Origin of the sequence: Aporhodopirellula rubra (genome assembly GCF_014192335.1) — a bacterium.
Classification (GTDB): Bacteria; Planctomycetota; Planctomycetia; order Pirellulales; family Pirellulaceae; genus Rhodopirellula; species Rhodopirellula rubra.
Genome location: NZ_JACHXU010000020.1, coordinates 1 through 57671, shown reverse-complemented (window position 1 = coordinate 57671; position 57671 = coordinate 1). Strand labels below are relative to the sequence as shown.

Annotated in this window: 27 protein-coding genes (1 of these 27 running past the window's edge); 11 read left to right on the top strand and 16 right to left on the bottom strand. The window is 57.1% G+C overall.

Annotated features, from left to right (window positions below):
• On the top strand, nt 1-534 hold the 3' portion of the coding sequence (locus FHS27_RS22800) for an AAA family ATPase (RefSeq protein WP_009102177.1). The gene continues 456 nt to the left of window position 1, outside the view; only the last 534 of its 990 coding nucleotides appear in the window; its start codon lies beyond the left edge, outside the window; the stop codon is at nt 532-534.
• A 51-nt stretch (nt 535-585) separates the two neighbouring features.
• On the opposite strand, the gene FHS27_RS22795 is transcribed toward FHS27_RS22800, so the two are convergent.
• The 4 genes from FHS27_RS22795 to FHS27_RS22780 form a co-directional block, all read right to left on the bottom strand.
• Nucleotides 586-1827, bottom strand: coding sequence for a Glu/Leu/Phe/Val family dehydrogenase (locus FHS27_RS22795; RefSeq protein WP_184307356.1), 1242 nt, complete (start codon nt 1825-1827; stop codon nt 586-588).
• Between the two features lie 217 nt (nt 1828-2044).
• Entirely contained in the window at nt 2045-2734 is a 690-nt protein-coding gene (locus tag FHS27_RS22790; protein WP_184307354.1) for an aquaporin, read from the bottom strand.
• Complete coding sequence (locus FHS27_RS22785) at nt 2734-3249, bottom strand: NUDIX hydrolase (RefSeq protein ID WP_009102180.1); 516 nt, start codon at nt 3247-3249, stop codon at nt 2734-2736. Before FHS27_RS22785 ends, FHS27_RS22790 begins: the two co-directional genes overlap by 1 nt.
• A gap of 336 nt (nt 3250-3585) precedes the next feature.
• Complete coding sequence (locus FHS27_RS22780; RefSeq protein WP_246420632.1) at nt 3586-9765, bottom strand: alpha-2-macroglobulin family protein; 6180 nt, start codon at nt 9763-9765, stop codon at nt 3586-3588.
• A gap of 208 nt (nt 9766-9973) precedes the next feature.
• Here FHS27_RS22780 and FHS27_RS22775 point away from each other — a divergent pair, with 208 nt between their 5' ends.
• The gene (locus FHS27_RS22775; RefSeq protein ID WP_184307352.1) at nt 9974-12709 is read left to right on the top strand and encodes an MGH1-like glycoside hydrolase domain-containing protein; all 2736 of its coding nucleotides are present in this window, start codon (nt 9974-9976) and stop codon (nt 12707-12709) included.
• A 76-nt stretch (nt 12710-12785) separates the two neighbouring features.
• Here FHS27_RS22775 and FHS27_RS22770 read toward each other — a convergent pair whose 3' ends face one another.
• On the bottom strand, nt 12786-14603 hold the full coding sequence (locus tag FHS27_RS22770) for an SLC13 family permease (protein WP_184307350.1): 1818 nt from the start codon (nt 14601-14603) through the stop codon (nt 12786-12788).
• Nucleotides 14604-15105: 502 nt separating this feature from the next.
• Here FHS27_RS22770 and FHS27_RS22765 point away from each other — a divergent pair.
• The 3 genes from FHS27_RS22765 to FHS27_RS22755 all read left to right on the top strand — a co-directional run bounded on the left by FHS27_RS22765 (nt 15106) and on the right by FHS27_RS22755 (nt 18459).
• Nucleotides 15106-15450: a DUF3311 domain-containing protein gene (locus FHS27_RS22765; protein ID WP_184307348.1), complete on the top strand. Its 345-nt coding sequence runs from the start codon at nt 15106-15108 to the stop codon at nt 15448-15450.
• Complete coding sequence (locus FHS27_RS22760; protein WP_246420630.1) at nt 15447-17105, top strand: sodium:solute symporter family protein; 1659 nt, start codon at nt 15447-15449, stop codon at nt 17103-17105. The genes FHS27_RS22765 and FHS27_RS22760 overlap by 4 nt, the downstream gene beginning before the upstream one ends.
• Before the next feature lie 166 nt (nt 17106-17271).
• Nucleotides 17272-18459, top strand: coding sequence for a ribonuclease D (locus tag FHS27_RS22755; protein WP_184307346.1), 1188 nt, complete (start codon nt 17272-17274; stop codon nt 18457-18459).
• Here the strand turns inward: FHS27_RS22755 and FHS27_RS22750 are convergent.
• Nucleotides 18420-19832 (bottom strand): lipopolysaccharide biosynthesis protein, encoded by a 1413-nt coding sequence (locus FHS27_RS22750; protein ID WP_246420628.1) that lies wholly within the window; start codon nt 19830-19832, stop codon nt 18420-18422. The genes FHS27_RS22755 and FHS27_RS22750 overlap by 40 nt on opposite strands.
• An 82-nt stretch (nt 19833-19914) precedes the next feature.
• On the bottom strand, nt 19915-21051 hold the full coding sequence (locus tag FHS27_RS22745) for an FHA domain-containing protein (RefSeq protein ID WP_184307344.1): 1137 nt from the start codon (nt 21049-21051) through the stop codon (nt 19915-19917).
• A gap of 830 nt (nt 21052-21881) precedes the next feature.
• On the opposite strand from FHS27_RS22745, the gene FHS27_RS22740 reads away from it, so the two are divergent.
• The gene (locus FHS27_RS22740; protein ID WP_184307342.1) at nt 21882-38774 is read left to right on the top strand and encodes a GEVED domain-containing protein; all 16893 of its coding nucleotides are present in this window, start codon (nt 21882-21884) and stop codon (nt 38772-38774) included.
• Between the two features lie 368 nt (nt 38775-39142).
• Nucleotides 39143-41557, top strand: a complete 2415-nt coding sequence (locus FHS27_RS31560) for a dockerin type I domain-containing protein (protein WP_184307340.1) — start codon at nt 39143-39145, stop codon at nt 41555-41557.
• Nucleotides 41558-41747: 190 nt separating this feature from the next.
• Here FHS27_RS31560 and argF read toward each other — a convergent pair whose 3' ends face one another.
• The 3 genes from argF to argB are packed head-to-tail and all read right to left on the bottom strand — an operon-like array spanning nt 41748 to nt 45273.
• A complete protein-coding gene (gene argF / locus FHS27_RS22730) occupies nt 41748-42689 on the bottom strand; it encodes an ornithine carbamoyltransferase (RefSeq protein WP_184307338.1) in 942 nt (313 codons plus the stop codon).
• Nucleotides 42686-44413, bottom strand: a complete 1728-nt coding sequence (locus FHS27_RS22725) for an aminotransferase class III-fold pyridoxal phosphate-dependent enzyme (RefSeq protein WP_184307336.1) — start codon at nt 44411-44413, stop codon at nt 42686-42688. The genes argF and FHS27_RS22725 overlap by 4 nt, the downstream gene beginning before the upstream one ends.
• Nucleotides 44410-45273 carry an acetylglutamate kinase gene (gene argB / locus FHS27_RS22720; RefSeq protein WP_009102199.1) on the bottom strand — a complete coding sequence of 288 codons (864 nt, stop codon included), beginning with the start codon at nt 45271-45273 and terminating at the stop codon, nt 44410-44412. The genes FHS27_RS22725 and argB overlap by 4 nt, the downstream gene beginning before the upstream one ends.
• Nucleotides 45274-45716: 443 nt before the next feature.
• Here argB and FHS27_RS22715 point away from each other — a divergent pair, with 443 nt between their 5' ends.
• Together FHS27_RS22715 and FHS27_RS22710 are read left to right on the top strand one after the other, a co-directional pair.
• Nucleotides 45717-47321: a 2-isopropylmalate synthase gene (locus tag FHS27_RS22715; RefSeq protein WP_184307334.1), complete on the top strand. Its 1605-nt coding sequence runs from the start codon at nt 45717-45719 to the stop codon at nt 47319-47321.
• A gap of 383 nt (nt 47322-47704) precedes the next feature.
• On the top strand, nt 47705-48235 hold the full coding sequence (locus FHS27_RS22710) for a cell division protein FtsH (RefSeq protein WP_184307332.1): 531 nt from the start codon (nt 47705-47707) through the stop codon (nt 48233-48235).
• Between the two features lie 18 nt (nt 48236-48253).
• Here FHS27_RS22710 and FHS27_RS22705 read toward each other — a convergent pair whose 3' ends face one another.
• From FHS27_RS22705 to ilvN, 6 genes are all read right to left on the bottom strand, one after another.
• Complete coding sequence (locus FHS27_RS22705) at nt 48254-48628, bottom strand: DUF2237 family protein (protein ID WP_009102204.1); 375 nt, start codon at nt 48626-48628, stop codon at nt 48254-48256.
• 91 nt (nt 48629-48719) lie between these two features.
• Nucleotides 48720-49856, bottom strand: coding sequence for a Gfo/Idh/MocA family protein (locus FHS27_RS22700; RefSeq protein WP_184307330.1), 1137 nt, complete (start codon nt 49854-49856; stop codon nt 48720-48722).
• The gene (locus FHS27_RS22695) at nt 49837-51678 is read right to left on the bottom strand and encodes a SpoIIE family protein phosphatase (RefSeq protein WP_009102206.1); all 1842 of its coding nucleotides are present in this window, start codon (nt 51676-51678) and stop codon (nt 49837-49839) included. Before FHS27_RS22695 ends, FHS27_RS22700 begins: the two co-directional genes overlap by 20 nt.
• 71 nt (nt 51679-51749) lie before the next feature.
• Nucleotides 51750-52352 (bottom strand): DUF4254 domain-containing protein, encoded by a 603-nt coding sequence (locus tag FHS27_RS22690; RefSeq protein WP_044256238.1) that lies wholly within the window; start codon nt 52350-52352, stop codon nt 51750-51752.
• Between the two features lie 4 nt (nt 52353-52356).
• A complete protein-coding gene (ilvC, locus tag FHS27_RS22685) occupies nt 52357-53361 on the bottom strand; it encodes a ketol-acid reductoisomerase (protein WP_184307328.1) in 1005 nt (334 codons plus the stop codon).
• A 143-nt stretch (nt 53362-53504) separates the two neighbouring features.
• Nucleotides 53505-54047, bottom strand: a complete 543-nt coding sequence (gene ilvN / locus FHS27_RS22680) for an acetolactate synthase small subunit (protein WP_184307325.1) — start codon at nt 54045-54047, stop codon at nt 53505-53507.
• Between the two features lie 625 nt (nt 54048-54672).
• Here ilvN and cysS point away from each other — a divergent pair.
• Both cysS and ruvC read left to right on the top strand, forming a co-directional pair.
• Nucleotides 54673-56292, top strand: a complete 1620-nt coding sequence (gene cysS / locus FHS27_RS22675) for a cysteine--tRNA ligase (protein ID WP_184307324.1) — start codon at nt 54673-54675, stop codon at nt 56290-56292.
• Complete coding sequence (ruvC, locus tag FHS27_RS22670; RefSeq protein ID WP_246420626.1) at nt 56274-56801, top strand: crossover junction endodeoxyribonuclease RuvC; 528 nt, start codon at nt 56274-56276, stop codon at nt 56799-56801. The genes cysS and ruvC overlap by 19 nt, the downstream gene beginning before the upstream one ends.
• The last annotated feature ends 870 nt before the right edge of the window (nt 56802-57671 follow it).

Here is a 57671-nt window from a genome sequence, read left to right as displayed (position 1 = left end):
CCCGTCGAGCAAGAAGGCACCTACCCGTTGCCGGAGGCTCAGCTCGACCGGTTCATGTTCAACATCAAAATTGACTACCCGACTGCGGAAGAAGAGGAACGGATTCTTACCGCGACAACTCGTGGTGAAACTCAAACGGTCAACAAAGTGCTGTCGGCGCGAGCGATTTTGACATGCCAAAAACTCGTGGCCAGTATCGCGGCCGGTCCGCTCGTGATCCGATATGCCTCCCGTTTAGTTCGGGCAACGCGTCCCAGCGATGACTCGGCGCCGGATTACGTCCGCGAACTCGTCGATTGGGGGGCCGGTCCTCGTGCGGGGCAAAACTTGATTGCCGGCGCGAAAGCGATCGCTGCGATGAACGGCCGGTTTAACGTCGAACCGGGCGACATCCATCGCATCGCGTTACCTGTGCTGCGTCACCGGATTGCGACGAATTTCCAAGCCCAGGCCGAAGGGATGAACACGGACGCAATCATCACCCGACTACTGCAAGACATCGAGATTCCCGAACCGCCGAAGATGGCGAAGTAAAGGCACGGGCGAATCGCCATTGGAAATCTCGCTCTCAGTTCGCGCGGACCTTTAAGCGAGTCCGGCAAGTTCGGTGGCACGTTTGACGCGTGAGATCCCGATCATGTATGCCGCCGTTCGTAGAGACACCTCGTGTTGAGCGGCCATCTGCCAGACGTCTTCGAACGCTTCGTTCATCGTATGGTCCAACTCTTGTCGCACGCGATCGAGTGACCAGCGATAGTGTTGTCGGTTCTGTACCCACTCGAAATAGCTGACCGTCACACCGCCTGCGTTGGCGAGAATATCCGGAAGGACGGTAACGCCTCGCTCGTTCAGAATTTCGTCCGCGCCAGGATGTACCGGCCCGTTCGCGGCTTCCACAATCACCTTGGCTTTGATAGTGTCCACGTTATCGTCGGTGATCACGCCACCTAACGCCGCAGGAATGAGCACATCGACGGGATCGAGTTTCATTAACGCGTCGAGTGGTAGATGTTCGGCACCGTCAAAGCCTTCGAGCAGTCCCTTTGGATGTGCGAGTTTGTGTCGCAGCAGCTTTTGAATGTTCAGGCCGTCTTCGTTGTAGTACGTGCCGGTGATGTCCGAAACGGCAACGATCGGGAACTGGCCTTCGTGCAAGAACTTCGCCGCGTGCGATCCCACGTTGCCGAAACCTTGGATTGCGATGCGAGTTTTTTCAGGAGTCATCCCGAGGCGTTTGATCAGTTTTTGTGTTAACGTTCCGACACCACGGCCGGTGGCTTCTTCACGACCTTTGGCACCGTATTCTTCAACCGGTTTGCCAGTAATCACGGCAGGGTTGAAGCCGTGATATTTTTCCCATTGGTTGCGAAACCAACTCATGACTTGATGGTCGGTCCCCATGTCCGGCGCGGGAATATCGGTGTCGGGGCCGACGATGTCGTGGATCTGGTCAACGAAAGCGCGGGTCATCCTTTCGATTTCCGTTTTAGAAAACTGACTCGGATCGACACCGATTCCGCCTTTCGCTCCGCCGTATGGCAAGTTGACGACAGCCGTTTTCCACGTCATCAAACTGGCCAACGCTCGGGATTCGTCCAGGTCGACTTCTTGGTGATAACGCAGACCACCTTTCATCGGGCCTCGGGCGTGATCGTGTTGGACGCGAAAGCCGACGAAGTTTGCGAGCCGGCCGTCGTCACGTCGGATCGTGACCTGCACCTGGATCTCGCGATCAGGCATTAACAACGCTTCACGCAATTCCTCACTGATATCGAGCTGGTCGGCGGCTTTGCAGAAAAAGTACCGAGTGGCTTCGAAGGCTTTCATGATGAACTTTCATGCGATAAGAGTGAAGAAGTGGCCGATCATTCCGTGAACATGGTAGCGATAACGGGCGCCGCAGTGCTATGTGTCGCAAGAGGGCTCAAAATGACACCCTGGCAACGAAGCAGCTCGTCCGCTCCGACGTGTACGTTGTAACATCTGAAAGAGGTCGGGGTGTCATTCGACATTTCGATCTGACCGCACCGCGTGATGGCGCTAATTACGACGCGTCAATCGCGGCGTCGGTGTTTTCGTCGACGCTGCGCACCCAACAGTATGTAAACCCGCCAACCAAGGCCCCGACAATCGGCGCTGAAAGGTACACCCATAGGTTTGTGAAGTATCCGGAGGCGATTGCGGGGCCGAGGCTACGAGCCGGATTCATGGACGCCTTGGTCAGTGGGCCTGCGACGAAAGCTTCCATCGCGATGACGGCACCGACAGCGAGTCCCGCCGTAATGGATTTTTCCTTCGCACCGGTCGATACGCCCATGACGACCCACATCAAAATGGCCGTCATCATCGCTTCGACGAACCAAGCCGACGTCGCCGGCAGGATTGTCATCGTTGTCCCGAGATAAGCTTCGTCGACACCGAGCACTGCTCGGATGCTGATCGCTCCCGCCAACGCGCCCGCACACTGCGCGATTGTGTACGCCGCTGCGTCTTTGAATGGAAAACGACCGACGGCGGCGAAGGCGAACGAAACCGCGGGATTCATGTGCGCGCCACTGAGGTCGCCGATCGAATAAATCATCGTCATCACGACCAACCCCCAAACCGTCGCCACACCGACATGGGTTAATGCGGCCGTTTGGGCGTCGACGGCCATCGCACCGCAGCCGATCACAATCAGAAAATACGTTCCGATGAATTCGCAAACGCAGCGACGGGGAAGAGCGAGCAGCATTACAGGTGTCCGAGGAGAAAACTTTGCAACCCGACCAGTGTTTTTGAATCGCGAATTTGACGACCACGAACGAGTTTCTCGACTTCTTCACGAGACACAATTCGCGTTGAAATGCGTTCGGTCGGTTCAAGCCGTTGTTCACCCTCAGTTAAATCGCGAGCGACGATCATGTGCATCATTTCATTGCCGAGACCCGGGGCGGAGTAGAATTCGCAAATGATATCAAATTGAGTCGCGCTATAACCGGTCTCTTCAGTCAGTTCCCTAGCCGCGGTTTCCAGCGGCGGTTCACCCGGATCGCGGGTCCCAGCGGGAAGTTCCAACAACGTTTCGCCAACCCCGGTGCGTTCGTTCTCGATCATCACGATCGTGTTTTCATCCAGCAACGGCACGAGCACGACCGCGCCGGGATGTCGGACATAGGCTCGGCGATGGACTTGTCCGTCACGCGATGGCAATTCCATTTCGACGACATCAAAACGGCTCGTCTGCAACAGCAGATTAAACTCTGACACGATTGATCATTCCCTCTTTGCGGCGAGCCCCTTTTGTCGATTTTTCCGGTCGTTGAGTTCACTCATCATCCAAACGAGACAGCGACGCGGAGTTTGCGGTCGTCCAAAGCCTAGAAAAAACAATCGTCAACGGACACTCCCCTTGGTGGAGGTTCTCGCTGCACGGCCGCGTCTTGGTCACTGAAGCGGGATTACCGATGGATGTCCGCGCATGGAAAACCCTCCCGCGATTGGTAAATCGGGGAGGGTGAGAAAAGGCTCGTGCGAGTTCGATGGACATGAATTTCATCCATGTCGAACGATTCTCATTTCGTCACGCGATTGCAGTGAGGTCGATCACTCGCCGACTTTCATCTCGTGACTCTCGCTGTGGCTGTTGTACTGCGGTGCATACATCGACTCGATTGTCGCGAGCCCCGACTGATAGCGTCCGCGAAGTTGCACTCGACTGCGGGACTCGAGCACGTAAGTTCCCTTCGGTAAATAATCGATAAAGAAATGCTCGGCCGCATCACGCGTACTTTGGTAGTAGCCGAGTCCATCTTGCCATCGATAACCGGATAACACATTGCTCGGTTCGGTGCCGCTGCCTCGGGAATCCTTCAGGTGGATGAATTCCATTGCACGTGAACTGCGAACGATCAATCGCGACACCAGTTCATCACCGACTTTGATTGGCGCTCCGTCGACGTCTACTTTGTCGGTTGCTTCGTCACCGGCAACCAATCCTCCGACTACCGGTCGTAGGACTTCACCCGAAGGCGTGCTGCGAACCACGAAGAGCTGTTTCTGGATTTCGAGAGGCGTGCCCTCGTGCGGTGTGACTTCGTCGACGTTTTGGAAGAACTTCCAGTGGACGCCGCCCCAGGCGATTCCGGGTGTCGTTTTAGTGACTTTGATCGATGCCATTTCGGGCGTGATCTCGGACGCTTCGAACCGTTGTTGGAAGAAGCCCGTTCCGGCCTCAACGTTCTCCTGCTCGACGTCGCGTTCTCCCACTTTGACATCAACGAGCGTCTGGTCGGCGAGCAGGTCAACGCCTCGCAGCAACAACGCGTAGACGGCATCTGCGGTCGCTTTCGTTGTTTCCCAAGAGCGAGTCTCTTTTTGCCGTAGCAACCATCCTTTGCACGACTCGACCGACGGTTGGTCGGATGCAACCTCGTCGAACATCTCGATCATCATCGCTTGGGTTTCGATATCGGCTTGATACCAGAACCAACCGCGGACTTCGTCGTTCCAGTGCATGCCCGATTCATCCGTGACGCTGCGTTCTTTCAGCGATGCGACGATTGCCATTGCGTCGTCGGTTCGGCCGAAGCGTTTCAGCGCGACCGCGAGGTGAGCTTGGCTCATCCGTGGCTGTTTCAGCCAATGCGTCGCCGCTTGGTCGAGCCAATACTCGAGTGCCGGACGAGACGCTGCATCAATATCGGCGTCTCGCAGGAAGAAACTGCGGCCGTAAAGATACATGGCGATCGTCGTCGAGAGATGATTGGCATCGCGATCTTTGTTCTTGATTTCGGTGTAGACCTTTCTCGAGTATGCATCCAAATGCGAGAGCGATTCGATCGCGGAAGAAACGTCCACGTCCACTCCGAGGTGCCGCAATCTTCCGTAACCGGTTGCGAGGTACAGCGTGATGAACGAATTGGATCGTCCACCAGGGAACCACGGCCAGCTGCCGTCGTCGAGTTGCAAGTCCTGGAGTCGCCGAGTCAAACGAGCGACTTGATCATTGACGCGATTCTGGTCGAAAAGGATCCCGACGTTGCGTCGTGCTTCGGTCTCAGATTCAGCTTCGATTACCCAGGGCGTTTCGGTTAATGCGATCGACGCGAGGTCTTCGTTTTGTTGCAGCGGTGACTCGAGTGCGTCACGCCCACCCGGTTGACCTTTCGTCGCGCGAGGTTGGTTTCGCCAGACGTCAAAGACGCGTTCGATTTTTGGGTCAGACGTCGCGATATGGCGTGCCAACAAGTTCGCGTACAAACGGTTGAACGTCTGCTCGCTGCATTCGTGTGGATAATCCATCAGGTAAGGCAACGCCATCACCGCGTACCATGCGGGATTGGATGTCATCTGAACCGTCAATGATTCATTGCGAATCGAATTCGGATCGAGCGACGCGAGTTTGTCTAGCGTGAAGGTTTTGGTTTCGGCGCCATCGATCGGCAATGCGATCGATTCATGAACCAGGATTTTGCGAGACAAGACGGGCAGATATCCCTGCTCGCCGTCGGACAAACGTCCCGTCGAGGCAACGGCTTTGTAGACCAGGAATCCGAGTCCATCGGGAATTCGAATCGGCCACGAGAAAGTCTGCGAGCGACCTGCCGGGATTTCAAACGATTGACGAACGTTCGTGTTGTCGATCGTTGCGTCAACGCTGTCTCCCGTACGTGCGTCGGTGAACTCCAACGCGACGGTTCCTTTTTGAATCGTTGCCGATTGGTTGGTGACCTTCACGGTGAGTTCGATCTGGTCGCCTTCCCGTAGAACGCGTGGCGGGTTGGGTTGGACCATCAGGTCTTTGCTGGTCACGGCGGTATCACGGATGACGCCGCCTGCGAGATCTGCAGTATGAGCGAATCCGAGCAATTGCCAACGCGTCAACGCCTCCGGCATTGTGAAGCTCATCGTGACTCGGCCGTTTTCGTCCGCGGTTAAGTCGGGAAAGAAGAAGGCCGTCTCGTTGAGGTTTTTCCGTGGCGAGACGTCCGAAAGATCAACGTCTTTCCCCGAGTCATCACTCGGCGGTTGGCCCGCATCGGCCATTTCGTTGTTGGCCATCATGTCCATCTCCATCGCACCGTCGGCCATCATCATTGGTGCGGCCGCAGGCATCGGCATTCCCTCGGCCGCTATGCCTTTTTGCATCATTCTGCCGCCAAAGGCGCCGCGAGAACGCATCCTGGCGTAGAGCATTACCGCGGCGCCTTGCAGTTCCGGCGGGTATTGACGATAGGTCGGTGTCGCCGACGGGATGCCGATTGATCGATAGACCGAGATGCGTTGCAAACCTTCCCATCGGTTCTGATCGTTTACCGAGACGTTGGAATAGTCGGTGTAGAACAAACCGAACTCGGACGGGAAATCGTGTGCCGTGAATGTGTCGAGAGACGCGTCATACAGCGTCGCGACCATTTCAGCGGCACGCTTCATTGCGGCGTCGGAGTCACCGGACTTGTCTTCGATAATCGCTGTCCATGTTTCCTTCTGTCCCGGTTTGAGTTTCGACAGGAATCGTTCCCAACGCACCGTCAATTGCTTGTTCGTCCACGGCACGTCAATGCGTTGTTCGTTCACGTAGAAGCGATTCTCGCGAACCATCCAAACTCGAACGGTGAAACCACCGCGTAAAGACTCGTCAACATCCAGCGTGACTTGTGCTTGGGTGCGATTTTCCGGTGTCCAGAATTGTTGCAGCGTTTTACCGCGATGCATGATTTCAACGAGCGCCCGCGCCGATTCGTATCCGCTGCCCCACACGGCGCGAAACGTTTCGCCCGGTTCGACACTGTTGCTCTGCACAGCGAACAGGTCGGCGATTTTTAGTTCGCATTGCTCAGCATCGGGATCAATCACCCGCAGTGGCAGGAAAGCGGAAACGTCTTGACCTGCCGCATCGACGGCGGACAGGACGACGCGGAAGTGACCGGCGTCGAGTTCAATTTCAGTACTCGCGTTACCCGATTCGTCCGTCGTTAATTCGACAGTTTTGATTGTTGAATCGATGGGCCAGGAATTCGGTTCTTCGGGGCGAACGATGTCTTTCGCGTCCGCGTTGTTGCCCGCGGGCCCGTAGGGGATCGGATTGCCGATTCGTCGACGACCGATTGTGTCGGGTGATTTGAGCGAATGGATTTTGAGCTTCACTTTGCTCGAGACCGGGCCACCTTGCAGCGTTCGTGTGGCGACGTTGATTTTGATCGGCGCATCGTCGGTCAACCACTGCGGCGAGTCGGTGCTCAACGACGCTTCCATCGTTGTGTATCCGACCAACACCGACGTCGTTCCTTCTCGAGTTTCGCCCGTCATGTCGATGACGTCCGCTTCGATCTTGTAGCGAAACTTCGGTTCGCTTTCGCGGTCAACCGAGGTGTCCGGGATCGCGTCGAAGGATACCGAGAATTTGCCGAGTTCGTCGGTTTCGGTTTCACCTTCGGCGATCGTTTGCGGAGGCATCGGCGATGGTGGCATCCACCAACATCGATACCACCACCACGGTGGCAGTTGAGTTTCTCGAACGACACGGTACTTCACCGTCGCGCCATCAATGGGGGCTCCTGTGTACGCGGTGGCGTTTCCGTTAACGGTGACGGATTCACCCAGTCGCACAGGATTTTCGGGGGCGTCGATTTCGACTTCGAATTTCGGTCGTTTGTATTCCTCCACTCGAATTGACTGAGCCCCTTGAAACGGCCCCGTCGTTCGCAGCGTCATGACACCGGTCAGGCCACCGGAGGGCAGATTGAAGCTGCCGTGGCAACTGCCCAAATCGTTGCATCGCAAAGCTGCTCGTTCGACGACCTTGCCATTGGCGTCCAACAACTCGACGTCGATGTTCTGATCGGGTGATACGGCATATTCGTTGTCGCTTTGGTTCGATCGTGTGCAGATGATCTTGTAACGAACGACTTGTCCGGGACGATAAATGGCACGATCGGTAAAGAAGTGGCTCCGCGTTACATCGTTCTGCGAGCGGTTTCCACGGCGATAGAGGTGATACTCTTGCGACCACAAGCGATCCTCGCCGCTTGTTGCGAGGAACGTGATATTGTGGAACGAGTCGCCGGAGAATTCAAAACGGCCTTTGTCATCCGTGGTGAGCACTGCCTGAGAGGCAGGTTTTTCGATGCCACGCCGCTGTTGATTCTTTCGCGCCCAAACGTCGACCTTCACGCCACTGAGTGGTTTCCCCGTCAGTGATTCGAGCACGTATCCGGTTAGATTTTCTTCTTCGTGACGCGACTCCACCACGATCGACAACCCGCTCAACCACACGTCCGTGATTGCGGTGAAGGCGTCTTCCATGGGGAATTCATCTGATGTGCTGGCGATCAGATAGTAGGCTCCCAGTGGAACGTCCAGGCGTGCGGGCAAGTCGACGGAGCGGTCGCGGAAGTCGTCGGTCGCGGCGAGCGTTTCGGTCCACTGGGCGACTGGGGTGCGTTTGGTCAACATTTGCCGCCCGACCTGGGTCAGGTTTTCGGCGCGTCGGCCTGAACTGCGGAGCGATTGGTAATCGAGAGCGACGAGTCGGAAGTGAACCTGCGTGACGTTGCGATACTGCAAATGGATAGTCGGACGGGCGTGATCGTGCAGTTCCGGATTCCATACTTGCTCGGTCGCGACTTCGATCGATGGAGCTTCGATTTGTTCGATCAACGCGGCACACGCTTTGGCGCCCATGCTGTTGGGATGCGCCGCGACGGCGGATTGGGCGATTTCGCGAGCACGGGCAGGGTTGTCATTTTCGCGAGCGAGTTGGGCGAGTTTGAACTGAGCGCGGGTTGAGATCTCATGGTCGGCGTGACGAATCGCGAACGACTTCAATGCCTCTTCCATCGCGTCCTTTGCCGCATCGCCGTTCGTGTTTTGATTGGCAAATTCGAGTCGATGCAGGTCTGTGTCGATCAATGCGGTCGAATCCGCATCGTCACGATGAAACGCGAGCCACTCCTGAAACAACGTCGTTGCGCGACGAAGTGGCGATTTCAGGTCTGTCTCGGGAACGTTCCACTTGATGAATGCGTTGACGTCGCCGAAGACCGGTGAATCGGCATTCAATTCAAAACGCTCAGCCGGCCCGGCATAGGTTTCCGCTGCGTCGACGAAGAACTCAATCGCGTCGGCCACAACGAAGTCGTACAACGTCGGGCGATAGCTGTCCGGTGCGTTACCGCGAACGAACAGGTCCGCGTAGTCGCCGATCGCGGTTTCTCGCAAAACCTTTTCACTGCCGTCGGTCGACTGAAGTGCGGCTTCGAAAAGTGCTGCCGACTGAGTGACGATCCGTTGACGTGTCCACGTCGAAATATCGTCGACGGATTTGATGATGACGGGTTCGTCCGCGTTGATCACATCCGGATCGACTTCCGTTCGATCGCGAAACCGCCACTGGTTTTGCGAGTAGTAGCTCCAAAACCAATTTGCCAACAACGCACGGATGACCGGGCGGGTAGCTTCCGGGGCGGTTTGCATATCCGCTTGCAATCGCACGATCCGGTGGACTTCGTCTCGCCCCTCGAGTTGTCCGTCGAGCGTGGCTCGCGTGGCCAGCAAACGAATCGCGAGATCTTGATCACCGCTGCTGATCGCGGTGGGTAAGAGTTTTTCGATCTCGGTGATTGCGGTTTTCGGCAATCCTTGGTCGATGGCGTCTTGAATCGGTTTCCACGCTCGAGGTTGCGGGCTTTCGGGAGCCGCGGCGGGCATAATGGGCATTGTTTGGCCGGCAAGCAGAAGGACTAGGAAGGCGAGGACGCCGATTAGACCATAGCGAGATTTCATAGCAGATTCGTGGGGGAGATAAGTAGTTGGACGCGTGATTCAGACCGAACGTGCACACGTTCAATCAAGATAACGAAGGAACAGAAACTTCATTAGGCGGATTTCAATAAGAAATTTTGTGGACCGAACGTGGGGCATCCATCGGGCGTCGATCGCGGTAGGATTGACGTCTCGTAAATGGTTCCACCACTTGTGATTGCGCCGACATATGCCGACACCTGAACACCAACGATTGCAACAGGACGCCGCGAGGGAAAAGAACTGGAAACGGTGGGGCCCCTATCTGTCCGAACGGCAATGGGGAACGGTCCGCGAAGACTATTCCCCCGGGGGGCAATCGTGGAGCGATTTTCCGCACGATCACGCGAGGTCGCGCGCCTATCGATGGGGCGAAGACGGCTTGCTGGGGGTCACCGATCGACAATGTCGATTGTGTTTTTCGATCGCGTTGTGGAACGGCAACGACACGATTCTCAAAGAACGTTTGTTCGGATTGACAGGGCCGGAGGGAAACCACGGCGAGGACGTCAAGGAGATTTATTACTACCTCGATTCCACGCCCACCCATTCGTACGCCAAGGCGATGTATCGGTATCCTCACGCCCGGTACCCGTATCAGGAACTCGTCAAAACCAACGCGCAGCGTGGCTATCTCGATCCCGAATATGAGATCGTTGACACGGGGTTATTTCACGAGAATCGGTTCTTCGATGTCACGGCGACGTACGCGAAAGCGGACGCCAATGATCTGTTGATTGAAATCGAGGTCACCAATCATGGTCCCGACGCGGCTGAAATCACGATGTTGCCGACGCTCTGGTTTCGCAACACGTGGGTATGGGGATGTCGCCACGAAGGATGCACGGCGAAACCGCGAATTCAAATAGACGCCGATGCGCAAGGCCACGCAGTCAAAACGACTCACGACACGCTGGAGCCGTTTACGTGTGTTTTCGAACAGCAAGATAATTCCGAATTGCTGTTCACCGAAAACGAAACCAATACCGAGAAGCTGTTTGGAGGTGAAAACTTCTCCGCCTACACGAAGGACGCGTTTCATCGTTACGTGGTCGACGGCGAAACGGCGGCGGTTAATCCAAAGCACTACGGAACGAAAGTCGCCGCGAAATATCACTGGAAGCTAGCACCTGGTGAGACACGCCGGGCACGCGTGCGTTTGACCGAGATTCCGGAATCGCCTGCGGCTTCCGCGAAGCCAACAAAAGCGAAGGCGAAGAAAGCTGCGATCTCGCGTCCTGATCTCACCAGCGATTTCACGCGTGTCCTCGAGTTGCGACGTGACGAAGCGAATCAGTTTTATGATCACGTCATTCCTCAAAACGAAACCGACGCGCAGAGGCACGTGTCGCGTTCAGCGTACGCGGGGTTGATGTGGACGAAGCAGTTCTATCACTACATCGTCGCGGATTGGCTCGATGGTGATGCGGACGTGATGACACCGCCTGAATCACGCAAGAGCGGACGCAATTGCGATTGGCGTCATCTCTACGCTCGCGACATTTTGTCGATGCCCGACAAATGGGAGTACCCGTGGTTCGCCGCATGGGATTTGGCGTTTCACATGATTCCCGCCGCACGGATCGATCCCGAATTTGCCAAACGGCAACTGATGGTGCTGTTGCGGGAATGGTACATGCACCCCAACGGCCAGTTGCCCGCCTATGAGTTTTATTTCGACGATGTGAACCCGCCCGTGCATGCGTGGGCGTGTCTGCGCGTGTTTCAGATGGAAGCCGAAGCGGGCCGTCGCGACACGATGTTTCTCAAGCAAACGTTCCAACGTCTGCTGCTGAACTTCACGTGGTGGGTCAATCGAGTCGACAGCAACGGTGACAATGTCTTCGCCGGAGGATTCTTGGGGCTCGACAATATCGGTGTTTTCGATCGGAGCAAAGGTTTGCCAGAGGGGGCCCAGCTCGAACAGGCCGACGGGACCGCTTGGATGGCGTTCTACTGCGGCACGATGATGTCGATGGCGCTTGAATTGGCCCGCGACGATAAATCGTACTCCGACATGGCTTCTAAATTCCTTGATCACTTTATCCGCATCATTGACGCGATGAACGGGCGAGAGGAAGGCGGGCTTTGGGACGAGGAAGACGGTTTCTATTACGATCAACTGAAGATCGATGGCGAAACCGTACCGATGCGTGTGCGGTCACTCGTTGGGTTGTTGCCATTGATCGCGGTGGAAGTTCTCGACGAAGAGTTGCTCGATGGGCTGCCCGGGTTTCGCAATCGTCTCGAGTGGTTTTTGAAGAACCGGCACAATCTGGTCACTCACATCTTGTTTGGTGAGAGTAAGGCCGGCCATCGTGAACTGTTGCTCGCGATTCCGACACGTGAACGACTCGAACGCGTCCTGAAGGTTCTTCTCGACGAGAACGAGTTTCTCTCCAAGTTCGGTATTCGTTCGCTCTCAAAGGCTCATGAGGCGGAGCCGTATGAAGTTACCGTGCGTGGGCAGAAGCACACGGTCGCGTACGTGCCGGGCGAATCGGACAGTTGGATGTTCGGCGGAAACAGTAATTGGCGGGGGCCGATCTGGTTTCCAACGAATTACCTGTTGATCGAAGCCCTGCATCGTTATCACGAATTTTTCGGGGACACGTTCCAGATTGAGTGCCCCACCGGTTCGGGCGTGATGATGAATTTGCGGGACGTCGCCAGCGAAATCAACCGTCGATTGTCGAATATCTTTTTGTCGCCCGAAGGCGGCGGCGCGAGGCCGTGCCTGATTGGAAGTGGGATGACCGGCGACGAAAAATTGTGGCAGGAGCACGTGTTGTTCTACGAGTATTTCCACGGCGATACCGGCGAAGGGCTCGGTGCGTCGCACCAAACCGGATGGACCGCGTTGATCGCGACGTGCATCGAACAACTCCACGGTCGCATCAGCGAGGGTGCTCCGCCGGACGCGTGATCGGAGGTGATGGTTGGCCGCGACACGTGAATGTCGTTTGCGCTGCGTCGGTCTTAGGCGGACGAAGCGGCGCTTGTTACGCCGACCATCCGATGCCGTACCACGTCGATAACATGATCATCGTGATCGCGAACACGAGGAGGCTGAGCGGGAAGCCGAAGATCAAATAGTCCTTCAATTGATACCCACCGACGCTGTAGACCATCGTGTTGGTTTGATAGCCGAACGGGGTCAGGAAGCTGGCCGACGCCCCAATCATCACGCAAACGATCAGCGGTGTGGGATCGATGTTCATGGTATCCGCCGCAGACCACGCGATTTGAAACATGATCACGGCCGCGGCACTGTTGGTGACCAATTCGGTGCAGATCACAGTTGCGATGTATACCGCCGCGAGAATCCGCAGCGGACTGTTGCCCGCGAGTTGCAGCAAACCGCTGGCGATCGCATCGGCCGCCCCACTTTGGTACATCGCCTCCCCGATACCGATCGCTGCTCCGACAATGATCAAAACCGACCAATCGACGCTCCGCCGTGCTTCCCCGGTCGTGCAGCATCGGAACGTAATCATCGCCACCGCGGCTAGCATCGCGGACGTGAGGATCTCCATCACGCCCAACGCGGCTACGACAACCATGGCGGCGGTAATCAGCAACGAAACGGTCGCTTTCTCATGCCGGCGGACTTCGCCATGTTCGACACGACTGACCAAATAAAAGTCGCTCGAGCCTCGTTGTTGATGAAGGAACGATGGTGAGGCTTCTAGCAGTAAGACATCGCCTGGTTCGATTCGCACGTCGCCGAGTTTCCCCATCAACCGTTGACCGCCTCTCGCGACCGCCACCACGGCGGCGTTGTAGTTAGAGCGGAACTTGCCCTCGCGAATCGTTTTCCCGATCAGCGAGCAGCGTGGGCTGACGACGGCTTCGATCAACGTTCGTTGCCATGCTGGCACCTCGAGTTTTCTCGATTGACCGTCCGGCGTCGTCAGTCCACGGATTTTCCGCAGGTCGACGACGCTTTCTAACGCGCCCACGAGAATCAGGATGTCTTCACCGTAGATCCGTTGTTGTGGTTTGGCCGGTTCGATTCGTCCATCGGCACGTTGGATTTCGGCGACGTAGAGTCCCGGCAACGCCCGCAGGCCTGCTTGTTGGATCGTGCGTCCGACCAAGGGGCCGGTGGGATCGACCTGCATCTCGACCGTGTACTTCTGCGGATCGTCCGATACCGAGACTGCGGGCTTACGTTCGGGCAGGAGCCAACGCGACGCGAAGACCATGTAGACCAACCCCAATATCGTCGCGGGGATGCCGACGATCGCGGTTGTGAAGAACCCGAGCGAGTTTTCGCCCACATGATTCTTCATGTAGAGATCTCGAACAATCAGGTTCGTGCTGGTGCCCATTAACGTACACATCCCACCGAGGATTGCAGTGTAAGACAGCGGCAGCAACAGGCGACTGGGGGAAGCACCGATGCGTTTACTGACGTCATGGATCACCGGCAACAATGCTGCGACAACGGGTGTGTTGTTAAGGAAACCCGATAACGCGGCGACCGGGATCAGGATTCTCAGCAGCGCACTGCGGAGCCCTTTGACTCCGCCGAGCAGCCATCCGGTCGCGAGTTCCGTTCCCCCGGTGAGCTCGAGCCCCGATACGATCGCGAACAACAAACCGATCGTGACGAGTCCCTTGTTGCCGAATCCGGCGGCCGCCTGGGTCGGTGACGGCAATTTGTCGGTGCCCGTTAGGTTTTGCGCCAGAACCAGGATCGCCAATGCCGCGAGGGCGAGCAGATCGGTCGCAGCCAAACGCATCGCGAGACTCAGCAACAAACCGCCGGCCACCGCGAGCGTGAGCCACATCTGCCAATCGGCCGGAATCATCATGGAGGTTAAATATTGCAATACGAATTGGAAGGCACGGACACCGGAACACGGTCGGTCGATCCGGTGCAGAGCAGTTCATTAGCGAAATGAAGTCCCAGCGATGTCAGATCTGCGGCGAAATCGCATCCTCGCGTAGCGGTTGCTGCGAGATCACCATCGTGAAATCATTTCGGAAAGAACAACGCCACGAAGAAGCCACACCAACTGCCGCAGTGACGATCACGCGTCCGGATGATTCACGCAAGCGAAACCGCAGCGGGCTCCTGGGTTTGAATGCACAACGACACAGGCGTCCACTTTCCCGCCACTACAATTGGTGAGGTCAGCTTTCGCCGAACGGGCGTCCATTCGAGCGTGGAAGACCGAACACGGGGAGTGATCAGGGTAATTGAAAGCACCGATATCGTCGCCCCCGCCTAGACACTAAACTACGTCCCGAGTTCGTTTTTCGCTCTCTGACGTCCCGCCAATTCTTCCCCTCTCGCCCCACAGTACCTGCCCTATGCCTGATTCCCCACGCTCCGCCGATGCCTCGGTGGCCTCCTCGTCTCGCACAACCACGCCGGGCGGCAGTTCTCGCTCGGGTTTATGGATTATCGCCGCATTGGTGGTCGTGCTGTTGGTTTTGCATCAAGACAATTGGTTTTGGACGGACGGACGCTTGGTGTTCGGTTTTATCCCGATCGGACTCTTTTGGCATGCGTGTATTTCCATCGGTGCGTCGCTGACGTGGTTCCTCACGACGAAGATCGCGTGGCCGGTGGAATCGGAATTTCAGGCCGGCACATCGCCCGAGCATGGTTCGGGTGACAGTGTTGCAGCCAACGTCGGGGAGGGGCAGAAATGAACTCATTGCAATCGATCGCGTCTTTGATCGCACAAGCCCCACCGGCCGAAGGCGGTTTGCTCAACCATCCAGGTTTGCCGCAGTTCGTCATCATCCTGATTTACCTGAGCCTGCTACTGCTGCTTGGCGTGTTCTCGAGCAGGCTGTTTAGCGGCACGAAAGAGGATTACCAAGTCGCGAGCCACTCGATCGGCCCGTTCCTGTTGCTGATGAGCATCTTCGGCACAACGATGACCGCGTTTGCTTTGGTAGGAAGTAGCGGCGAGGCATTTAAGGAAGGCGTGGGCGTTTACGGGATGTTGGCCAGTAGCAGCGGCATCATTCACTCGTTGTGCTTTTTCTTGATCGGCGTGAAAGTTTGGAAGCTCGCTCGCACGAACGGCTACACGACGCAGATTGAGTTTTTCCGCGACCGTCTCGACAGTGACTTCATCGGATTGCTGTTGTTCCCGATTCTCGTCGGTCTCGTGATTCCCTATTTGTTGGTGGGAGTCATCGGTGGCGGAACGGTGGTTCAAACGTTGACCGCGGGGCTGTCGCCTGAATGGTTCCCCGTCTTGCTTCCCGACGGTGCGCCCAATCGTGGTTTGCACGGCGGGATCCCGCCCTGGCTGGGCGCGTTGCTGATTTGCAGTGTTGTGCTGGTGTACGTGTTCATGGGCGGAATGCGGGGGACGACGTGGGCGAACACGTTCCAAACGCTCGTCTTCATGGTGCTCGGCGTGGTCACGTTCGTAATGATTGCTCACAAGCTCGGCGGACAAGACGGGCTGATGGCCAACTTAAAAGTGCTCGGTGAGTCGATTCCCGAAAATAGGGCCACCCGTTCGGAAATGAGCAAGAGCCTGTTCTTCACGTATCTCTTGATCCCGCTATCGGTCGGAATGTTCCCACACCTGTTTCAGCACTGGATGACGGCCAAAAGTGCCTCTTCGTTCAAAATTCCCGTGATTTGCCACCCGATCTTCATCATGATCGTGTGGGTGCCGTGCGTGCTCGTCGGTGTTTGGGCGACGGGAGACCTCGCCCCACGGTTGCCGTTGATTCCTGGAACGGACCGCGTCAACGCAAACGCCGTGTTGCCGTTTTTGGTGAAGACGCAAACCGGGCCAGTGCTCGGCGGTCTTCTCGCGGCCGGTATTTTGGCGGCGATCATGTCGAGCCTCGACAGTCAATTTTTGTGCATCGGCACGATCTTTAGCAACGACATCTATACGCACTACAAGGGTGCGGAGAACGTCAGCGACAAACAGCAGGTTTTCACGACGCGGATGTTCATTATCGGCATCGTTGCGGTAACGTATTTCTTAAGCCTCGGGAATCCGACGAGTGTGTTTGCGCTCGGGGTGTGGTGTTTCAGTGGATTCAGTGCGTTGTTCCCGATCGTGTTTTTGGCACTGTATTGGCGAGGCCTCAGCGCCGCCGGTGCGATCAGTGGCGTGTTCGCGGCGATCATCAGTTGGAGCATCCTGTTTTACCACGGGATCAATTCGCCCAAGGGACTGCGTGAGTTTCAGTTCCCCGTGTCGTGGGGTGGTGAAGAGTTTGAAATCATGCCCGTCGTGGTGATGTTTTTGAGCTGCCTGATCACGACAGTCGTCGTCTCTTTGGTGACACCAAAACCAAAGCAGGAAACTCTTGCGAAGTTCTTCTGAGCCGCGAAAGTGGCTTCGGTTGCGACCGAACACGCCGGAATCATTGCGATTTCTGGCGTGATCGGGGGGCGTTGTCGCAAAACACTCCTACTCGACCGACGGCAGAATGCCCGCTACAGTTTTTCGAGCAAGGCTCACTCCTCACGACCGCCGGGAAATCTCGCTTGTGAACTACGAATCAATCACGACACAATCGCATCTCATTGAGTTCTGCGAAAAGATCTCCTCTGAGAGCGTGATCGGGTTTGACACCGAGTTCGTTTCAGAAGACTGCTACCGTCCCGAGTTGTGCCTCGTTCAGGTTGCCGCGGGCGACCACTTGGCGATCATTGATCCCTATCCGATTGGGGACACACAGGCATTCTGGGATTTGTTGGTAACGCCCGGTCGAAAGGTGATCGCTCACGCGGCGCGAGAGGAAATCCGGTTCGCCTACCGCTACACGGGCAAACCGATTGCCGGATTGTTCGACACTCAATTGTCCGCGGGGTTTGTCGGAATCGAGTACCCGGCGTCGCTCGGAACGCTCGTCCAGCGTCTCGTTGGAACGACCCTTCCCAAGGGGGAAACGCGAACGAATTGGCGACACCGCCCGCTGACCAAAGACCAACTGACGTATGCGCTGCACGACGTCACGAACCTGAAAGAAATGTTCGACAAGTTGTTGGTCGATATCAACGAACTCGATCGACTCGAGTGGGTTGAGGAAGAAACCATGCGGTTGCAGAACAAAGTCATCGAAGCCGAAGAGGCTGAGAATTGGCACCGCGTCAGCGGAAGTTCTGGGCTCAAGCCGCGACAACTCGAAATCGTTCGCCAAATCTGGTTGTGGCGTGAGGAGATCGCGAGGTCGAAAGACCGATTGCCACGGCGCGTGATGCGAGACGACTTGATCGTCGAACTCGCAAAACGCGGATCTTCGGATCCGAAGAAAATTCGCAGCATCCGCGGTCTCGAACGTCGGAATTTCCAAGATCAGTATGATGCGATCGCCGCAGCGATCGAAACGGCACTCAATACTCCCGATGAAGATTTGCCACGGCGAACCCGTGGGCGGTCGCGAACGGCGTCCCCGATGCTGAGTCAATTTTTGTCGACGTCGATCGCGTGTATTAGCCGGCAACACAAACTTTCGCCGGCGATCGTGGGCAATTCCGATGACGTCAAAGACCTGCTCGCCTACGAACTGACTCCGCGACGGGGCTCTCCAACGCCGGCGCTGCTGCAGGGTTGGCGGGGCGAGATTGTTGGCAAGAATTTCCGAAAGATCCTGGCAGGCAAACTGGCGATTCGTGTTGCCGATGTGACCGAGGATCAGCCGCTCGAGTTTTTTGACTGCGAAACGTCGCTATAGACGATTGCTGATAGCCAGATCAAACAGATCACTTGGCCGACGAGGGCTGCGATCGCGATGGCGACGGCACCTTGCGATTCGAGCAACGCCGCCACGACGATCACCATGACGATCGAGGCAACGATCCGGCAACGAATCGGAGCCAAAGGACGTCCGCGGCCTTTGACGTAACTGTCGAGGCCTTGCAGGATCCCCTTGATCGCCGATACCGGTGCGAGCCAAAGGGCGAACCGTACCGCGGGCCCAAATTCGGCTCCGTAAACCAGGTTCACCAACGGCCCGACCAGCAGCATGAACGCCACTGTCGACAGTGTTTGAATCGCGATCGATCCTCCGAGAATTCGGTGCACGTCACGGGTAGTCAGCGATTTTGAGTTGTCCGCGCCTGCGTTAAACAGGAAGATTCCCAGTGTGTTGGGGATTACCGTTAACGGGTACACCACCGGGACCATGGCCGCGTAAAACCCTTGCGTGACCAAAGGGATCAGCCACATTACCAAGAGCAGGTCGAGTCGCTCGAACAGATCCGTTGCGAGCATCGCGATCCCGTAGGGGCGACTTTCGCTTAACAGTCGTCCGACCGGAGGTTCGCTCGGTCCGGTCAACGGTCGTTTGATCCCGTACAAACACGCGATCATTGAAATTACCGACGACGCCACGAACAGCACACACGCTAATTGCAGCGTCACGTCGGTCACGATCGCGGCGATCAACAACAGCGTTGGAAAAGCCGCTGCAGCGACAAAACGCAGGACATTGTACGCGACAAATTTGCCTGCCCCGCGGTCAACCGCCGTCATGATCAGCATCACGTGTTGGCCGATCATGCTGATCGCACAAAGCCAACCGAGTGGCATTAGGAAGCGTTTTTCTTCAGGAAGTGCAAACGCGTTGCACGCGATCACCAACACAGTCGTGATGGCACCCGTCGTGATGCCCAACCACATCGCGGCGCGGCGAAGGCGGAGAATGTCCGTCTTGCCTTCGGCAGCATATCGGCAGATCACCTCCAGGCCGCCGAACAAACCGACGTACAGCAGCATTTGCACGTAGAGAACCGTGGTCGCGTATTGGCCGCGTCCTTCCGGTCCGAGTAATCGCGCCAACAGAATGCCCTGCGTCATTTGCAGGGCCACAATCGCGAATGCAAAGCCGACCGTTTGCACAAACGACCCGAGCTTGCCTCGTTTTTTCGTCCGGCCCATTTGAGAGGGAACTGCCACGCCCTCGGGTGCGCTTTCGTGCTCTCCGTCGGTCAATGGAGGCAGATCGGTAACGGCGGTCGGAGCGCTGTCGTTCATCGTGGGAGCGGATTCCGGCAGGGATGCCGCCATCGACGGCGAGGCAACGACAGTGGAGTGTGGAGATGGCATGTGCCGAATGAGTATAATCTGCGTTAGGAAACACGGTAATTGTTCCTACGCAAAAGTTGTCGGCCAGCGGGCGTTAGGGGCGTCAATCGATCCCGTCGACGACACGAGCCGGCGGGCCCGAGCGGAATTGGATGAACTGGTAAACGCCAAACGCTAGCACCGCAACGGTGAGGGCGACGGCCATGACCAATTTCATCTTTTCCAACATCGGGTTTTCGCCGCCCAAGGCAGCAGTCCGTTTTGCCGATTCGGCTCGGCGGGCGGCCCGTTGGTCGTTCCCCTTCTGCTTCTTCGCATCACGTTTGGCACGAGCGGCCTCCGCCTTGCGTTCGGCGGGGCTCAGAATCTTGTTTACTGGTGTTTCGGCGAGCGTCGGTGCGTCCGCGATTGGTGGGTCCGTGACGGTTTCGGTTGTTGCGAGATTCAGTCCTGACACGGCCGAGTCTAAGAATTGGCTGCCTTCGTCGAGGCTCTCTTCGCCTTCGAGAACACCCGATTCGTCCGCCTTCATCTTCGATTTTGCACGGATGTTCTCGTACCGAACTTCACGGTCCGCGTCATCGTGGGCGGCCAAGAATGCAGCAACATCGGCACCCTGCCACGCGCTGCCTGAGAGCATTTGTTCGGATTCGTCAGCCGCGACCCGGCTTGCCACCGAAGGAGTAGGGGACGAATCGGTCGATCGGGCGGGTTTGGATTCCGGCGGTTTGGGTGGCGAATGCTCTGGTTGTGAATCGGGGGAACTTGAGACGGGGTGACTTGAGTTGGGGGCCTGCGAGCCTGGTGAGTTTGATGCTCCCGGGTTTACCGCTGCGATCGCTTTCTCGCACGGTTCGACGACGACCCGCCAAGCCATCTTTCCGCATCGCAGTTCGGCACCGCTGCCGACCTCGACCCATTTGCGTGGCTCGATTTTTTCGCCATCGATCTTCGTGCCCGAGGTGCTGTTAAGATCAATCACGTAAAATTGGCCGTTCGTCTCCTCCGTGTCTTGAGCGAGCGACAGCATTTCGCCACTGGGGTCATCCAGCGGCAGAGGGCGATCGACGCCGAAATAGAGGAGGCAGTGAACCCGCGACACCGAACGCGTTTTCGGCCTGATTTGACAGTTCTTGTCGCGTCCAATCAGGTAGAAACCCGGATGGATTGGCGCCCGTAGCCCGGCTCGGCTGCCGGTGGACAGGACTAGTCTGGCTCGATTAGTGACTGGTGCGGGCAACGGTGGGACTGCTCATCCGGGGGAATGACTCGACTCCGCAGACAGAAATTCAGCCCTTTCCGGCACCATAAAGGCGTCGGGGGAGGTTCAGCGGAGAGCCGCAATTGTAACGAAAGCAATTCAAATTGCCTAATCACCTGGATCACCTCAGATCGAAGGTGACGTAGCCAATTCAGCGAAAAGCGGATTTTTCGGCGTGCCTAATGCTGCAATCCCTTCAGGAGTTGCGGTTTCCGCCATGCACAACGATTTGCGACGCAAAAAAAGGTCTAGATGCGAAACGCCGTGCATGGTTCGGCGGGATGCTCGGCGTCGCGGTCGGCAAGGAGTCAGACGCCATTTTGCGGCGGTCCTTCGTTTTCGCAAGCACGTTCTCGCCCTTCTGTAGGGTGGTGCGCCGGCTTGCGGGCCATGTCTATCGGGGGAGGATTGGTTTCGTTGGTTGCCGTCGCCACGCCGAGCGAGCGATCGCTGGGGAACTTTTATCACTCTGGTGTCGTCAGATCGGCGGTATGAACCTCGCGACCGGTGCAATCGTTTTGTCCGGCCACGACAGGCGTAAACCCTGCCCAGAACGTGTTTTTCGTTGCTATGCCGGACGCCCCGACTACACTCGCAACGTGAGACTGACGCACATCCTGCGCAGGTCCCTCAGCTTATCCAGACTCGCATTCTCAACCCCGTCACCTTTTCGAGCCTTTCGCGAGGCACGCGTCGGCATGGTGAAGTTGTTTGAGGGTGCATTTGCAACATGAATTTCAGCTTCCTGTCCCCCACTGACGCGACCACTTCGGCACGCGGAGTCTGGGGGCGGTATCACGAGGCCACTGATGACGATCGGTAAACCGGGCAAACATTCCTCAGGTCGTAGTTTCCGCGAAAATCTCGCCAATCGGCTGGGATTGGGCGGTGACGAAGCCACACGACGCCGGCGTGGAAAACGCTCCATGAGCGTCCGTGAACGACGGGCAACAATCGAACGACGATTGCATTCGCAATCGCTCGAGGCTCGTCAATTGTTGGCGGGGCCCGAACTCGTCGGCATCCAACCCAACAGCGGTGAATTGATCCGTGGCGGCACGTCGATCGATTCGGCTCCGTTGTTCGGTACCGATCTGTTGCAGACCGCGCCGAACGAGTTGCGATTCCGTTTCGACAGCAATTCGTCGATCGACGTGGCCACGTTGCTTAACCCCGCAACCGCCAACGACGACACGTTGTTGCCACTGGGGTTGAGCATCACACGCGCGGGCAGCGACCAACGATTTGAAACCGCGACGGCGCTCACCGATTTCGGTACGAGCGTTAACGCGACAGAAAATCGACGCGTTGAAGTCGAGTTCCGCGCCGCCGCTCCAGGCGTGTCGGGCAACGGCACCACCGTTCGGATCACCAACGCGAGCGTCGCCGGCAGTGCGGCCCCGGTTGTGATCGCCTCGGTCGACCCGGACTTGAAAACGATCGACATCCGCCTGAACACCAATTCGCCTCGCCCGGCGACGGTCAGCGATCTGCTCGAGACGCTGGAAAATCATCCAACTGCGAACCAAGTCGTGACGGCGTACTCGGTTCATGGTTTGACGACGACCGCGATCAACACCCACCTGCCCGCGACCGGCCTGACGTTGAACCTCGACGGTGCCAACACGGCCCGCGCGACGACCGATCTCGGTTTGGGCGACACGACCCAAGTTCGGTTCCTGGCCAACCAATCGGGAGCCGCCGGTCGTGAGATCAGTATTAGGATCACTCCCGCAAACCTCGGTTCGTCGTCGACGCCATTGGTCAGCGTCGCGAACAACGTGATCAACGTCCGGATCAACTCAACGGCCGGTGCTCAAACGACAGTTGGCCAATTAGTTACAGCCATCAACAATTCGGCGACTGCGGCAAACCTCGTCACCGCATCGCTGCAACGTGGCAGCTCCACGGGATTGATCTCAACCACATTCACCACCGTTACCGCGGCCACCCCAACGGGCCTGCCTTTGACCGGTGCGAGCGACACGGTCGTGTCTCCTGGTTTCGTCGGTATCGGCGACACCGCGAACGAAGTCGTGTTCCGATTTGCCGAGCCGTTGCCTGACGACGCTTACCAAATCGAAATCTACGGCGAAGGCGAACGGGCACTGCTCAACACCGCCGGCGAAGCGTTCAACGACGGTGAAGATTTTGCCGTCCAGTTCGAGATCAACGCCGCACCGCAGGTTTTGGCGGTCGTGCCAGAGCCGGTGACCAAACAGTCCGACGGACGATTGATCTCCGAACCCAACGTCATTGAAGTTTACTTCACCAACGACGTTAACAGTTCGGTTTTGAACGCGAACTACTACACCGCTGTTTTCACCCGCGATACCGTTACCGGTGGCGATGACGAAGCGATCAAGCCGATTGCTGTGGAAGCCCTTGATGGGCGTACGGACGCGGTCCGAGTGATCTTTAACTCACCGTTCTCGCGCACACCGGATCCTGACAACCCGGGTTCTTCGATCGAAGGTTCGGTACGTTTCCGAATCGGTGATAGCACCGCATTGCCGGCCGCACCGATCGAAACTCCGGTTACCGAAGCCGAATCGGGCGACAGCATTTATCGCAATGCCGCGTCACCGATCGCTGAACCTGGTCCGATGGTGCTGACGAGTTTCAACGGAATTAACCTCACTCAAACGAGCGCCATTCGTTTGACGGGTGGTTCGATTGAGAATGCCCTCGGTGAGATTCTGCAGTTCCCCGGCGGCAGCGATTACGAAGGTGTTCGTGACATCCGTCCGGATGATCCGAGCAGCAACGATCGTGTTGTGCCATTGGGTATCTGGCGAACTGACGGCGATACGACTGCCGGTATCAGCACGATCTATTACAACTTCCCTGACGAGTGGCAGGGTGAAGACTTCGGGACGCAGACCACCGACCTGAACGAGACCTACAGCAACGCGATCACTGAACAGCAAAAAGAACGCGTTCGCGAAGTCGCCTCGTTGTTCAGCGAATACCTCGGCATTCAATTCATCGAAGTCGGGCAAGACGCCGCTGCGGCGATCACGAGTCCTAATTTCACTGGCGAAGTCGGCCCCGTTTACAGCATCGGCGTGGGCGAATTGTCGAGCACGTTCGACGGAACGACGGCACGCGTCAACAGCGCCGCTGGCGGTGTCACCGTGGCGAGCCGCGAACTCGATGATCAGGGCAACACGTTCCTGCCACTCGAAGTCGATTCGCTCCCGGTTAACGGTAACCAATTGATCGTTCTCGACGGTCAGGACTTCGACCAAAGCACCGATGACTTCACCGGCGGTGAATTCTTCCGCGGCGTGTTCTTGGGCATCGGTCAATTGCTCGGCTATGGTTATGCCGATCACCTTCCACAGCCCATCACTCAGTCCACCGACAGCGTTCTCGACCCGACTCAACTGACTCAGGATGCGATTCCTTCGACGACTGCGGACCTGCTGGACACCAACGAGTCTTTGTTCCCGAGTCCCGCGGATATCGTCAACGGGCAGTTCTTGTATCGCCCCGAGAGCAACGACATTGACTTGTATCAGTTCACGCTCGCCAACAAGGGCACGCTGAATATCTCGACGATCGCCGAACGATTGGCATCGTCGAGCACGCTCGACACGATGCTGCGGCTTTACAAGATCGAAGGCGGTTTGCCGATCGAGATTGCGGCGAATGATGACTACTTCAGCAACGACTCGATGATCGAAATCGAAGTCGAGAAAGGCACCTACGTCGTTGGCGTCAGCGCGTCGGGCAACGATCAATACGATCCGATCATTGCGGGCACCGGTATTGGCGGCGTCAGTGAAGGCGACTACGAAGTCGCGATGACGTTCACACCGACGACGACCACCTTGTCAGCGATTTCGGACGGTGTGAACATCCTCGACGGTGATGCGGATGGCGAAGAAGGTGGTTTGTTCCAATTCTGGTTTGAACCCAACGACGCCAACACAACGGTCTACGTCGACAACTCAGGCACGACCGCCGGAACCGGCATACCTGGTTCGATTACCAACCCGTTCAGCACGCTCAATCAAGCGTTCGCTAGCGTCGAGGGGCGTCGACTCAGCAATAACCCGGTTGAAGTCGTTCGTGTCGTCAGCGGTGGCACCTATAAGATCGGCCGCACCCAACTCGGTTCGGCTCTGACTAACGGTGAATTGACTACCATCGACGTTCCCAAAGACGTGAACTTGGTTCTCGATGCGGGCGTCCGGTTTGAAATGTCCGGCAGCCGAATCGGTGTTGGCAGCACGTCGGCTTCGGTCGACCGCAGTGGCTCGTCGATCCAAGTTCTCGGTACGCCTGATAGCCCCGTTGAACTGGTCGGCTTCGGAACCAATCCGCAAAAGGGCACGTGGGGCGGTATCGAAATTCGCGGCGACATTGACTACGCCGACGACAGCCGCACGAACATGGAAGAGAACGGCGTCTTCCTCAATCACATCCAATACGCCGACATTCAAAACGCCGGTGGTCAAGTTCGCGTCGACGGCGGTTTGCGAACGGTTTCCGCGATCGAATTGGCTGAATCGCGGGCCACGATCATCAACAGCATGATCACGCAGTCCGGTGATGCCGCGATCGCAGCGACGCCGAACACCTTTGCCGAGACTCGGTTCGACGAATCGCGTTTCCAAAACGAAATCGCCGCTGGTGCGGGACTGTCGGACTACTTCACGAGCGACTTTGTTCGCATCGGTCCACACATTCGTGGTAACACGATCACGGACAACACCTACAACGGTCTGCTCATTCGAATCAGTACGCCGAGCGGTGGCAGCACCGAAACGCTCGACTTGAATGCTCGCTTCGATGACACCGACATTGTTCACATCTTGATCGAGAACCTTCTCATTGAAGGAAACCCTGGCGGACCGGTGAGTCTCAGCGAAAGCCCGAGCTTGCTGCTCACCCAGGCCACAGGCGCTGTGAACACGCCGACGATCGATAACGGCGACATTCCTCAGGGACAATATGCTTATCGGATGACGTATGTCACTCGCGACGGTTTCGAAAGTGCCGCCAGCGACGCGAGCCTGACCGTGACGTTGTCGGCGACCGGTGCGATTCGACTGAATAACTTGCCAACGGTCGTCTCGGGTACGGATTACACCGGACGTCGTTTGTATCGTGCCCCCGTTACCGGCACGGATGTCAATGGCCAGCCTATCTATGGTGAATTCACCCGAGTCGGTCGTCTGAATACGTCCGACACATCGTTCACCGATACCATCGCAACCGGTCTGACCCCATTGGATCCCGATCGTATCGGACCAGCCAGCCTCGCGTTGTCGGGCCGACTCGATCCAGGTCTCACGATCGATCCGGGCACGATCGTCAAATTGAACGACGCCCGCATCGAAGTCACGTTCGGTTCGCGATTGTACGCCGAAGGTACTGACACGGCACCGATCGTGTTGACCAGTTTGAACGATCGTCGCTACGGAACGGGCGGAACATTCAACACCAACGGTCTCGCTCAAGACTCCACACCGGGTGCCCCATCGGGCGGCGACGCAGGGGATTGGGCGGGCATCTACGCCGCGTTTGGTGCCGATGTTTCGATCGACCACGGTGTGATTGCCGGTGGTGGTGGAACGTCGCGTGTCGAAGGTGGTTTTGCCAGCTTCAACGTGATCGAAGCACACCAGAGCGATTTGCGGATTGCGAACACACGTTTCGAAAACAACGACGACGGACGCTCGTTTGTTAACGACAGCAGCAACAGCAATAACAACCCTGACGACCCACGCGAACAACGTGTCGGACGCGTCAATAACGCCAGCGGAACGATCTTCGTTCGCGGATCACAACCGGTGATCATTGACAATACGTTCATCGACGGCAACGGTCCAACGATGACCTTCGACGTCAACAGTTTCACCTGGCAAGAGCAAACCGATCCGGGACGTTCGACGGGCGGAATCGATGCGTTGGAGTTGCGTGGTAACAGCGGTCCGTTGATCAAGGGCAACTTGATCGAAAACAGCAGCGACAGCCTCGCGGGACTCGAAGTTCGTGGTGGCACCGTGGCAACGGAAGTCGTCTGGGACGATACGGACATTGTGCACATCGTTCGAGACACGATCGAAGTGCCGAACCAGCACATCTACGGCGGCCTGCGTATCGAAAGCGATGCACGGGCTTCCTTGGTCGTGAAGTTCGATACGCTCGGCGATATTCCCGAACAAACGATCTTCATCACTGCCGTCAACACGGCAACCGAACCGGCGGACCTTCCTGTTCCTGGTGATGCCGATTTCGTATTCGATGGCTCGCTCGACGAACCCGGAGATTTCACGTCCGTCACACCGGCGGACGCGACTGACTTCGATTTTGGTGTCGAGATTGGCGATGACTTCGTTGAAGTGACCATTCTAGAAACGACCGGCGCGACCATCGTTGATAATACCTTCGCCGGAATTCAACTCAGCCCTGAGTTTGATCTTGGTGCCTTCGACAACGCGACGCTGGACATCGGCGGCACATCGCTCAACGGCTTCGACAACGGTCGCCTGATCGTCATCAATGGCATAATGTTCCTGAACATCGCTGGTTTGACGTTCGAGCCGAATGATGTCATTCGTATCGACACCGGCACGATTTTCCCCGAGAGTGAAGTTCCATTCCAAGAAGATGCGTTGCTTCGCCGTCAGGCTGGCATCGTGGTTGGTGGTAATAGCTATACCGCCGAAGACGAATTGAATGGCATCGCTGACCGTATCGGTGGCAGCCTGCAAGTGATCGGGCAACCGGACTTCCCTGTTGTGCTGACTTCGCTCGCTGACGATACCGTGGGTGCAGGGTTCACGCCTTCTGGCCTGGCGAACCTGAATACCGACGGAGCCAACAATACCCCGACGCCCGGTGGATGGGATGGCATCGTGATCCGCGAAGCGGCGTCCGATTCCAACGCGTCGATCACATCCGAAAACGAACCATCCAACGTCGGTCTCAGTGATACCAACGCGGTTGCCAGCCGTGCACAGTTTGTCGGTGAAGTCGCACCGGATCGTGCATCGGGAGATGAGAACCGCCAGCTCGGCCTGATCGTCGACGGTGAATTGTCCAGTGCGAGCGATGTCGATGTTTACTCGTTCGTTGCTGAGGCTGGCACACAGGTTTGGTTGGATATCGATCGCACAAATTTGAGCGTCGATACGGTCATCGAACTCGTTAACGCCAACGGCCAAACGTTGGTGTTGTCGGACGACGCGATGGCGGAAGCTGCATTGATCGAGGAACTTTTGAGCCTTGACGCGGCCGACCCGAACACCGCCGCACGTCGCGAAGAATTGCGAGCGTTGATCAGTGCTCGAACCGGTCGAGGCGATCAAGCTCTCGATATCGATTCGATCTTCGGTTTGGCTACCGGTCAAATCGACTCGAGTGCTGGTTTGGTTGCCTTCCAAGACAACTATTCGATCAACAGTCGCGACGCCGGAATGCGAGTGATCCTGCCCGGCGTGGTTGGACAACGCACGCTTTATCACGTCCGTGTCCGCAGTGCACTTTCGACCAGCTCGAAGAGTACGCTGACGAGTGATGGAAAGAGCCCGATGGTGGTGGGCGATACGAGCAACGTTGCCGACAACGAAGATTCACTCCAAAATCAAACCGGCGGATTGCGTAACGGATTGACTAAGGGTTCATACCAATTGCAGATTCGGATCGAAGAGGCCGATGTTTCTGCTGGAACTCAAATCCGCTATAGCGATGTCATGTATGCCGACAACGGCGTGCAAATCATCGGAGGACCGCTGCACAGCCCACTCGCGGGTGAAGATTTCGAAACCGCGGGCGACAACGGCACATTCGGTAACGCTCAACGCCTCGGTCTTTACGACACGCAGTTCTCCGGCGACCCGGCACTCGACCCGGCTGCCGTTGTGCAGCCTGACGGATCGATTCTGATCTCGCGTGATTCCGCGACGGTCGACCGCGTCGATGTGGAACTCAACAATGGTGCTGGCCCTCTGTCTTCGGACCGCTTGGCCAAGAATATCTCCGGCTTCATCGACGACACCAACGATGTCGATTGGTTCGAGTTTGAGATCGAATATCAGCAGCTCACTCGTGACGATGCGGCCATGTATCTCGCGACCGTTTTCGATATCGATTACGCCGACGGCGCCTCGCGTGCTGACCTCTCGCTGTACGTCTTTGACGCGGCCGGTAACCTCGTTCTGATCGGTGGTGATTCGAATATCGCCGACGACATGAATTCTTCGGGGGCGACCAGCACCTCGGATCTGTCTCGCGGATCCTACGGTACCGCCGACCCATACATCGGTTCGGCTGAACTTCCCGAAGGCACCTACTACGTTGCGATTTCGAACAAGTTCCAAGCCCCCGCGCAGCTGGATCAATTCACCACTCGGAACCCGACCAACCCGCTGATCCGCCTCGAACCTGTCGACAGCACTCGCCGAATCGCGGAAGAAGGTTTCGAAAACCTCGGGAACCCGTCGGCCTACACGCAGGTCGCCGAGGGCCCAGTTGTGCCAGTCTTGTTCGATAACAATTCGATCATCGAACACACGCTCGACGACGTTTTCCTGTACGTCAACAGCGGCACGGAATTGTTCTTGGTTAACCCGTTCACCGGTGCTCGCTACGCGACTCTTGGCGGATTCGGAACAACGATTCTCGACGTCGCGTTTACCGCCAACGGCGAACTGTTCGGATACACCGTTCCACAACAACTCGATGACGGCAACTACACCTACGCCCGCATCGATACGGTTAACGGCACGATCACACCGTTGGAAAACACCGGGATTGAGACTTCTCACGATTTGGAAATCGAAGAAGACGCCGTCCAGGTTCTCGATGAAGACAGCGATGACGGATTGATCGTGGAAGCGATTACGATCCGTAACCGCTTCGGTGAAGAAACCGGTTACTTGGTCGCCGATCGCCCGGTCGTTCGTCAAGGTTTGACCCCAGGGTTGAACTTCAACCGTCAAGGTTACACCACGAACATCTTGTATGCGTTCGATGAAGAAACCGGTGAAGCGACGGGCCCCGATTTCGACCTCACATTGGCCAACGCCGGTGCGGGTACGAACATCCGTGAAGTCGGCCAGATCGATACGAGCCAAGATCCAGACGACGGACAACCCGATGACGCCAACGTGATCGGAATTTCGTCGGCGACAGAAGTCAATGCCGCTGGCGTTGCGGTTCCGCAACTGTTCGACGGTGATAACTTCACTCTGACCAACGGTACGCAGTTCGTTACCTTCGAACTCAACCAAGGTTACACGCTGATCTCGTCCGACCCGGCGAGTATCGCCAACGGCACGACGCTGTCAGTGACGCTGCCGGGACGTGCACCGGTGACCTTCGAATTGACCAACGCACCGGATCCAACGACGCCGGGCAACGTGATCGTGAATATCGATCGCACGGCCAGCAACACGGTCTTCATCGAGCAACTCGCTGCCGCAATCCAGGCCCAATCGCCAGGCATTCCGGTCTCGTTCAAGGGAACGCAATTGGCATTCCCAACTGCCACCGCGGTCACGTTGACCCCACCGAACGCGAACCCGGTCAGCGGCCTCACGCTGAACGGAAGTCAATTGGTTCAGCCCGGTCGGGTTCCGGTCACGCTGTTGCCGACGGATTCCGCCGAAACGATCGCCAACCGAATCGTTCAAGCGATTGCGACGCAAAACGCGGGCGGTGCATTGCCGACCGTGATCGGCACCTCACTGGGCCGTGCGGTTCAAATCACCGGTGTTGTCGTGGACGCCAACTCGGCCGCCGGAAACCTCCGATTGGGCGGCTTCGCTAACGGTGGATCCATTACGGGTATCGAATTGGTCGGCAACGACCTGTATGCGGTCTCCGATGCGGGGGGACTCTACCGTGTTCCGTCCGGATTCCTTGGATTTAACGGCAGTGCAGGCAGCAACGCCAACGTGGGCCAATACGTCGCCTCGTCGACCGACCTGATCGGCATCAACTTCTCCGGTCTTCGTGCCGGGCCTAACAGTCTGCGTGACGCCGAAGGACGGCAAATCCTGTTCGGTATCACGAGCAACGGTGACATCCACGCGTTCAACCTCGACGGCGAATTGCAAGCGGTATTCGCCGGCGGACGCACGTCGATCAGCACCGGCATCTTCAACGCACAAGGTCTCGACTTTGCGACGCTGGATTACAACCTGTGGCACGTCACCAGTGCACGTGATTCAGATGAAGGTCACGGAATTAACGACGCTTACCATGGCGCCCGTCCCGATCAAGGCGACGCGAACAATTCGCTCGTGTTCAATTACACCGCCGCTGCGTTCAACGGTAACTACGGTGCCGGTGAAGCTCCGGTGCAGAATATCAATACGGCGGCTGAGAACGTTCGCCAAGACGGGCAGGACGTTCAGGGAACATACAACTTCCCCGGCGGTGCACGCGGAACGGTTCAGTCCAACGCGTTCTCGTTGGAGGGATACTCGGCGGCCGACTTGCCGACCATGTACTTCAATTACTTCCTGGAAACCGACGGTGTCGATGACGACTCCGCGAGCGACGACGACTTCGACCTGTTCGGCGAAGATCAAGACACGCTTCGCGTCTATGTTGTCGACCAGCACGGTGTTGAGCATCTCGTCGCAACGAACAACGAACAACGTCGCGACGGGTTGTTCGATGACGAGTTCGACGATCCGGCCCAAATCGGCGTTTACGACGACTCGATCGATGTCGACGTGCAGCAACTCTATGACAACACCGGAACGTGGCGACAAGCACGCGTCTCGCTGGAAGAGTTCGCGGGCCAAAGTGGTCTTTCGCTGCGGATCGAATTCTCGACCGCCGGCACGACCTCGACGCTGACTGACGAAATCCGCACTGTCGCGGCGAGCGAGCTGATTGACGGTGAAACGTTGATCATCAACGGCGAGAGCTTCTCGATCGACATGGCTCCTGTCGTCACGTTCTCATCGGGCATCTCGCTCCAACAGCTCTATCAAGATCCGAATGCGACGTCGACATTCACTGTCGACGGTCAAACCTATCTGCTCAATGACGGCACTCGTACGGTGCCTGCCGGAGTGATCTCGATCAATTTGCTCGCTGGTCAGCCCGTCGGTGCGACTCTCGCCGAGCTGACTGCGGGCGATATCGCTCGTGCGGTCGCTGAAACGTTTGATATACAAATTGACTTGGCCCGATTGCTGCCAACAGGCACCGAGATCGAGCAATTCTACGACGCCAATCCGATCCCAATCGGTGTCGACCCCGATGCGTACTATGCCGAGAACCCCGATAAACTGTTCACTGTTTACCTCAACGGCACCGAATTCGTTCTGCTCGACGGTGACACTCAGCGAAGCGACCTGACGCTCGGATTCAACACGGATCTGTTCGCCCGTCGCAGCCAAGTGGATGTCTTCTCGCTCTTCGAATTGCTGTCGATCAACGGCACCGACGCGACCAGCTTGGACGATTTGTCTGCCGACGATGTTGCGTTTGTGATTGGTTCGCTGATCGGCGAGACGGACTTTGCGGTCGACTACGGCCAACTCGTTCCGACGGCAAATATTCTCGACAACTACTACACCAACAGCGACGCGGTATTCATTGTCACGATCGACGATGTCGAGTTCGTGCTCAATGATGGGTTGCGAAACGTTGGTGTGAACCAAGTGTCGGTTCCGTTGGGGAGCGACGTGACGCAAGCCGACGTTGCCGGCGAATTGCAAGCGATCGTCGAAAGCACCTTCGGCATCCAAACGCCCGCATACGGTTCGATCGATCAGTTCGACTTCAGCGACCCATCGGATCCGACCGACCCGTTCGGCAACCCGAACCCCGCCGGTGAACTCGGTCGTAACGATTTGACTTATCAAGCCACGCCGATTGCTTACAGTGGCGGCAACTTGATCGTCAACGGCCGAGGAACGCTCGGCACGATCACTCCGACACTGATCACCAACCGCGGTGATGTCGACCTGGTTAGCATCGACAACCTTGCTGCCGGGACAACTGTTAGTGTCAGTGTCACGTCCGATCAGCCAGGCGTCGATAACAACGTTCGCTTCTTCGATGAAGACGGCATCGAACTGCTCGCCGCCGGCGGTGGAACGCTCGCTGTCGAGAACATTGCTGACGGCACCATCTCTGTGGTCATCCCGAGCAACGGGTTGTACTACATCGGAATCAGCGGCCCTGAAAACTCGACCTACGATCCCCGTATTTCCGGTACCGCAGACGCAGCCCAAACCGGTGGATACGCCGCGAGTATCTCGATCGAAGCCGACATGAACATTGTCGCGTCCGGTGCGAGCGTCGAATTCGGCGGTGCCGGAATCGTCAGCGTTGGTGCCGCCGAAGTCACCGACGGTGCCGCAGACGGATTGGCCGCGAGCAACCAGAAACCACTGACCGGTACGCCGATTTCGGTTAGTCGTGGTGACTCCGCCGCAGACGTCGCGATCGCATTGCAAGCCGCATTGGCGGAACGCTTCGCCGGTGGCGACACATCGCTGATCCCGGTTGCCGGATCGGCCGTCCGATTACCGAACATGAACTTTGACGCCGACCAACTCGGTCCATTCGTCTCGACCGCAGAACGTTACGGCGATCGTTTCGGTGGCGACTATCAGGCCGGAGCTTCGGCCAATGATTCCGAAGGTGCGTACATCGACGACATCATCATCGGTTTCGCTGAACGGGGTGAAATGGTCACCGCAGCAACCCCGATTGGGGCCGAGGAAGTCTTCGTGGATTCCGGTGAATTGTCGCTGACATCGCCTGCGGAATCACCACGTCCGACATCATCGGGATCCTATCAACTCGAGATCCGCGACGCATCAGAATACGTTGCTTCGGGAGCGGTCCTCGAAGGTGCTCCGAACTTGGTCGACGCACGCTTCCGTGCGTTCGATACCAACGAGCGTTTGGTGTCGTCGAGCGTTTCGCTGGTGACCAAGCCGGCATCGGAAATTCTTGACGGGTCGACCTTCACGATCGCGGGCGAAAACAACCGGGTGACGTTCGAATTTGACGTCCTCGATGCAGCCGGCAATAGCAACGGCTTCGCACAAAATGCTAACCGTGTGCTCGTTCAGATCGCCGCCGACGCGACTGCGGAAGAAGTCGCAGACACGATCATCGGACGGATCAGTTCGCAACAGGTCAGCACCGTGCTCGGCGTTTCGGCAATGCGTGGTAACCTGACCCGCGCCAACACCCCCGGCAGTGTGCCCGATACTCGCATCAACCTCTCCGGTGCAACATCGATTCGCACCAACGCGATCGGAGCCACCGCATTCGTTTCGACGACGACCGACGATCTTCGCGGTGACACCAACCGTGATCGTACCGAACAGGGTGTGATCATGATCGAGAACAGTCGGTTCATTCACAACGAAGACGCCGGTTTGCAAATCTCGCGTGATGCGTCCGAGTCCGTGATTTCGGATGATCCGATCGACGCGACCCCGTCGTTGGTGACTTACGCTCGCAACTTCCTTGAACTCAACACGGAAAACCTGATCCCAGGTGTGGTTGTTCGCAACAACACCTTTGCGTTTAACCAAGACGTCGGTATCGACATCAGCGGTCTGGAAAACAGCGGTTTCGCATCCGAGAACCCTGTCGGATTCGACCGTATCTTGAACAATACGCTCGTTGGTGGAACGATCGAACAAACCGCGAACCTCGGTTCGCAGATCTTCGAATCGACGTTCTTCCCTCTCGGTGCGATCTCGTTTGCGGACAGCGTCCTGGACAGTGAAACGGTTCATGGCCCTGATGTCGAGGAATCGTTCACCGATAGTGAAGCCGCTCTCGGTTCGCCGGATTGCTTCGGCGTCTCGACGACCGATCCTGAAAACGGCTTGTTCACCTTCTCGCTCGGATCGGGCGGAAGTGCCGTCTTTGCATTCGATGACAATCTGTTGACGGGTAGTTCGAGCAATCCATCGGCAGTGATGGGAATCGGTGACGGTATCGATGACCTCGTCATTTTCGAAACCGGTATTCCTGAACGTGTTCGTGTCGAGATCAGTCGCGACAACGTCACCTATTTCAACGTGGGTGAGATATTCGGACTCGAAAACAAGATCGACCTCGACGCCTTCGGCTTTGGCCTGAGCGATCGTTTCTCCTACGTGCGATTGACTGACCTTTCGCCATCGGGAACGAATAACTTCGGTCCCGGCGGTGCGGACATTGACGCCGTGGGTGCGATCTCGACCGTTCCTCGTGACACCTTTGTTGCCGGGCAAACAGGCATCCGAGTCGCGGACAACGCGGCACCGACACTGCTCAACAATGTGGTTAGCAACTTCGAAGTCGGATTGTCGGTTGCTCCGACTCCGACTCTCGCAAGCGGTCTGATCGACGTTTCGGCTAGCCTCACCGTCATCGGTGGAACAACCTACTATCGCAACGATCTGGCATCGCTGATCGCAGGCATCGACGGCATCGGCCAATCGGCCCAGTTCATCGACGCGAGCGATTCAGTGTTCGTCGACGCTTTCAACCTGATCTTCACGCCTCAATCACGCACCCCGATCATCGACAGCGGCATCGCGTCGCTCGAGGATCGTGCGTCGTTGATCTCGCTGCGGAACTCACTCGGACTGCCTTCGAGCCCAATTCTTGCACCGACGTTCGACGCCAACGGTCAACTGCGGGTTGATGATCCAACGTTCGATGCTTCGTTTGGTGTCGGATTGAGCGGTTTCATTGATCGCGGTGCGGAAGAGCGGACTGACAACGAAGGACCTCGCTTCGTCCTGACGTCGCCACGTGGTCAAGATCTGATCTTCGATCAAACACGCGATCTGTTCGGCCGTTCGATCACGCAAGGCACGATCTATGACGCCTTTGAAATTCAACTGATCGATGGAATTGTTCCTGCCGATACCGGATACGGCGTGGGCGTTAATGACAACACCGTCACGAGTGAGAATCTGTTGGTGACCCGTTTGGTCGTCGGCAGCACCACCGTCGAGTTGCTCGAAGAAGGCCGAGACTACAAGTTCTCCTACGAGCCGTCCGACAACACGATTCGAATCACTCCGATCGCTGGCATTTGGGCCGATAACGCTGTTTACACGGTTGAGTTCCTCGGTACCGAAGCCGGCAGTGCGGACGGATACAACGCTGTCCTGAAAGCCGAAACCGGACTCGAGTACGCCGACGGTGAGAAGACCTTTATCGATGGTCAAATTCTCGAAACGGAACTCGGTATCCAACTCGCCGTGCCATCGGCAGCGTTGACCGAAACCGACGCGTTGACCGGATTGACCAGCTCTGCGATTAACGGCCAAACGATCACCGTGTTCGATGGCGTAAACACGCCCGTCACGTTCGAATTCGTTACCGACATCACTGAGGAAGTGGTCAATGGTATCGTCACCGCGACCGGCAACTACGCAATCCGTCTGCCATCGACGGCATCGGCTCAACGAGTCGCCTTGTTGTTGACTCAAGCGATCAACGATCTATCGGCATCGCAACCTAGCGTGCTGAACATCGAAGCGGTTTACCTGGAAGACGACGGCACCAGCACAACGGGCCGCATGCAATTGCTCGGAACTCACGCCAACAGCGATCTGGCCTACGTCAGTTTCGATGAAGACGCGATGTTCCGCCAAGTGAACCAGGAACTCGACGTTCAGTTGTTGCCGCAAATTGACATCGATATCGATGGTTCGCGTCTGACGAATTACAACGAAACGATCGTGGTGTTTGACGGCACCCGAGAGGTCGCGTTCGAATTCGACACCGACGGGATCATCGCCGCGATCGACCCCGATGTGGATCGAGTCGTTTTGCAAGTCGCAGCGGACGCATCGCTTCGCGAATTGGTGCAGGCATTGATTCAAGGGTTCCAAGACGAGGACCTCGACCTGCAAGCATCCGGTGCCTCGGGTGTCTTCCGGGTACGCGGAACCAATGGACCGATTTCGTTGACGGCTCTAAACGGTGGTGCGTTGATCACGGGCAACAGCAGCATTGGTGTTTCGCTCGGATTTGGAATGCAAATCCCAACGACCGAAGGTGAAATTTCGACCGCGGTTGAGGACGGCCAAACGTTCACAATCGCGAGCGGACTGGGAACCCCGGTCACGTTTGAGATCGACTTCGACGGCGATTTGCTCAACGCAGGTGCCACACCGGTAACCGTCTTCGGTGGCGGATTCGGCGGATCACCGGACTCGCTCGCTAATGCGATCGTGTCGGCGGTTTCGCTCATCTTCCCATCGTTGACACCGATTAACCATGGTGGCGGTAAGATCACTCTCGGTGGCGACTCGGACATCCGACTCAGCACCGCGGGAACCGTAATCGAACAAGTCGGTTCGCCGGGCGACCCGGCGTCACAAGCCGTTGTCATTCGTTACAACGATGACGCCAACACTGTCGCCGAAGCGTTCGGAGACGCCGCACTTGCGGCCGGACTCGGCGGAGTCGACGGGACGGATGTTCGACAAATCGACAACCGTGTGTTGTTGAAGACCGACACGACGCCGATCGGTGACGCAGTCGTGACCGAATTCATCGCCGACAAAGCGGGCAACCGTCTCCAACCGGCGAGCGAACAGGTCAGCTCCCGCGTTGAAATCCTTGTCGGTGAACTGTCCGACTACGGGGACGCGTCGCTGACGTTCGGCAACGGGCAGAACTACCCAACCACGATCCAAACCGGCGGACCGAGCCACACGATCGTTGACAATGACGATGACGTGTTGTTCCTCGGCGGTTCGGTCACGGCCGACGTTAACGGTTCCAATGATGACCTCGACATCGATGACGGTGTGATCCAGCTCGGTACGTTGCAGCCTGGCTTCACCAGTGACTTCGAAGTCTCGATCAATCAACGTGCCGGAGCACCATCTCCATCGCAAACCAGCTACCTCGACGTTTGGTTCGACTGGGACGGCGACGGTGCGTTTGAGGAATCCGCCGGAGAAGTGAACCGGTTCACATTCCCTGCCAACACACCGTTCTTGGTCAACACGTTGGAGATTGCCGTTCCTTCGACGGCTCAACTCGGTGACGTTCAGGCCCGATTCCGCCTCAGCTATGAAGCGGGACTGGGACCTGTTGGAGCCACCAACGCCGGTGAGGTCGAAGACTATGTTTACACCGTTGTGAACAATCCTTTCACGGGGCGTACTCAGGTCGAAGACGTCAACGACAGCGGTGCGGTTACGCCACTGGACGCCTTGTTGATCATCAACGTGCTCAACGCGAACGGCGGTGGAGTCGACCTAACGAACGTGCCAGCTGGTTTGTCGTTGCCGAAGTATCCTGACGTCAACGGTGACGGCATGATCACCGAGATCGACGCACTGCGAGTTATTAACTGGCTCAACGCCAACAACCGTCCTGGTGAAGTTCCAGGATCGGAGCCGCTCGCGAGCACATCGACTCAGTCGGTCGCTTACTCGCCGGTTGCCGAAGGTGTAATGGCGACGAATTCGACGATCATGTTCGATCCGACCGTTGCTCCGACTTCGACGCAGACCGTATCGAGCCCATCGGGCGAACCGATGCCGGTTGCGGCGGACTCACCGTCACTCGACGAATCGATCAGCGAAACGTCCAAGACGAGCGTGTTCGATTCGCCTGCCACGATGCAACTCGACGGAATCGTCGACACGCTCGCTCAGGACCGTCAGGACGCACAACCGTCGCGATCGGATGACGACGTCTCGGTGCTCGACGATTTTTTCGCCGAGTTGGGATGATCTGAGGAGAGTTCGAACCAAACTAGGAGATAGACGGACGACGGAAAATGTGACGTGTGGCGGGCGAGAGTTAGGGGATTTTCATCCGAAAGCCCCTGAACCAGGCACCACGAACCGGAATTCCCCGGCGAGACGATGTTGATCGTTCTCGACGGGGCGAATCGGCTCGACACGCTCGTTTTCTGAATCGTCGAATCCTCTGACAAGGAACCGCACCGGGAGACCCTTCCCCCCGGCGGGGCTGTGTGATCGGATTTGATGAAACTCTTCTGGAGTTTCTCGCGTCTAACCATTTACTGGCGTGATCGTTGCGTACCCGATGACGCACGTCGCTGGTCTCTATTCTCCTCATTTGCCTAGTACCGCCTGTGCCGCGTCCCGATCGCCACCGAAAGCGTTTCCGACGCCCGAAGCTCGAAATTCTCGAGCGTCGGCGGGTGATGGCGGCTGAATTGCCATTCGGAGCAACGCCCCAGGACACGGCGGAATTCTTGCTCGGCACCGTCACGGTCACGCCGATCTTCTTGGAGTCCGATGGATCGATCGACACCAACGCACAGGATTGGACCGCCGCGGAAATTGACGCGGTGCTGGCTAACATTACGACGGGGGTGAATTGGTGGTCCGACGCGCTCGATGAACTCGACACGGTTCATTCGCTCGAGTTCGTCATTGACGATACGTATGCCCGAACTCCGGTTGAGACTGGCTACGAGCCGATCAACCGCGTCAGCGACAACTACAACCAATACGTCAGCGATTTTCTCGACTTTGCCGAAATCGACGGATCGTTGCAGCTCGATGAGGGCATGTTTGCGTTCAACAACGCCCAACGTGAGAAGTTCGGAACCGACTGGGCGTTCTCTATCTTCGTCGCCGATTCTTCGGAGGATACCGACGGATTCTTCCCGAGCGGCGGCTCCTTCCGCGGTGCGTTTGCATTCGCGGGCGGGTTGTACATGGTCACGCCTTCGACGCGTCCTTCAAGCACCATTGCTCACGAGATGGGGCACATTTTCTGGGCCATGGATGAGTATTCCGGCGGCGGGAATTACGCCAACAGTCGCGGCTACTACGACACCCAAAACCTGAACGCATGGGACAACCCGACGCCTGGATTCGAACAAGAAGACAGCATCATGGCGGGCTACGAGCGTCTCGTCGCCTCCTACGTTTCGCATACCTCGGCCGCCTCAACGTTGGCTCAGGTCGGCTGGCAAGACAGTGACGGTGACGGCATCTTCGATGTACTCGACGTGCCGTTGAATTTAGTCGGAACCGGTGGCTACAACACCGACACGTCTCAATTTGAATTCGTCGGCGAAGCGTCCGTCGGAACGCTCGCCAACCTGAATTCGTCAGGGCACCAAAGCGACATCACGCTGAACCGCGTCAGCCGATTGGAAGCGTCGATCGATAACGGGCCGTGGCAAACGCTCGCCGAACCAGACACTTACACGGCAACGTTTGATCTCGATATTGCGGTCCCGTCAGACTTCTCAACGATTCAATTAAGAGTCGTCGATGCTCAAACCGGAATCACGAGCGAAATCCTCTCCGCCACCCCAACGATTCCGCTGTTGTCGAGCAACACGAGCCTGACGGGATACGCGTTTCTCGATCTGGATTCCAACGGAGTTGCGTCATTGGGTGAGCCACTCCTCGGTGACGTGTCACTGACCATTCAATCCAACGACGGCAGTGAGCTTCCGCGAGGTAGTTTTGACGCGGCCGACACACCACTGAATACCGAGCTCAGTACGGTTGATGGGATCACTCTCGTCGGAAGCCTCATCGGAATGACGTCCGACGTCGAAGCCAGGGCGTTTGGCTCGTTGGACAACCTCCCACTGTTTCAGGTATTTGACCCGCAGTTGCAGTTCTGGACGCCGCGGCTAGGCCAGCGTGTGAGTGTTCGAGCAACACTTGATGAGCCGACCAGCTACGTCGAAGTTGACATCGTTGGTTTGGAGTCGGGTGAATCCTCCTATGGGAGATTCGAAGCCTACAATGCCGCGGGCGAACTGATCGATCGAGCGACCACGGATTTGCAGAGCAACGCGGACGGGCAACTCGATTTCGGTGAGACACAAACGCTTGGTGTCAGTGATCCGAATGGAGAGATCGCGTCGATACGGATCGCCGGGCACGCGGACACATCGATCGGGATGACCGCGATCCGCACGGGAGTGCCAGGTGTTTTGAACACCGACGCCTATGGTGGATTCTCGGTCGAAGATCTTCCCGCGGGACAGTACCGACTCACGGCGGTTGCGGATCAGGTTACCTATGGTTTCGATGTGATCGAAGTTAACCCTTCGGTGAACGGTCCGATCGTTCTAGCCGCGAAGATCGTTGATAGCCCTCGATACAACACCGCAGATCCATTCGACGTCAGCCAAGACGGTACGGTGACGGCTGTTGACGCATTGCAGGTCATTAACGACCTCAATCTGAACGGCTCGCGAACGCTGACGTGGGACGACACGGAAGGCAGCAAAATCGACGTGACCAACGATGGGGTCATCACGGCGCTCGATGCCCTGCGTGTGATCAATTACCTCAATGTCCGCGAGGCCGACGCCGCCCCTTCGGGTGAATCGGTTGCCGCATCAACGAACCTCGTTTCGAGTCAAGCTGCCGGCGAATCGACCGTGGTGACGGATGACTTCGCGGGCATCGATGAAGTCCTCGCCGAACCAATCAAATGGGTTAGCCAAGCGGATGCGGAACCCGATGACGGTGACGCAGGACTCGTCTTCCACGATACCGTCGATTCGTAAGGCCTTCTTGCACGTTGAGCCTCGCTACGACGAAACACCGCTCGATCTCGACTGAGCGTCGTCATTTCGCGGCAACGGTCCATTGGTGCCTGCCCAGTGTTTTTAGAACTAGTGTTTTTAAAAAACGACGTGGCCGCTCAGTCTGCATTCCCAGACACAGTATCGAGAAAAATCGTTTGCTACCGCGACCTTATTTGGTCGTGACGTTCTCTTGAATCCATTCGGGGCGAAGAAGGAAAACCAGCAGCGCCTTTTGCGCGTGCATGCGGTTCCCGGCTTGGTTGATTACGTCGCTTTGAGGGCCGTCGATCACGTCGTCGGTAATCTCTTCGCCGCGGACTGCGGGAAGGCAGTGCAACACGCGTGCGGTCGACGGTGCGGACGCCATTAACTCTTCGTTGAGTTGATAGTCCGCGAACGCTTTGCGGCGAATTTTGGACTCGGCTTCTTGTCCCATGCTAGTCCACACATCGGTGTAGATTGCATCGGCTTCCTTCACCGCTTCCTTAGGATTGGTGACCTGTCGCAAATTCGCGTCGGGATACCGTTCTTTGATTCGGCCGAGCCACTCGTCGTCGAGTTCATAACCTTCGGGACACGCGAGGGTGAAGCGTAGTCCCAGCATCGCACAGGCTAACGCCAACGAACGAGAGACGTTGTTGCCATCGCCAACGAAGACCAGGTGTCGACCTTCGAGAGACCCAAACGCTTCTTGGATCGTCAACACATCCGCGATCGCCTGACAGGGATGCGACAAGTCCGTGAGGCTGTTGATCACCGGCATCGCATTGAAGCTGGCGAGTTGTTCGACGCGGTCGTGGCTTTTGGCGCGGCAGGCCACCGCATCGACAAATTGCCCGAGAACGTTGGTGAAGTCCGATGGAGATTCACGTTTGCCCCATCCGACATCCTCGCCCAAAAACAAACTGTTGCCACCGAGTTGCGTCATTCCGGTTTCGAAACTGACCCGCGTCCGCAAGCTCGGTTTTTCGAAAAGGAGCGCCAGGGTGTAGCGATCCAAAATTGGTGGTCGCAACCCGGCACGCAGTTCACCTTTGAGGTGGCAGGCGGTGGCTAAGATGGATTTCAGTTCGTCCGTTGTCAGATCGAACAGAGTTAGCAGATGTCTCATGATTGGGTCTCCGGATCGGTTATCGAATCCGAATCGTCGGCTTCGCTTTCGGCGAATTCACCTTCGAATTGGGATCGTTTCACTTCATCGTCGTCAGTGTCTTCGATTTCGTCTTCGTCAATCTCGTCTACGTCGAGTTGCTCTTCTTCTTCGAACTCATCTTCATCCGAGGCGTCATCTTCATCTTCTTCGTTCTCGTCTTCACCATCGGACTCGTATTCCAGTTCGTTGGACGATTTCTGTTCCAACTCGTCGCTTTCCGACTCGTCCTCATCCAGTTCGTCGTCGAGTTCGTCGTGTTCTGGTTCTTCGTCTTCTATTTCTTCTTCGTCGAGTTCATCATTGTCGGATTCATCGTCCGCGAACGCTTCTTCGTGGTTCTCGTCGCTGTCTTCTTCGTCTTCGACATCCGATTCGTCGTCTCCGAGTTCGTCATCGTCCACAATGTCCGAAGGAGCGTCCGCCACTTCGTCGAGGGACTCGGCTTCGGATTGTGTGTCTTCTTCCGATGCCTCGGAGTCTTCCGGCGAAGCCTCCGCAACAGGCTCGTCCGAACGCTGCTCTTCTTCCTCGATGGCTTCAAAAACCATGTCGATGCGATCGAGCAATTCCGATTGTTCGTCGGCTTCGAAGATCAGTGGTGGTTGCAAGCGGACTGCGAACTCGCCCGCCGTCGCAACGGCGAGTCCAAAACCGGCGGCAACCTCTGCCCATTGTAGCGAAGGCAGGTCGAGTTCGATGCCGATCGAGCGTCCCGTCACGTGCAAATCGCGAACACTTTCTCGACGAGCCAATCGTTCGGCCAAGGAGGTTGCGAGGGAATCCAATTCGGTCGACTGCCACGAAAGGGTCATCCATTGTTGCAATGTCGCGTCGACGACAACCGCTACCTGAGGGCTGAGCGGCATCTCTTGCTCGCTGGTCACTCTGCTCGCATCAGCCGGTTCTAGTTGTTGGATTTGTTCAGCGAGGGCCGAGTTGAGAGCCAGCACGCCGCCACCGCATCCGCCGTTCAGCCCGGCGGACATCATGACCGCGTCCGCCGTCACCGAGGCGATGGAGTCTTGAATCCAAAAGTGGCCACCGCCCATCGGCGGAAGGTTGCGATGATCGATCACCAACGCGGCATGATGGCGATCGCAGGCTTCACGGATCGCGATCAACTGTTCGAGTGAAATCGGTTGGACCTGTTCGTGCAAATCCACGGGCGAGATCAACACCATCGCGGTGCTGTCGTCGATCCGTTGATGCAAGGAATCGAGTGGCGCGTGCACGAACCCTGGCACCAACGGCCACGCCGGTTCGCGAAGATCGGCTCGACCGCTCGCCATCCGGCCGACAACGCCTCGGCCGTGATCACTGCCAACGGCACAGAGCACGCGTGATTCGGCTGCACCACCGTCATTCGACGAATTCGCATTGTCCGATTGCACCGTGATGGATTGGTGTCGTCGACGGCAGAGGACGATCGCCCATTGCAGCAGGTCTTCGAGTGAACCCGCGGGCAAACACGTCGCGATCACCGTTTCATCGTGACCGGTGACGTCGCGCAATCGCTCGGCGAGTCGCGCCGACCAGTCCGTGCCTCCGCCGGACGCATTTTCCCAATAGGAATGCGCCCATTGCGAAACCGCATCGGCGAGAAACTCACCTCCGCGTCCGGTGGGCGAGATCATGCCGGCAAGTGCGTCCAACTCATGATCGCCGCGATTGGATTGGTTCATGCGTGAATCTCAGTCCCGACTCCGTCGGTGGTGAAAATTTCGAGCAGCAGAGAATGTCGCAAACGTCCATCAATGATGTGCACTTTTTGAACGCCGCGATCGAGCGTTTCCAAACAAGCTTCTACTTTTGGAATCATGCCACCTCGAATCACCCCGCTGGCGATCAGTTCCCTTGACGTAGCCGCGGACATGGCAGGGATGATCGAATTCGGGTCCGACTCATCTCGCCGGACACCGTTAACGTCCGACAGGAAGACTAATTTATCGGCACCGAGAGACTGCGCGACAGCCATCGCAGCAGTATCCGCGTTGACGTTGTAGAGTTGACCTTCGTCGTCATAGCACAACGAGGGAATCACCGGGACCTGATCCGTGTAGGCGAGGCTTTCGATCACGTCGCGATCAACCCGCGTGACTTCACCGACGAATCCCAGATCCTCGCCATCGGGATCGAGCATTTTTTGCCCGTGCAGCACGCACGTCGTGCGCGGCGAGAGATTCATGGCTCGCCCGCCCAGACGCTCCATCATTTCGGTCAGCTCGACATTAAGCTCACCGGCGAGCACCTGCTCGACCACCTTCAACGACGGTTCGTCGGTGACGCGGCGACCGCGAATGAATTGTGCGACGATTCCCGCGTCGGCCATCGCTTGCGTGATCGCTTTGCCGCCGCCGTGGACCACGACCGGACGCAGCCCAACAGTCTCCATAAAGATCACGTCCAGCAACAGGTGGTGCATCGCGGTGCGATCTTCTAACAAACTGCCACCGAGTTTGATCACCGTTGTTTTGCCACGGAATCGACGGATCCACCCCATCGCTTCGATGAGTGTGTCCGCTTTTGCGATCGCTTGATTCATTTAGAATTGCCGGAAAAGAAAAGCGGAAAAGTCTAAGGTGCCTCCCCCCTTGGGTCAATTCGGCTTGTTTTGTTGATGTGGCGGTATTTCCAGCTGTTGTTGGACGAGAATCGCTCATTTTGCACGTTCTCGCGACCGAAAACCCATTTGGCAGGCTTGACCATTGCCGGACTCACTGTTTATTTTGATGCCATGCGAAATCGACTAGCTCTACGACTTATTCTCGACCTCGGCCTGCTTCCCGGCAGCTCGAGCCGATTCGTCGTGGGTACGTAGAGCCTCGCTTTCCCGACCACCACCAAAAAACGAATTAGCCCGAGCCGCCTTCACTGTGCGACTCGGGCTTTTTTTTTGTGATCCCGAATGTGACCCTCGAAATCGCCTCACTCTCGTTTCCTATCCCAATTCCTTCAGTCACCTAGATTCCCAAATCTGAAAAACTCATGTCTGAAACCACGACCGTAACGGATCAGCCATCCTCCGGACCGACGTCCGAATCTCCGCAGCGACATATCCGCATCTTCGACACCACGCTTCGCGACGGCGAGCAATCGCCTGGTGCGAGCATGAATCTTTCGGAGAAACTCGAGGTCGCCGCCGCGCTGTCTGACATGGGCGTCGACGTGATCGAAGCAGGTTTCCCGATTGCCTCGCCAGGGGATTTCGAGTCCGTCCGGCAAATCGCTCAAACCGTCCGCGGTTCGACGATTTGCGGTTTGGCACGCTGTAACGACAAAGACATCGATCGGGCGTGGGAGGCACTGAAAGTCGCATCGAGTGCACGCATCCACGTGTTCCTCGCCACCAGCGCGATCCATCGGCAGTTCAAATTGCGGATGACCACAGATGAAATCGTCGAACGGGCGATCGCCGGCGTTAAACGTGCCGCGTCATACTGTGACGATGTCGAGTTTTCACCCGAAGACGCTTGCCGCACTGAGCATGACTTCCTGTGCCGCGTCGTTGAAGCCGCCATCGACGCTGGTGCCACGACGATCAACGTCCCCGACACCGTCGGGTATGCGACCCCAGGCGAAGTCTTTGACCGATTCAAAATGCTGTGCGACCGCGTGCCCAATATGGACAAGGCTGTCCTCAGCACCCACTGCCACAACGATTTGGGGATGGCCGTTGCAAACTCGATGGCGGCAGTCGCCGGAGGTGCCGGACAGATCGAGTGCACAATCAACGGTATCGGCGAACGTGCGGGGAATGCCGCGTTGGAAGAAATCGTGATGGCGATCAAAACTCGCCAGGATTACTTCCACCTGACCACCGGCATCAATTCGAAACGCCTCGTTCCGGTCAGCCGATTGGTCAGCAAGACGACCGGTATCAACGTCCAACGAAACAAAGCCATCGTCGGCCGCAACGCGTTCGCGCACGAATCGGGGATTCACCAAGACGGCATGCTGAAGGAACGCAGCACCTACGAAATCATGTCACCCGAGGAAGTCGGTTTTTCAAAAACGGATTTGGTCTTGGGCAAACACAGCGGTCGGGCCGCTCTCGCCGATCGCGCCAAACAACTCGGCTTCACCCTCAACGGAGAGCAACTGCAATCGGTCTTCGATCGTTTCAAAGTGCTCGCTGATAAAAAGAAAGAAATCTACGACGGTGACATCGTCGCTCTCGTGCAACAGCAAATCAGCGGCACGTCGACGACTCAGTGGACACTGCTCGACTACGAAGTCACCAGCGCGAGAAACCAAACACCTCGCGTTCGCGTGACCCTCGGGCACGGCGACAAAGAATTCACCGAACAGGTTGAACAGGGCGACGGGCCGATCGATGCGGCGTTCTGGGCGGTCGAAAAAATCACCGGCATTGAACTGGTCTGCAAAGATTTCCGGGTTCGCAGTGCGACGCTCGGACGTGATGCGATCGGAGAAGTGAACGTGGAGGTCGAGCACAAAGGGCGATCCTACCGCGGCGTCGGCGTTAGCACAGATAGTGTCGAAAGCACGATCCTCGCGATCCTGAACGCGATCGACCGAATCGCCGCCGGGCAGAATTCTCAGGGCGACAGCGAACTGCCACAGCCCTGAGCCAACGGAGCGTTAGCGGATGTTTGCAGCCCTGAGCCAACGGAGCGTCAGCGGGTTGTTACAGCCCTGAGCCAACGGAGCGTTAGCGGGTTGTTACAGCCCTGAGCCAACGGAGCGTTAGCGGATGTTTACAGCCCTGAGCCAACGGAGCGTCAGCGACTTGTTGTTGCCCTGAGCTAACCAGAGCTTCGGCGAGTTGTTTTGACCTGAGCGAACGATCTGACGCTCTCGCCCGAATGCAGCCCTGATCCGCCTCACGAACCCAGACCGTACGTGAGGCGGGTTGCGATGAAGTGTTTGTGAATCGATTGTTGGCGTCCTTGGCATCGCGGCCAAAGACGGGACGAGCCCGTGCGAACCTGAATAGGAACAGGAATTCGAAGATGGATTGGGAATCCGACGAAGACGAAACCTACACGGCTTACCACGAAGCCGGGCACGCGATCGTCGGATGCGCACTCGGCGCCCAAATCGATCGGGTCTCACTTTCCCAAGCTTCCGCGTACGACGATTTGGAAGATGATCTGCCTAACCGCTTTGGCGATTGTCTGGTCAACTGGGGCCGCGTCGACCCAAATCAGGTTTGGCAACAACAACGCGAACTGCTCACAATTTTGGCTGGTCCGATCGCAGAGTGGGTGTACCGCGCAGAAGACGCCGACGAAATCGACGTCGCGACCTGGCATCTCGATTGGCAACAGGCCGAACAGTGTGTCCGGCAAATGCACGCTCAGCGAGAGATGCAAAATCGGATCATGCGTGATGCCATTTCCCGGCTCAAGCGTTTGATCGCCAACCCGCCCGTTTGGCCCGCCATCGCGGCGTTAGCGGACGAACTCTCGATCGGTGATGCGATTGACGGAGAACGCGTCGCGGAACTCGTTCGCTTCTGGTGGCGGCGTTCCGGATATTGAAGCTGCTTCCGTCGCGACTCAAACGCGATACTGTTCTAGTTCTTCGAGACTCGCAAATTCGAGTGCCGAAATGTGAGTCGCTTCGAGGTGCACCTGAGGTGCTTTTCCCGCATCAAACGCTTCTTTCCACCTCGCCGCGCACAGGCACCACCGATCACCGGGCTGCAATCCGGGGAATTCGTACATCGGCATGGGCGTCGACAAATCGTTGCCTCGTTCACGGCTGAACTCGAGGAACTCTGCCGTCACCTCGCAACACACCACGTGCAAACCCACGTCCTGTCCGCCTGTGTTGCAGCACCCGTCGCGGTAAAAACCGGTCATCGGATCGGTGCTGCAAACGGCTAGCTCCGTTCCGAGGACGTTCTTCGCACCGGATTTTCGAGCGGGCATGTCATTACTTCGTTAAATGAGAGTGAGTGGGTTTTGGTCGCCTGGTCATCCTGCTTGGCTCAAGCATCATGACGGTATTGGGAGCACGTTTTTATAACGTGATCCATTTGCCATTTTCGGCGTCGCTTTGCCGCAATGCGTCGAGCACTCGTTGCGTTTTGATTGCGATGTCGGCTGCACGCTCGTTGCGTGTTCGATTCAGGATGGACTCGCCAAAGCTGCGAATCATTCGAACCTCCTGCGAGTCCGCTTCTCCCGAGGCGTGTTCTCGTACCGCACCGTTCGTCGTGTGGCGACCGAAGTTCCAGCGGCAATTGTCGATCTGCAGTTCGTGTTGGTGGCATTGCCATTTTGACTCAGCATCCACAAACGGCAAAACGAAATCATCGATCGTGAGGTAGCCCTGATCGCCCGTGATCGTCGCCGTCTGTTGATTGACGCAGCGAAACGAGCAAAAGAATCCTGCGGTCAGGTCGTCGTCAAATTTCAGTTCGCCTTGAAACTCTGACGGGACACTGCCACCGTCATAGACCGAGATCGCGCGACCAGAAACGGCAGCTGGTAACCGGTCACCCGTCGCCCAAAGGCTGAACCGGATGCAGTACCAACCGAGATCACCGAGGCATCCGTGTGGTTCCAGTTCGGCACTGGCGCGAATGTTGTCAGACTGGAATGAGTCGTCGGCACAGAATGAAAAATGCGTCTGGATGCGGCGCATTTTTCCGAATCGTTCCGAGTCAGCGAGCACTTCCTTCACCGCGGGCAAACGCGATGAGTGATCAAACATCACGCCATCCATGAACTCGACACCGTTTTCTCGGCAGGCCGCAATCATTTCGTCAGCATCGTCGGCATGAACCGCCATCGGCTTTTCGCACAGGACGTGTTTGCCTGCTTTCGCGGCCGCGATGACCCATTGTTTGCGAACCGCCGTCGGAAGCGCGATGTAAACCGCATCAATGTCATCTCGGTCGATCAAATCTTGGTAATCGCCGACCGCCACCGGGCGTGCGAGCGTCGCCTCTCCGTTCGCATTGACGACGACCGGCGGAGCTTCCATTGAGCAATCATGAATGAAAGCTTCGGCGCGAGAAACATCGCGACTCGCGACTGCGGCAACCACACCGTTGCCGCTCATGCGGACGGCCTTCCAATTCTTGCGAGCGATCTGTGCCGCACCGATGAATCCCCATCGGACAAATTTCGATTCAGGTGTCGACTGTGTCATTCAAATTGCTCTTCGTGCCCAGTTCAGGAGTTTCAGCGATGTCGGATAGGTCAACTTCGGTTTGTTCGAGATCTTCTTCCACGGTCTCGTTCGTGCTAAATCGTTTTTGCGCGCTTTCGGTTCGCTCGATGATCACCATGCACATGTCATCGAACTGGACCGCGTCGCCCATGTGCTCGAAAACGCTTTCGATGATCCGTTCCTTCACAACAATCGCCGCGGTGTCATCGGTGCCTGGCATCACGAGCGTGTCGCGAACGATCGCACGCAGTGGGTCGGTTCCCCATTCTTCGTCGTCGATGTCCATCGCTTCGTTGATCCCGTCGGTGTACATCACCGCGAGGTCACCCTCGTCGAACGGGAACGTCGTAACCGCGTATTCCATGCCTTCATCGATCGCGATCGGCAACCCCGAATCTTCATCGCCTGGTTCGACAATTTCACCGGTCTTGGCGAGGCGAATGATCGGTGGCATGTGTCCCGCGTTCACGATCGATATGGAATCACTGCGGGGGTCAATCACGACGAGCAGGTACGTGACAAACCTCTCGACGTGCAAGCCACTCATGAGATCATTCAGACGCTCAACGGCGCGGGCGAGATCCGGTTCACTTGCGAGGCAGAAACGCGTTTCCGCGGCCAGTTTCGCCATGTACATCGCCGCCGCGACGCCGTGGCCGACCACGTCCGCGACCACGACCGCAACGCGTCCGTCGGGCAACTCGACATAGTCAAAGTAGTCACCGCCGATATGGTTGGCCGCTTGGTAATAGCTCTCGAGCCGATACGTTGGGACTTCGGGTTGGCGTGACGGCAGAAACGCGTGTTGAACTTCGGTGGCGAGTTTCAGGTCCGTCTCGACCTCTTTCTGTCGCAGCGATTGTTCGTGCAAACGGGCATTGTTGATCACCACACTCGCTTGAGCAGCAACGCCGGTGAGCAGGTCAATGTCCTCGTCGCGAAATTGCCCGCGGCCCTGCGTTGAGTCAATCTGCAGGGCACCGATCGCTTCGCCGTCCGCGTTGTGAAGTGGGGCGCACATCATCGAACGGATCGAGAAGTCCGCGATCGATTCGCTGCTGTCGAACCGGCTGTCGTCCATCGCGTCGAGCGACAGGATCGTCTCGCCGCTTTCCATTGTTTTGCGAATGATCGTGCGGCTGATCCGAACCGTCTCGGTCTCGTCATTCTTGGATCGTGTCTTCACCCACCGCGGCACGAGGCTGCCGTCGGGCGTTTCCATGACAACAAATCCGCGGTCGGCCGATGGGAAGACCTCAAACAAACTCGCGAGAACTTTGGGAAGGACTTCGTCGAGCGAAATCGCCCCGGTCAGATTTCGATTGATCGCAATCAACGCCGCGAGTTTGGCCTCCGGCGTCGCGGTCATTTTCAGACCTTGATCGCTGCTGCGGAATTCAATCTTCGAGCTGGCGACGACCTCGGTATCCGATTCGTCGACCATCTGGATACCAAAATTGGTTCCATCGAAAGTCATTTCGCTAGTCCCACCACGGGCGAATTCGGGAATCGCGTCGCTGTGGAACAGCAGTTCCACTTCGCTGATGCGAATCCGGTCTCCCTGCGCCAGCACATGCGGACGGGTGAGCAGTTGCCCGTTGACAAACGTCCCGTTACGGCTGCCGAGATCTTCGACCGTCCACGTTTCGCCGGCGTGGATCAATTTGGCGTGATACCGACTGACCGCACCGGCATCGACAACGATGTCACATTCGGGATGCCTGCCGATTCGCATCTCGTCACGATCGAGTTCGAACTGGTCTGACGGCGCGCCGTTGATGGTGGACGTAACGTATGCCATGACACTGCAGGTCCGATTTCGAGAGTTAGCAGAAAAACCAATCCCGCCGAGACATCATCCGCGTTCGGCGATTAGCCTTTCGCCCGATAAATTTCGGGGTTCAATGACGGATCATTGTACATCTTCATCTGGCGATACGTCTTGTGCTGCTTCCGCCCGGCGAACAGATCATCCAGCAATGTCTGCAGGCTGTTCGACAAATCGGCATGCTGAACCTGGCACAACGCGACCCGCTGGTCGACTTTCTGACGGTGTTCATCCGTCGCGTCTTCGCGGTCGCGTTGTTCGGCGTAGTGGTACAAACGCAACGACATGATTGACAAACGATCGATCGCACTCCCGGAGGTTTCGGTATTAATCGGCAGTGCCGACGTATCTCCGACACCCGCGGCAGCCAAAAGTTCGGTGATCGCGTCGTCGATCTTTTCGATCATATCGTTGCGAGCTTGGTTGAGCTTGTCGATCGACCTTTTCACTCCGGCGATTCGCTCATCGGTGGCTTCGGGACTACGGGCGATGTCTTCCTCGTGCCAAAGCCGATAATTGAATTCGTGCTGGCGACACACCAATTCTTCGAAACCCGAATACGGATTCGAGATCGGTTCGTTATGCCATTTCTCAACGCAGTCAATTTGAAGCTGCGTCAGAGTTGATACCGGAGGTAAGGTTGTCACTGAATCAAACCTCTTTCTCGTCGATCCAGCTCATCATGCGGCGAAGGCCCATGCCGACCTGCTCGACTTCGTGCAAACGCTCACGACGACGGGTTGCCTTGAAGAACGGTGCACCGGCGCGGTTCTCGCTGATCCATTTGCGAGCGAATTCGCCGCACTGAATTTCTTCCAGGATCTTCTTCATTTCCGCCTTGGTTTCAGGCGTGATGATGCGTGGTCCGGAAACATAGTCACCGTATTCGGCGGTGTTACTGATGCTGTAACGCATGTAGCTCAGTCCGCCCTGATACAACAGGTCGACGATCAGCTTGAGTTCGTGCATGCACTCGAAGTAAGCCATTTCGGGTTGGTACCCGGCTTCCACGAGGGTTTCAAAACCGGCTTTCACCAATTCGCTGACACCACCGCACAAGACGACTTGTTCGCCGAACAGGTCGGTTTCGGTTTCTTCGGCGAATGTGGTTTCGATCACACCACCGCGAGTTCCGCCGATGCCCTTCGCGTACGCCAAACCGATTTGCTTGGTCGATTCCGAGGCACCTTCACCCAAGGCGATCAAGCTAGGAACACCGCCGCCCTTTTCGTACTCGCTGCGGACCAAGTGGCCGGGGCCTTTGGGAGCAACCAACAGAGTATCGATGCCCTTAGGTGGCTCGATCTGACCGAAGTGAATGTTGAAGCCGTGCGAGCACATCAACACGTTGCCCGGTGACAGGTTGTCACGGATGTGGTCGCGGTAGATGTCGCCTTGGACTTCATCGGGAAGCAAGATGTTGATCACGTCCGCAGCCTTGGTCGCTTCGGCGATCGGCAACGGATCGAACTTGTGCGAAACCGCGAGATCGTAGTTGGCCGAGCCTGGACGTTGGCCGATGATGACGTCGCAACCGCTGTCGCGAAGGTTCTGAGCCTGAGCGTGACCTTGGGAACCGTAGCCGAGAATCGCGACTTTCTTCCCTTTCAAGTGGGAAAGATCGGCGTCGTTGTCGTAGTAAATCGTTGCAGCCATCAGAGTCGAAACCTTCGAAGGGTACGGGGGAAGATAGAGGTGTTGTAATTGTTGAATGAGAAGCGGACGCGTTGTTGCGTCCTCTCGATATCACGGCGTCCAGAACAAACCGAACGCGTACGCGTCATCGCGTCGGCGATTGGCTACGCGTGCAAGGCTTCGACGCCCGGCACGTTGGAAGCCGGCGTCAAACCATCGCTGCGGACCATCGCGATTCGTCCGGTGCGGACCAATTCTCGGATGCCGTAGGGACGGACACGCTCGATAAAGGCCTGGACCTTGCTCTCGCGGCCGCTGATTTCGATCATCACTTCTTCAGGACCGACGTCGACGATTTGACCGCGGAAGATATCGACCAGCTCGCGAACTTCGCTGCGAACGCTGCCTGCCGGGGCGCTGATCTTAACCAGCAACAGATCTCGCTCGACGAAATCATTCGAACTGATGTCGAGAACGCGGACGACGGTGACAATCTTTTCGAGCTGTTTGCGGACCTGCTCGAGGACCCGTTCGTCGCCGACGACGACAAACGTCATTCGCGACAGGGTGGGATCCTCGGTCTCGCCGACGGCGAGCGAGTCAATGTTGAATCCACGCGATGCGAGCATTCCGGAAATGTGAGCCAACACCCCGGGCACGTTCTGAACGAGTGCCGAGAGGAGGTGACGATAGTTCGAGTTGGCCATGACGCAAAAACACAGCTTCAGAGCTGTCAAAGAGGGTGCGGGTCGCGACGAATTGGAGCGGCATGATAATTTTGTCACCCTTGGCTGCCAAGGGCGGCAAAGCCTGCCCATCCAAAGCGGTTGGGGAAATGAGAATGTCGGTCGCTACGACCGGACCGCCATGGCCCGGAAATCCCACCGTTGACCCTGCAGATTTGACCCCGCAGATTCCCGCCCGGCGGGAAATGCCCGCCTGGTCCTGGTCCCAGGAACGCCTAGTCACAGGAACGACTGGTCCCAACAACAATGCCCTGCATCTCTGCTCGGATGTCATCTTCTGCTCGGATGTCGCGTTCCAGAATTCTCCCGCCGGGATGGTTTACTTCTGGGGGTGCCCCTGTGGCGTCGTTGCCCGGAAATTCGCACCCGGCATGGGGCCTTTGGGGATTTTCGAGGCAATCTCCGTAGTTTTCTCCAGATGGCCGCCGATCGCGGAGTCAGCACGCGTTTGAGATTCGTCGTTACGCGACCGGTGACAAACGCTCGACGCTGGCGAAAAAGGTGGACTCGCCCTGAGGTACCGATGTTTCCTATACTCCCGGACTCGCTTGCCTCCGTTTTTCCCCTCTATTTTCTCTTGTGAAACATGAGTTCGACCGTGACCTCCCCCGCTCTCGCTGACAAAAACGTTGAATCTCGGCCCTCCATCCGGGTTTACAACACGCTCAGCAAGACGAAGGAACCATTCTCGCCGCTGCGTCCGCCCCGCGTGGGAATGTATCTGTGCGGACCGACCGTTTACGCCGAATCGCACATCGGGCACATGGTCGGTCCCGTGATTTTCGACACGATCAAACGCTTCCTCACTTATTGCGGGTACGACGTCATGTTCGTGGTCAATATCACGGACGTCGATGACAAATTGATCGCCAAGAGCAAAGAACGCGGCATCCCGATGAGCCAAATCGCGGCGGAAATGACCGCTGATTACTTGGCTAACCTGAAAGAACTCGGCGTCAACCAAATCAATCACCTGCCTCGCGCCACCGACCACATGAACCAAATCATTGCGTTCATCGGTTCGCTCGAGGAAAAAGGCTTCGCCTACGCGATCGACGGCGACGTGTTTTTCGACGTCACGAAGGACCCCGGCTACGGGCAACTGTCCAACCGCAGCGTCGAGTCGCAGCAGGGCGAAGGCGGCGGAGCGGCCGCCAAGAAACGCAACCCTGGCGACTTCGCACTCTGGAAATCCGCCCGACCGGGCGAACCGAGCTGGGAGAGCCCATGGGGTGACGGCCGGCCCGGATGGCACATCGAGTGCTCGGCGATGAGCCACGAGATTCTCGGCGAAACGTTCGACATCCACGGTGGCGGGCTGGACCTGATGTTCCCGCACCACGAAAACGAACGGGCCCAGAGCACGTGCCGTCATGACGCACCGATGGTGAAATACTGGATGCACAACGGTCTGATGCGGGCGGGCGAAAAAGGCAAGATCGGTGGCAAGAGCGACCGCGAAAACGCTGCCGCCGAAACCGCCGAGTCGGTCGAAGAAGCCGCTTCGGGAAAAATCAGCCGCAGCAAAGGTGCCGGCGGTTTGGCAGAACTGATCCGCACCCAAACCGGCGAACGCATTCGTTTCTTCCTGCTGCGAACCCATTACCGCAGCACCATTGTCTTCAACGACGAAACGCTCGCCGAAGCCGGAACGTCACTCGAAGCGTTTTATCGCTTTTTCGAGCGGTTCTCGGAGATCACCGGCCAATCGTTCTACTCGCTCGAAACACCGCGTCTGCGCACCGAAGGTGATTTTGACGCCGGCAAAGATCCGTTGCTCAACGAAATCAAATCGATCCGTACGAAGTTCCTCGCCGCGATGGACGACGACTTCAACACCGGGCTCGCCATCAGTGTGCTGTTCGATTCTTTGCGGGCCCTTAACCGGTTTATCGATTCCGAAAAACTCGCTCCGGGCAGCGACGTCGAATCGGAGTCGGTCAAGAAGCTGGTTACCGCAACGACCGTGATCGCAGAACTCTCCCGCGTGCTCGGTCTTTTTGCGCGGCCGCCGATCGCCGCCGGTGGTGACGACAGTTCTGCTGAACTCCTCGATGGAGTGGTTCATCTGTTAATCGATCTTCGTAAAGAAGCTCGCGAGCGAAAGGATTACGCGACGGGCGACGCGATCCGCGACCGGCTTTCCGAACTCGGAATCGCACTGCTCGATAAAAAAGAAGGAACGTCTTGGGAACGCAGCTCGTAGTCGATCGTCCCGATGTTGCTCAGTGCATACTGGGCATCGATCCGGGGCTCAACACGACCGGTTACGCGGTGATCCGCCGCGATGGTGGCAGCCTTCTGCTGATCGAAGCGGGGGTGATTCGCAGCCGTGCTCGCGATCCGCTGGGGGCTCGTCTTAAGGAACTCAGCGATGGGGTGCGTGAAGTCATCGCGGCCCATCCGATCGACGCGATGGCCCTCGAGCAATTGTTCTCGCACTACGAGCGACCTCGAACCGCGATACTGATGGGGCACGCTCGCGGTGTGATCTGTTTGGCCGCGGGCGAAGCCGGATTGCCGATCGCCAATTATGAGCCGACGCGTGTGAAGAAAGTCATCACGGGCAATGGCCGCGCGAGCAAAACGCAGATGCAACAAGCGGTGAAGCTGCAGCTCGGGCTCGAAAAGGTCCCTGAACCAAACGACGTCGCCGATGCCATGGCCATCGCCCTCACCGGGCACTATCTCACCGGCAATCCGCTGAACGTTTGATGCCGCTCCAGTTTTTAGCTGCGGCGTTTGCCTACCGATCAAGCAGCCAGGCTTGCGTCGACTAAGCCGTGTCGTCGCCACTGCACCCAACAATTTTTGCTTTCAGCTTTTCGTTTGCCCCCAGGCCCAACGGGCCGACACAAAATCCACCCACCCCCGTAGCTGATCGAGGCCCTCGGTCAGCCCCCCGCACCCATCAAACCCCAGCAGCCCCACCCCCACCACAATCCCACACAACCTAAAACCAAAGATCAGGACCAAGATTAAGATCAAGCCTTCAATCGCCAACCAACCTCCCCCGTAGCTGACCGAGGCCCTCGGTCAGCCACCCACAGCCATCAAGCCACCCACAGCCATCAAGCCACCCACAGCCATCAAGCCACCGGCAGGCTCAGCCCAGCGCAACCTAACTTCTGCCCACCCCACAAAATAAACCAGCACCTCACCCCCAACCACACACCACCCCAAAACCAAAGATCAAGATTAAGAGAAAGATTAAGACCAAGAATCAAACCCCAACCACCCCCCCCAGCACGAAAACCACTCACTCACCAATCCCAGTGAGAAAAAGGTGTGCGGTACCGAAAAGCCGCAGCGGTACCGGCCTCCTTTTCGTCGGCACCTTATCTCTATCTCTTCGGACATCTCTTCGGACAAAGAAATCGCCCTAGCAACCTCGCCCCCGGCCGGCCGCGTTTGGTTGGCGGCATCTCTTGACAGTAATGTTTGGCGATTCGGTGTCCAGCATCGCCGGGCATTCACTCCGGATCACACGAAGATGACGTGCGACCCTGCCAGCTCACCTATCGGTCGAAACCAAACACGGTGCCGTCACGAAGCCGAAGCCCGCCTAACTGCTTCCTCTTCCCG

Excerpts from the sequence above, each read along its gene's own strand:
- FHS27_RS22795 (WP_184307356.1), bottom strand. The coding sequence starts at position 1,827 with ATGAAAGCCTTCGAAGCCACTCGGTACTTTTTCTGCAAAGCCGCCGAC.
- FHS27_RS22790 (WP_184307354.1), bottom strand. The coding sequence starts at position 2,734 with ATGCTGCTCGCTCTTCCCCGTCGCTGCGTTTGCGAATTCATCGGAACG.
- FHS27_RS22780 (WP_246420632.1), bottom strand. The coding sequence starts at position 9,765 with ATGAAATCTCGCTATGGTCTAATCGGCGTCCTCGCCTTCCTAGTCCTT.
- FHS27_RS22775 (WP_184307352.1), top strand. The coding sequence starts at position 9,974 with ATGCCGACACCTGAACACCAACGATTGCAACAGGACGCCGCGAGGGAA.
- FHS27_RS22770 (WP_184307350.1), bottom strand. The coding sequence starts at position 14,603 with ATGATGATTCCGGCCGATTGGCAGATGTGGCTCACGCTCGCGGTGGCC.
- FHS27_RS22765 (WP_184307348.1), top strand. The coding sequence starts at position 15,106 with ATGCCTGATTCCCCACGCTCCGCCGATGCCTCGGTGGCCTCCTCGTCT.
- FHS27_RS22760 (WP_246420630.1), top strand. The coding sequence starts at position 15,447 with ATGAACTCATTGCAATCGATCGCGTCTTTGATCGCACAAGCCCCACCG.
- FHS27_RS22750 (WP_246420628.1), bottom strand. The coding sequence starts at position 19,832 with ATGCCATCTCCACACTCCACTGTCGTTGCCTCGCCGTCGATGGCGGCA.
- FHS27_RS22740 (WP_184307342.1), top strand. The coding sequence starts at position 21,882 with ATGACGATCGGTAAACCGGGCAAACATTCCTCAGGTCGTAGTTTCCGC.
- argF (WP_184307338.1), bottom strand. The coding sequence starts at position 42,689 with ATGAGACATCTGCTAACTCTGTTCGATCTGACAACGGACGAACTGAAA.
- FHS27_RS22725 (WP_184307336.1), bottom strand. The coding sequence starts at position 44,413 with ATGAACCAATCCAATCGCGGCGATCATGAGTTGGACGCACTTGCCGGC.
- argB (WP_009102199.1), bottom strand. The coding sequence starts at position 45,273 with ATGAATCAAGCGATCGCAAAAGCGGACACACTCATCGAAGCGATGGGG.
- FHS27_RS22715 (WP_184307334.1), top strand. The coding sequence starts at position 45,717 with ATGTCTGAAACCACGACCGTAACGGATCAGCCATCCTCCGGACCGACG.
- FHS27_RS22710 (WP_184307332.1), top strand. The coding sequence starts at position 47,705 with ATGGATTGGGAATCCGACGAAGACGAAACCTACACGGCTTACCACGAA.
- FHS27_RS22705 (WP_009102204.1), bottom strand. The coding sequence starts at position 48,628 with ATGCCCGCTCGAAAATCCGGTGCGAAGAACGTCCTCGGAACGGAGCTA.
- FHS27_RS22700 (WP_184307330.1), bottom strand. The coding sequence starts at position 49,856 with ATGACACAGTCGACACCTGAATCGAAATTTGTCCGATGGGGATTCATC.
- FHS27_RS22695 (WP_009102206.1), bottom strand. The coding sequence starts at position 51,678 with ATGGCATACGTTACGTCCACCATCAACGGCGCGCCGTCAGACCAGTTC.
- ilvC (WP_184307328.1), bottom strand. The coding sequence starts at position 53,361 with ATGGCTGCAACGATTTACTACGACAACGACGCCGATCTTTCCCACTTG.
- ilvN (WP_184307325.1), bottom strand. The coding sequence starts at position 54,047 with ATGGCCAACTCGAACTATCGTCACCTCCTCTCGGCACTCGTTCAGAAC.
- cysS (WP_184307324.1), top strand. The coding sequence starts at position 54,673 with ATGAGTTCGACCGTGACCTCCCCCGCTCTCGCTGACAAAAACGTTGAA.